The following is a 57,671-nucleotide window of genomic DNA, read 5'->3' on the forward strand; positions in this document are numbered from 1 at the left end:
ACTCAAACCCTCTCACTCACAAACTCTCAAACCCAAAAACTCGAATCCCGAAACCCGAAACTCTAAAACTCTCAAACTCTCCCACGCTCAAACCCTCTCACTCACAAACTCTCAAACCCAAAAACTCGAATCCCGCAACCCGAAACTCTCAAACTCTAAAACTCTCCCACACTCAAACCCTCTCACTCACAAACTCTCAAACCCAAAAACTCGAATCCCGAAACCCGAAACTCTAAAACTCTCAAACCCTCTTACCCTCTTACCCTCAAACTCAACAACTCTCCCACCCTCAAACTCTCACACGCACAAACTCAGCTCATCAAATTCAAAAATCTAAAACCGAATTCGTATATTTGGAAGATTAAGAAAATTTATGCTAAAAACATCAGTACAGTTCGAGAAAATTATCAGTCAGTGCCGTGATCTTTTCGGTAAAAAATTACAGGATTATGGTGCAGCATGGAGGGTTTTAAGACCGAGTTCCATTACCGATCAGATTTATATCAAAGTCAACAGGATCCGTACGCTGCAGATGACTGATAAAAAAATGGTGGATGAAAGTGAGGAAGATGAATTTATCGCCATTGTGAACTATTCTATCATTGGACTTATTCAGCTAGAGAAAGGTCTTTCCAATGATTTCAACGAAAATAAGGAAGAAATTTTAGGTCTTTATGACAAGTATGCCACTGAAGCAAAGGCTTTGATGGAGAGAAAAAACCATGATTATGGTGAGGCATGGAGAGATATGAGAATCTCTTCAATTACAGATCTTATTTATCAGAAAGTATTAAGAACTAAACAGATTGAGGATAATCAGGGAAAAACCATTGTTTCGGAAGGGCTTGATGCCAATTATTTCGATATGCTGAATTATGCAGTCTTCTGCCTTATCAAATTCTCAGAAAAAGAAAATCAATTCGAACCCAAAAATATTTAATATGCTCAAAGGTTTATTACGCTTTATTATTGCTGTTATTTTTATCCTTTCAGGCTTTGTAAAAGCCGTGGATCTGGTAGGTTTTTCTTTCAAAATGGAAGAATATTTCGCACCGCCGGTTTTCAACATGCCTTTTTTAGAAAAGTTTGCTCTGCTATTTTCCATTATCGTAGTGGTACTGGAGCTTTTCTTAGGATTTATGCTGTTGCTTAAATTAAAGCTTAAGTTTACCTTGTCCATATTAATTGCACTTTGTGTTTTCTTCGGATTCCTTACATTTTACTCAGCGTATTTCAATGTGGTAACCGACTGTGGATGTTTTGGAGATGCTATCAAATTCACTCCTTGGCAGAGCTTCTTAAAAGATGTTGTACTGCTGGTAGGATTGATTATCTTATTTATCCTTTACAGAAAAGATTTCCGTAAAAAAGATGAGTACGGAATTACTCAGAAAGAGTCTTCCAATACCTTTAAATATATCCTTTTAACAGTCTTTTCTTTAGGGATGATTTATGTTATGGCTCAAGGAATTATGCATGAACCTATTATTGATTTCCGTGATTATAAAATCGGGACTGATATAAAAGCTGAAAAAGCAAAAATTGATAAAAACCCTTCTGAATATAAAACTTTCTACACGCTGAAAAATCAGAAAACAGGAGCCGTTGTAAAAGTAAATCAGGATGATTATATCAAAAAAACAGAATACTGGGCAGAAGGCTCTCCATGGAAAATTGAAGATGGAAAGAATGAATCTGTCCTTATTAAAGAAGGCTATAAATCTGAAATTGTAAAATTCAAGATTGAAGATCCTACAGGAATGGAAGTTACCCAGGAAATCATCAACGCGCCTAAAGCTGTTCTGATTTTCTCATATCATCCAAAAGAGATTCCTGCAGATCTGCTTCAAAAAGTAGAAGCGAAGGTAAAAGCACAGAAAGGTGCTCTTATCTACGGAGTTTCCACAGAACCTAATACTTTTAAAACCATTAAAAATGTACTGATGGATGGAACTGCTATCAAAACAATAGCGAGAAGCAACCCATTTGTACTGATTCTTGAAAACGGAAAAATTATAGATAAACAGCCTGCAAAGGACTACGTTAATTAATTATAAATGATGAATGATGACTTATAAATGATCTTTCTTTGACGAGAAATAATCATGTATTAATTATCAATTATCAAATTTAAACACTAAACTTAAACATACAACAACTCATGCAAAAATCAAATAAATCAATCGCCGGTTATCATTTACTTATGATCCTTTCTTCTGTAGACGGAGAATTTGCTCCTGAGGAAGGAATGCTGGTACAGCAATACATGGCGGATGAATTTCCTTTCAGAATGAATCTTGACAACGAGCTTGAAACATTGGCTCTTTTGCAGCCTGAAGAATGGAAAGATCATTTTGAATTCCATGCAAGATGTTTCCACGAAGATTCTACAGAGGACGAGCGTGTGAAATTTGTTCAGTTTGCAAAATCACTGATCAAAGCTGATAATAAAGTAACGGAAGAGGAACATACGTTCTACGTACTGTTGAAAAACCTTTGGGGATTATAAACGCTCAACACATTGCACAAACTTAAAAAAATAAATAAATCTATATTTAAATCTTATGAGAAGAAAAATAGTTGCAGGAAACTGGAAAATGAACAAAAATGTAATTGATGCACAACAATTAATGATTCAGTTACTAAGCTATAAAAACAACAATGCTACGAATTGTGAGGTTTGGATTGCTCCACCTGCATTGTATTTGATGATGGCAAAAGATGTTTTTGAAAAGGATGAAATAGGAGTATTTTCTCAGGATATGAGCGAGCATGAAAGCGGCGCCTATACTGGTGAAATTTCTGCAGATATGCTGGAATCTATTGATGCAACCGGTTCACTAATCGGGCACTCTGAAAGAAGACAATATCACGGAGAAACAGATTCTCACTGTAACAGAAAAATCAAATTAGCTCTTGATAAAGGTCTTATTCCTGTTTATTGTAACGGAGAAACTCTTGAGCAGAGAAAAGCAGGACAGCACCTTGAGGTAGTAAAAAATCAGACTGAAGTAGCTCTTTTCACGCTTTCTGCTGAAGAGATCAAAAAAGTAGTGATTGCTTACGAACCGGTTTGGGCTATCGGAACAGGAGAAACAGCAAGTCCGGAGCAGGCTCAGGAAATCCACGCTCACATCAGAAATATTATCGCTTCAAAATACGGACAGGAAGTTGCTGACGAGGTTTCTATCCTTTACGGAGGTTCTGTAAAACCAGACAATGCTAAAGAAATTTTCTCTCAGCCGGATATCGACGGTGGTCTTATCGGAGGAGCAGCTTTGAAATTAGAGGATTTCTCTAAGATTATTGAAGCTTTTAATTAATATAAAGGATTGATATACCATCCAATAAAAAGCGGCGGAATCTTCGATTCCGCCGCTTTTCCGTTAAAAAAATCTAATTATTGAATATCGACTACATACATTGTTCCTTTGTCTACTTTACCCGTTTTAGGTAAAATTTTAGCTTTTGGATTTCCGTTTCCATCATCCACTACTCCAAAATCATCATCATTGAAAACAGCCAGTTTATTATTTCCTAAATAAACAATTCCTTCGAATTTATCATGTTCATAGCCCAGTTTTGCAACCAGATCTACGGCTAATGTTTTGGTAACAGCTTTTATTCCTGCATTGGTAATTTCATCCCATGAACACTGCTCTAAAGCTTTTCCGTTAATTTTCATTCCGTCCACCGCATTAATATCGGCTCCGTTCACATCGGAAGCATTGCTCAGATTGATTCTGTATACTTTTTTAATTCCTCCCTGAGAACCGAAATTTCCGTCTCTTTCAATCACCAGGAATTCATTATTGCTGATGGCTGTAATATCACACACCGAATCAGAAGCGCCACCATCCTGTTTGTATAAAAACTGCTTGGTTTGCCCTGTAATAATATCAAAAGTGACAATTCTCGTTAAAGTAGTATTGGTGGCCAACGCTTTACTAGGAACAAACATCATGGATTGTATTGTACCTACCAATGTTCTTCCATCCGGAGTCATGCAAAGTCCTTCCATTCCTCTGTTGGCTCTTCTTTTTGCTAAAACAGCAGGCAATTTTCTTGGTCCTGTATTTACGCCAACAGGGCTTATTCTTTCCATCTCCATTCCATCAGCACTGTAATGTACGATATGTGGACCATATTCATCAGAAACCCAGAATGTACCATCAGCGGCAGCAACAATACTTTCGCTGTCAAGACCATATTGATCAGTACCCAAAACATTTCCGGAAGCATCATAAGCTACTTCTCCGGTACTTCCCATTCCTACAGGATTTGGAAGTCCTGTAATAGGTTGTCCGGATGGATTTTTAAGTTTAATATATTTGATGACCTCTACATTTCCGTCAGCATTGATTTTAAAATGCATAATGGTTGGAGTAAAATTAGGAGCAAGAAACTTTTTCCCATTCTGGAAGTCGGTATTAGGACCTCTATCTGTAATGACATAGAATTCACCTTTTCTGGTAGGATGAGCGGCTGCTCCGGAACCAAAGCCACCGTTAATAACATCCACACCGTTTATTGTAGCCAGTTTTGTAAATGGAAATTCCTGAGGTAGTTTGGAATAATTAATATCCTGATTAATCATTGTGGTATCGTCATCACTTTTACATGAAGCCAATACTGCCAGCACTACAGTAGACCATAGCAATTTTTTCATATTCACTTTTATGGCTGCGAAAGTATAAATTGATTGTAAACTGATCTTGAATAGAATGATAATTGTTTTTTAACAATGAAAATAATAAAATAAATAGGAGATAAACAGAAAAACAACGGATTTAAAAACGAAAATCCAATAATCTGGCTAAATAATGAATCAATATGAAAATCAACTTTTTAAGAATATTTGAAAAATAATAATTCACAAAACGGACTCAATTATTTATATGATATATTTGCAGCGTTTTAAGGCTGAACAATGTTCATTAATAGGGAATCAAGTGAGAATAATATTCAAATCTTGGGCTGTACCCGCAACTGTAAACTGTTTAAACTTACTGCACGAAAAACCACTGGACCTGAAAATCCGGGAAGGAAGCTGTAAGATGTGAGCCAGGAGACCTGCCGTAAAGCACCAGATTCAGAGAAAGAATTATTTCTCCTCTGAAGATAAGTTTCGGGAATAAAACTTTAAATTAATTATATCATGAGGAAAATCTATCTTTTTTTCTTACTGCTTTGCATGCAGGTATTGTCGGCCCAATTCACAGAAAACGACATTAAATTTTGGGTAGGAACAGGTTCTAAAAAAGCATATTTCATTGCAGATTTTAATGATGACAGCTCTCCCAATTCTTATGCATGGGGATATCGTTTTGACGGCGATGGCCTGTTGATGGAAGATCTTATCAATGCAATTGTGGCAGCAGAACCCAAAATGCAGGTTGACATTCCTACAGGATATCTTTCTATTCTGAATTATAACCATCACACATCCACTACTGATGACAGCTGGATAACATGGTCTGGATCCAGTGCATCAAACATGACATGGAACAATGGTGTAGGATATACTCCTTTGGTGGACGGAAAATGGTATGGAGTTACATATGGCCTTGATCATTACGATATTCCTCCCTCTCCTCCCGTTCCAGCTTACAGTTCTGCATGGTTTACTCCGTCTCAGGTTACGAACTGGGTGGGAAGCGGAACTAATAAAAGCCTTGTCGTCATTGATTTCGGAACAGACAATGCCAACGGAAATGCCAATTCTTTTGTTTTTGGAATTAAATATAACGGAAGCATAACTGCTGAACAGGCTTTACAACTGATTCAGTCTCAGATTTCATATTTTAATTTTACATCAGCAAACAACCAGATTTCTACCTTATCATTGAACTCCTTTACAGGGAATGCTTCCGGATCTGACAGCTGGAAAGTATATAAAGGAAAAGATTTATCAAGCTGGCAAACAAAAGCCAATCTTTCTCAGATTCAACTGGGTAATAATGACTGGTTTGGATTAAGTTTTGGGCAAAGAAGACCGTTTACACCCACAGAAGCACAGTTGACTTTAGGAATTTCTTCTGTTACAAAGAAAAAATTCAGTGTTTATCCAAATCCTGCAAGTGATTTTATTCAGATTGAAACGGCTGAGAAACTGAAAGAAGTGAATATTTACTCTGTAACTGGACAGAAGATAATGACTTCTCAGGTTACTAAGATTGATATTCATTCTTTAAACTCAGGAGTTTATTTTGTGGAGATTAAAACATCTGAAAATACGATTGTACATAAGATTGTTAAGAAATAGAGAAAGCGACTTGAGTCGCTTTTTTTGTGAAGATGTGAGTAAAATATACTGTTGAAAACCACCCCGTCAAAAATTCTTTGAATTTTCGCCACCCCTCCAGAGGATGGGAATTATTACGTCTTCAGTTGGAATTTTGATCTGGTTTGTAATTTTTCTCTCACATCTGTTGTTGAATCCTTATGCTGTATTCTTACGGAATGACAAACTGTATGGATAAACCATTATTCCAATTGTGTCTTTCCACAGGAGTCTAAGCATTTGGTAAATAACTTAAATGAGTGATTAAAATACAAATCCAACAAAAAAACCGCACCAATCTGGTGCGGTTTTCTTATGATTTTAAAATCAATTATTTTTTCTCTGTAGATCTTTGTAAAACCTCATCTACCATTCCGTAGCCTTTCGCTTCTTCAGAAGTCATCCAGTAATCTCTGTCAGAAGATTTTTCTACCCACTCGTATGTTTGTCCTGAGTGATGACCGATGATTTCATAAAGTTCCTGCTTCAGTTTCAACATCTCTCTCAAGTTGATTTCCATATCAGAAGCAACTCCCTGAGCACCTCCTGAAGGCTGGTGAATCATTACTCTTGAGTGCTTAAGCGCAGAACGTTTTCCTTTTTCTCCTGCAACCAATAATACAGCTCCCATTGAAGCAGCCATACCTGTACAGATTGTTGCTACATCCGGCTTAATGATCTGCATCGTATCATAAATACCTAAACCTGCATATACACTTCCACCAGGAGAGTTGATATAGATCTGAATATCTTTTGAAGGATCAGCACTTTCTAAGAATAAAAGCTGAGCCGTAACAATGTTTGCAACCTGATCATCAATACCTGTTCCAAGGAAGATAATTCTATCCATCATCAGACGGGAGAAAACGTCCATCTGAGCAACGTTTAATCTTCTTTCTTCCATGATGTACGGAGTAAGATTCGTTGGGCCATACATTCCCATATACTGATCGGTAACCAAACCGTTGTTTCCTAAATGTTTTACAGAGAAATCTCTGAATTCTTTTTTAATGTCCATATTTCTATTATGTATTATTTTTTAAATATTCTCGAAGTTTAAATTACAATATTTATTCCTAAAATTTTATAGGACTTTTTGTCACAGAATACTCAAAAACCTGACGTCAAATTATCTTTTTCTATCTACATATATTCCTTTGATAGGTGAATATTCGATCATATTATTCAATCGGATAGACGCCTGTTTCAACAGGGTAATCTTTTTGATCAGCTCATAATATTTTACTTCATCCGTACTGCTGTACTGATCGAGTTCTTTAGCCGTTTCCTTGATCAGATAGTCAATATATCTGTATTTATGCAGCAAAACATCTCCCTTGATCTGATCTGCCACTTTATCACCATAATTGGGAGGATAAATATTTCTGGAAGCCCAGTTTTCAAGCTCATCCAACGGAATTAAAGCATCTACAACCTTGGTAGTAATTTCTTCGTCCATAAAAGATACAAAAAAGTTTCCACTTCTCAACTCATCTTTTTGAATCCCTTCCCTTACCTGATTGATAATGATCTCATTTTCTTTGACTAAAAATATATACTGTTCTTCTTCGAAATGATGAAGAATTTCTTCAATAACGGTAATATCATATTCCTCGTTCTGATCATTTCTTCTTTTCAGAATAATATCTCCGAACATCAGCATATGATCTACCAGCTTGTTCTCCATGAACAGTACATCATACAGAAAAGGATCTTCTTTTTCCTGGTCCAAAGGCACAACTTCCATCTTTGGAGCAGCTGTTTTTTCCTTCTGCTGTTGCTGAACATGATGAGTCTGATTCTGCGTGATCTGTTTCTGAACATCCAGTTCATTGAAAAGACTCTGTTCGGAAAGTCCGAATTTATTGGAAACTTCTTTAAGATAAACCTCTCTTTTCAGGGCATTCTGTACAAAAGAAACCGATTTTACAATATCCCTTATGGCTTCAGCCTTTTTGATAGGATCATTTCCGATATCTCTCAACAGAATTTCCGCCTTAAAGTCGATGAAATCCATCGCTTCATTTTCGATGTACTTTTCAACGTAATCCTGCGGATGTTTTCGGGCAAAGGAATCCGGGTCATCTCCATCTGGGAAAAGTAAAACACGGATATTCATTCCTTCTGTCAGGAGCATATCAATACTTCGGAAACTGGCCTTGATACCGGCATTATCACCGTCAAAAAGAATCGTTACATTTTCTGTAAGCCTCTTAATCAGTTTAATCTGCTCTGTAGTCAAAGACGTTCCGGAACTTGCTACCACATTTTCAATTCCGGACATATGAAGTGAAATCACGTCCATATATCCTTCCACCAAAAGACAGGCATTCTTCCTTGAAATAGCCTGTTTACTCTGGTTTAATCCGTAAAGAACATTGGATTTATGATAGATCTCCGTTTCCGGTGAGTTGAGATATTTCGCAGTCTTGACATTATTCTTCAGAATCCTTGCTCCAAAACCTAAAACCCTTCCGGAAAAACTGTGAATAGGGAAAATAACTCTTTCTCTAAAACGATCTACGCCTGCAGGAGTGTTTTCAGGGAAAATAGAAAGTCCGGATTTTTCAAGAATTTCTTTGGTATACCCTTTCTCCAGGGCATAAGCCGTGAAAGCATTTTTCTTCTCCGGAGAATATCCCAGCTGGAATTTTTTAATGATATCATCCTTCAGCTCTCTTTCTTTGAAATAAGAAAGACCTATACTTCTACCCTCCTGATCATCCCAAAGAATCTCCTGAAAATAAGTATTGGCAACCTCATGAATCTTATATAAAAGATCTTTTTCTGTCTGGGCATTTTTTGCTTCCTCAGAAATTTCACGCTGATCTTCTTCAATTTCAATTCCGTACTTCTTGGCAGCGTGGCGAAGTGCCTCAGGATAAGTAAAGTTCTCAATTTCCATAAGGAAAGAAATCGCCGTCCCTCCCTTTCCTGTAGAGAAATCCTTCCAGATCTGCTTACTGGCAGAAACTACAAAACTGGGAGTTTTTTCATCATGGAAAGGACTGAGTCCCTTGTAGTTAGACCCTGCCCTTTTCAACTGCACGTATTCACCCACAATCTCTTCAACACGGATTGTGGAGAATATCTTATCAATGGTCTGTTTGGAAATCATGCTGTAAAATTAAGTAATTTTATGGAGAAGTTGGAAGAGTTTCGGAGTTGGAGAGTCGGAGGGTTTGAGAGTTAGAGGGTTTTAGGGTTAGAGAGTGGAAACACTTTGGGCTCGGGATGACGAGATTCGAGATTTGGAGTAGTAGAGTTTGAAAGTGTAGGAGTTAAACTCATAACTTATAATTCATCATTCATAATTAATAACTTCCAGCTTCTAGCTTTCAACTGCTAATTTCTAACTTCTAACTTCTAGTTTCTCATTTAAAACTCATAAATCATTATTTTTGCAAAACAAATTAGTATATGCAGTTCACTATCAATACAATCGAAGACTGGCAGGAAGTTGTTGACAGCATCATTCCTCAATTAAAACATAATATTCTTTTACTAAAAGGAAATCTGGGAGCAGGTAAAACCACATTTACTCAATTTCTGCTTAAAAATATGGGTAGCAAGGATGAAGTAAACTCTCCTACGTATTCTATTGTGAATGAATACAATACAGAAAAAGGAAAAGTTTATCATTTTGATCTTTACCGTCTTAAAAACATTGAAGAAGTCTATGATATCGGAATCGAAGAATATCTGGACAATTCTTTTTTATGCATTATCGAATGGCCGGAAGTGTATGAAGAGGAGCTTTATGGCCTTAACTACCATACAATGAGCATAGTGAACACGGGTGAAAACAGAGAAATTTCATTCGATTAAATATTATGTATCTTTGCTCATTAATTGAGTGTAAAAAACAATCTGTAAGACATAATTTAATTTAAGGATGAGTACAAATATTTTTACTCCTTTCACAGAAGAAGAATTAATGCCGAAAGAGGAAAAATTGGATGTTATAAAAAAAGGAAAACAATTCAGTATTGGAATTCCTAAAGAAACCTGTCTCAACGAAAGGAGAACCTGCATTACTCCTGACGCCGTACAGGTGTTGGTAGAGCACGGCCATGAGATCATTATTGAATCAGGAGCCGGACAAGGTTCATTTTTTACAGATTTACAGTATTCCGAATCTGGAGCGAAAATCACCAATGATCCGAAGGAAGCTTTCGGGCAGGATCTTATTCTGAAGGTGAATCCTCCTACAGAAGATGAAATTGAGTACATGAAACCTAATACGTATCTGGTTTCGGCACTTCAGATCAATCTTAGAGACAAGGAGTATTTCTTAAAGCTTGCAGAGAAAAAAATAAATGCCATCGCTTTTGAGTTTATCGTTGATGAATACAAGCAACTGGCTTTGGTAAGATTAGTCGGTGAAATTGCAGGAACCGTTTCTATTTTATACGCCTCTGAATTATTAGCCTTATCAAACGGTTTAATGCTTGGTGGAATTACAGGAGTAAGACCTGCAGAAGTTGTGATTCTTGGCGCTGGAATTGTGGGTGAATTTGCTACAAAAGCAGCCATTGGTTTAGGAGCGAGTGTAAAGGTTTTCGATAACTCTTTATCAAAGCTGAGAAGGCTTCATACGATTGTTGACAGCCGTGTACCGACTTCTATTATTGATCCTAAAGAACTCAGCAAAAGTTTAAGACGTGCTGATGTAGTGATCGGAGCTCTTCCAAGATTAAACATGACACCTATCGTTACGGAAGATATGGTCATGAAAATGAAAAAAGGCAGTGTCATCATTGATATCACGATAGATAATGGTAAAGTGATTGAAACTTCCGAATTAACAACCATGGAAGATCCTTACATCATCAAACACGGTGTTATCCATTGCGGACTTCCGAACCTTACCTCAAGAATGCCGAGAACCACCACCAAGGCTATCTCGAATTTCTTCCTTTCCTATATTTTAAATTATGACGAAGAGGGCGGCTTTGAAAACATGCTGATCCGCAAAAACGAAATGAAGCAGAGCTTATATATGTACAAAGGAAGGCATACCAAAAAGATCATCTGCGACCGTTTCGGACTTACGTACCACGATATCAATCTTTTAATTTTCTAATGAAGAAACTGAAATTTTATGCAATAGGCTTCGTTCCGGGGCTTTTGATCGTATTTTTTATTTTAAACAAAAAAGGGGCAAGCTGCAGCGGATATTTACCGAACAGCCGTGTGATTGCTGAAAGTCTTTCCAAAGAATTCAAATATTCTGAAGAGGCTAAAAATGCAATGACGACTTACAAGATTGATGAGAAATTTATAAAAGACAGCATCATTACCAACGGAAAAGTAGATTTTGACCGTAGTCATGCACAGAAAAAACCATGTCCGGATTACCTTATCACCTACCCTGAAAAAAATCCTTCTTACGAAATCACTTTTGAAAAGTGTGAAGAAACCGTGACGGTAAACGGTCTTAAGAAACTTAAATAGTTTTCAGTAACCACAAGCTATGGACGGCAATTACTACATGATTCATGATTATCTGATATTCATCGGAGTTTTTGCCATTTTCCTGTTTCTGACTGTCAGTATTTATCTCTTCAGCCAGAATCAGAAGCTGAAACAGAGAAATACCAAACTGACAGAAACCAATAAACTTATCGAGCAGCGTCTGAATGAAGTCCGTCTGGAACATATCGGGACAAAGCTGAATCCACATTTGTTTAAAAATATTCTGAATTCGGTACAGTCTCATGCTTATCAGACCTATATGTCACTGGATAAACTGGCTAATGTACTGGATTATATTTTATACGAAAGCAACAATAAGTATGTAAGCCCGAAAGAAGAGCTTAGCTTTGCTTTAAGCCTTATTGAGATTAATAAAATCAAGATCAATCCACTTTTTGACTTCAGAATCAAATCAAAGATTAATAAATCTGATGCTTTGTATGAGGAAAAGGTATTTGCTCCGCTGATCTCTGTGGATCTTATTGAAAATGCCTTCAAACATACAGATTTTCTGGCTCAGGACTCTTTTATTTCTATTTATATGGAGCTTGAAGGTGGAGTTTTCACCATGAAAGTCAGCAATAAAGCATCTCTGAAAAATGTTCTGGAAAAGGAAAAAAGCGGCTTCGGAAGCCAGTCTTTTGATCAGAGGCTTAAAATGATCTACAGTACTTATTATCAGCTGGAAAGAAGTTCAAAAAACGGAATCTTTACTGCAGAATTAAAAATCAATTTAGGAGAATTCTATGATAAAATGCGTTATTCTGGATGATGAATTACTGGCGATCAGTTATTTAAAGCTTCTATGCGAACAGATTGAGAATGTAGAAGTGGTAAAAGCATTCAATGATCCTAAAATCTTTCTGAACGAAATAGACAGCCTCGACTGTAATCTGTGCATTCTGGATATTGAAATGCCCGGAATGACAGGGCTTCAGGTAGCTGAGATTATCTCAGGTTCTAAAAAAATCATTTTTACAACAGCTTATAAAGAATATGCAGCCGAAGCTTTCGATTTGAATGTAGTGGATTATGTGAGAAAACCCATCAAAAAAGAAAGACTGATCCAAGCCTTCGAAAAAGCTAAAGAACTGGTAGAAAATACGCCTAAAAAGACCTTTATCGAGTGGAATACCAATATTGGAAAAACGGTTATATTCACAGAGCAGATTTCCTACATCAAAACCTCTGAAATTGATAGCAGAGATAAAGATATTATCCTAAGCGACGGAACAACCATCGTATTAAAAAACCTGAATTTTAAAAACCTTCTTGAAATGCTTCCTGCGAAAGATTTTGCTCAGGTCAACAAAAAAGAGATTATTGCATTGTCTTCCATTAAGGTATTTTCAACCAACGAAATCATCACTACAATTCCTACGGAAGATCACTCTTTTCTGAAACTTCAGATTGGAGATGCTTATAAAAATTCCCTGATGGAGCTCTTCGGAAAATAGATCTTTTTCAAATCTTTCCGGTTTCGTTACAGAATATAAGCCCTTCATTACAACTCCCCTTTTTCAGTATTGAATCCCTTTAATTTTGCATGGAATTAATTGATTTTATAATGAAAAACTTTTTCTATGCTGCAGGACTTCTCATATCCGGCTTATGTTTTTCCCAGGAAGCTTCTTCAAAATTGAAGGCCTCTTTTTTTGACGGAATAGCAGTAGCCGGATATGTAGATCATGGTGCTTACCTCAACTTTACAGGCCCAAATGTAAATTTTACCCATAAAAATCTAAAATTCATTCTGGGAATGCTTCCTTCCCTGAGAATTAAAGAAGACCATTCTTCAGGAACCAAAAACAGTCCTATCATGCCTACACTGGGAGCAGGTCTTACAATAGTATATAAAAAGATAGCCTTCCAGATTCCTGCCTACTATAACACTAAGACAGCGGATCAGAATGGGAACTGGAAAATAGGCTTCGGACTCGGCTATTCATTCAAATAGATTTTATTACATTTTTTAGAACATTCATTACATTTAAAAAAAAAGAGTATTTAACATAACTATATTCTTTTCAACTTTGCATAAAATATTGGAATCATGAATTTGGGGAAATACAAAAATTTAATTTTCTACATTACGACCATCGCAGTCTTTTCCGCTCTGATGTATTATTTTATCATCGAAGGGCAAACGCTGGAAGTAAAAGAAAATATCGTTGCCAATACCAGCAGCGGCTCTACCTGGGAAAATTTCCTGGAATCCTTTAAAACCAATCTTCACCATCCGCTTGCCTTATTATTGGCCCAGATTGTCACCATCATTATGACGGCAAGACTTTTCGGGTGGATTTGTATGAAAATAAAACAACCTACGGTAATCGGAGAAATGATTGCAGGTATTGTGCTGGGACCATCATTAGTAGGAATGTACTTCCCTGAGTTTTCCGCTTTTCTTTTCCCAAAAGAATCATTAGGCAACCTTCAGTTTCTGAGCCAGATAGGTCTTATCCTTTTCATGTATATCGTGGGGATGGAGCTGGATCTGAGTGTATTAAGAAAAAAAGCTCATGATGCCGTGGTGATCAGCCATGCAAGTATTATTATTCCTTTTGCTTTAGGAATTGGGCTTTCCTATTTTGTATATCAGGAATTTGCACCGGATGGTATTCAGTTTACTTCTTTTGCTTTATTCATAGCCATTTCTATGAGTATTACGGCATTTCCGGTACTGGCGAGAATTGTACAGGAGAGAAATCTTCAGAAAACCAAACTGGGAACCATTGTGATTACCTGTGCTGCAGCCGATGATATTACGGCATGGTGTATTCTTGCGGCCGTAATTGCTATTGTAAAAGCAGGTTCTTTCACAAGTTCCATCTATGTGATCATCATGGCAATCGCCTACGTATTTTTAATGATTAAAATTGTCAGACCATTCCTGAAAAGAATCGGAGATCTTCAGGCAGGAAAAAATACGATCAGTAAACCTATGGTCGCTATTTTCTTTCTGACACTTATTTTGTCTGCATATGCTACTGAAGTAATCGGTATTCATGCTTTATTCGGAGCTTTTATGGCGGGTGCCATTATGCCTGAGAATACAAAATTCCGTACGCTTTTCATTGATAAAGTAGAAGATGTGGCTTTGGTACTTTTACTTCCGTTATTCTTTGTATTTACAGGACTTCGTACCCAAATCGGACTACTAAATGACAGCCATCTTTGGATGACCGCCGGATTTATTATTCTAACCGCTGTTCTCGGAAAATTTGCAGGAAGTGCATTGACAGCACGATTTGTAGGCATTAACTGGAAAGAAAGCTTAACCATCGGGGCTCTGATGAACACCAGAGGTCTTATGGAACTTATTGTTCTGAACATCGGATATGATCTTGGAGTTTTAAGTCCTGAAATTTTTGCAATGCTTGTGATTATGGCACTTTTCACCACTTTCATGACAGGCCCTGCGTTAGACTTCATTAATTTTATTTTTAAATCCAAAAAAAATCAGGAAGAACCGACTCATGAAAACGATTCCAAGTACCGTGTTCTCCTTTCTTTTGATAAACCGGAATCCGGAAGCACCTTGTTGAAACTTGCACACAACTTTACCCATAAAATGAACGGCAATAAAAGCATCACTGCCATGAATATTGCTCCGGTAGATGAGATGCACGCCTATGATATCAACGAGTATGAAGACTCACAATTTCAGAATGTAATTGAAACTTCTCATGACCTTAATCTGGAAGTGACTACCCTCTTCAAAGCCTCTACCGATATTGAAAGTGATCTTACCAGTATTACCAATAAAGGACATTATGACATCCTGCTCATCATGCTTGGAAAATCAATGTATGAAGGAAGTCTGTTAGGCCGTTTATTGGGTTTTACAACCAAAATCATTAATCCTGAAAAACTTCTGAATACCGTAAAAGGGAAAGGAAACATATTCAACAATTCTCCTTTTGACGACTTTACCCTTCAGATTCTGGACAAAACCAATATTCCTGTGGGAGTTTTGGTGGAAAAAGGCTTTAAAGCTGCAGACAAAGTGTTTGTTCCGATCTTTAATCTGAGTGATTTTTACCTTCTTGAATATGCTAAAAGGCTGATCAATAACAATAATTCTCAGATTATTATTCTGGATGCTGCAGGACAGATCAGAAACAATATTGAAGTGAAAGAACTGATCAGAAGCATTGAGCAGGTAGCTCCTAATCATATCACCTTGTACAATGAGAAAAAGATTGAGAAAGATTTTCTGAATTCTCAGGATCTGATGCTGATCAGCAGCAAAAGCTGGAAAAATCTGATTGATACAAAGAGTCTTTGGCTGTCTGATATTCCATCAACATTAATAATATCAAATCCATAGCATAAAATAACACACCGATATTTCTATTTCTATTGAAGCTGTAAATATTATTCGTTGTCTGTAAAGAAAAAACGGGTATATTTATAGCTTCAATTTTTTGGGACATGCTGATTAACAGTGAAAAGGGAGTTATAGAGCTGAAAGCCTTTACGACTGAGCTTTATAAAGGAATGAGTCTTGATCAGCTGAAACAGTCTGATTTTTATAAAGAAAAATATCATACGCTCTGGGATGTAAAAACCGGATATTATTGGTATTATTTTAAGAGTATAGAAATAGCAGGCTACCAGGTATCTTTCAGTATATGCTTTTTCGGAGATCAGCTGGATAGTATCCATATGAATACCTGGGAAAAGACGGATGCAAAAGACTGGAATGATTGGACAGAAGAAAAAGAAATGAACGTTTTCTACCGGAATAACTCTTTTCTGACCAAGGTTCTTGGAATTCCACCCACCCAAAAAAAGAAAACACCTTACCCAAGCTGTACCTTCAAATTTCCCTGGGGAAATATATGGTCGGTCTACGATCCGAGAAGTGCCAGCAGCTTTATGGGAATCAGCTTTAATGAAGAGGAAAAAACAAATAAAAAATAACTTATAACCAAAGAATAAGATAATACTATGTGCCGATACTCCATGATGGTTTACAAAGGTCATTATGCCTGTTTCAACTGCCAGAAAACTTTCAAACGCCGCCATCTGAAAGATGTGGATCGGGATGCTCAGGTCTCTGTGGAAGCCAAGTGCCCGGAATGTGGAAGTCTGATGGCCAATATGGGACTTGACTTTAAATCGCCGGCAAAAAATGACGATAAACAATGGGCTCATATCCGTGATTTGTATACAGTTGGAATCACTTTCCATTCATGTGGATGTTCCGGTCCCGGATATATTCCTCAGGATCGAAAAGCTATTATTCATTATCTTGAAAAAATCCGCTCAGAATATATGCACGCGTTAGTATTCTGGAGATACCGCATAGAACCTGAAAATAAAAAAGAACGCGAATTGGATTATCAAAAAAACAGAGGTCATTTATGGACAGTCAACCGAAATGCTTTTAAGGAAACAGTGAGCAATCAGGAAGGAATCAATTATTGGCTTAAAAGGATTAATGAAGTAGAAGAAAGGCTTAATATTATCAAAGCTGATCAACAGAAATAACAGATATTATTCTGCCAGTTTCAGGAGCTTTTTGAAACTCTCTGTTAAGCTTTTTTCCTGTTCAGACGGATAATCAGCACCGATATTAAATCCACGCCCTGTAGTATTACTGATCATAATGATATTTCCATTTTCAAAATAATTCCTGGTTGTAATAACCTCGGATTTATTGAAATCAAAGGCTTCCGTATCATTATTCTCTTTCATTGCTTTAGTATCGTAGAAAAGCGGACGATTATACCTGTACTCTTTCTCGAAAACAAAAGATAGCTGCCCGTTCATAAGATAATATTCGATCAGCATTTGTCCCATTTCTCCATAATGTCTGGCAATAACTTTTTCCAGCCCTTTATCGGTATAATAAAATGTGGCCTCCCCGCCTTCTGCTGATTCTCCTTCAATATCCTTCTTTTTAACAGAGGTCCATTTTGTTATGGAATTGATACTTTTAAAATTAGCCTGAATAGGTTTTATCCTATTTTTTAAACCCTTGCTGCCCGTAGTATCTTTCTCGTTAAATGTTTCCCCAGTCTTTACAGTATCCTGTGCTTTAGTGGTGAAAAAAACAGACGCTGGATCGCCGGACTTCTGAGCATATACAGAACCCCAACTGATCAATATTATGAAAACTCCGTATAAGAATCTATTCTTCATATTGGCTTTTTTATAGCTTTAAAATTAATAATAACTTTTGGTTGTATTGTATATCATGAAACCACAAAAGTCACAAAAGTTTCTTTGTTGGCTTGTTTTAAGTTACTACTAACTGTTTTTAAAAGGTATATAAGTTTTAAAATATAGTAGCTTAGATTCCTATGGAATGACATAATTGGAATGATTGTCTTACCCATACTGTTTGTCATTCCGTAGAAATCCAGCCACCTTAAACCAACAAGAAAGCATCAACAGAAATTAAATCCTGCTCCTATCTCACAACTGCAGACGGAACATTCCCATCCTCTGGAGGGGTGGCGAAAATTCAAAGAATTTTTGACGGGGTGGTTTTCAATACACCATCAATCTCATGTCGTAATTCTACTACAATTTTTAAAATTTAATCCAAAAAAATAATTTCCAATAGAGTTTTTTAATAGCTTTATCAGATAATTCACTTTGGATGGAAATTGATTTCTTACAATATCAAGTACGGAATGGAGACACGTTGACCTCTATCGCTTCCCGGCTGGGCATGACCAGCGAGGAGCTGAAGTTGTTTCATAATTCCCATTGCCAAAAGATGGATAAGGTTTGGTTTGAAAGCCTTAATGATGTTAAAAAGATCTTTGTTCCTACAAATTTTAAAACCAAAGCAGAAAAAGAGCAAGAAAGAAAAAATACTTTTCCTTCTCAGTGGTCTGATTCTTTTTGGGCTAAAAGATATACAGTAAACGAAACTTTTGAAACGCCGTATGAACCTTCAGTTAACATCAGTTACACCATTGAGCTTAATCTCCGCAAAGACAAAAATACAGGTCGGCATATCCTGAATTATCTTCAAAGTGATTTTAAATCCAACGGAAATACTCCTGATGATAAGGTAAGTAGTCTTTCCATTGCATGTATGCAAAGCATTATGCCTCTTGAATTTGTGATCAATGAACAAGGCAAAATTACCGGATTTGCAGACCATAAGGAAATGATAGAGACTTTTTCCGAACAACGTAAAGAACTTGAGGAGTTTTATGTAGGTGAAATTTTTCAAAATTATCTGAATACGTTTGAAAGAAGTATCAATGATGAAATGTTTTTATTACAGCAGTTTCAGAGTACGCTCCTATTTCAGACCCTATTTCCAAAGATAGATTGGTTTCAGAAGAAGACAAGGTGGAAAGAATCTTTCTACTTAATACAAAACTCTTTTTCTGTACAATGTGAACTCAATATCGAACAGAAAAATGAAGATGACAACTCTGTTTTGACCATTTTAACCGGTAAAATCACTCAATTATGTACTTCGCAGGAAATCATGCGAGGTATTAAACTTCAGGAATCAACGTCTGAACCAGCATCCGGAAACATTTTATTAGAATACACCACACAAATCAAAAATAAGAATCTACTTCAGGTGAAAGCTTCGGTTTTACTCAGTCATGAAGAAGAATTTATTCACCAGCATCACATCAATATAACACAATGATAATATGAAAAATTATGTCACACAGAAAGGCGATACGTTTGGTTCGCTGGCTCGGCAGTTTAAGCTGAAAAATGAGGGTATTTTAAAAACGTACCATAATCTTCACTGCTCACAGGAAGATGTTATGCAGGAAGCTGTTCCAGGAAAAACAATTTTAATTCCGGAAGATCCTCAGCTTATGGCTGAAGAGACAGAACCTCAAAATACCTCCACTTCTTCACAGCAGGAATCGGCAGAGAATGTATCCGAAAGTGAAGAAAACGCTCCAGAAGAGCAACCCGAAGGTGGAGAACAATCATCTGAAAAAAACGGACAACAAAGGGACAAAGAGGAAAAAAAAGATAAAGAAGACAGTGGTTCCAGTCCTCACGAAGGAAAATATTTCATCGTGCAGAAAGGGACAGTGCAATGCAATCAGGGATTTAAATTTCCAAAATTTAAAGTAACCAGCCACCAGAAACACTATTGGAATGATGAGGAAGGACAGGCAGACTATCTCGCTGTAACGGAAGATGATCTTCAGTTTGATCCTGCTGCACAACCATTCGGGCAGTGTAAACTGAAGCCTACCTCCGGAGGATATCTTCCGTGTGCTTACGCTCCTGCCGGAAAATGGCAGAAAACGTATGAAAAAGTAAAAGTCCTGGGAAAAAGCTGTCTTACAGAAATCTCAGAACTGATGTGCAGCACAGGAGGAAAAATCACCATTCTAAAGCACGGACAGCAAAGTGAGGCAGGCAAAAGCCATGTTGCAAAAGCAAATACACAGGAACAGCAGGCTTATAATCCCGTTGTGGATTTTGATGAATTCAAGGAAGATACAAAAGGGACAGACGAACTTTATTACAGCTAAGCCATGACAGGAAATATTATCGGGAATCAGAATCCTCTGGTAGGAACCACCTGCTCCTACGAAGTAAAACCTTCCATCCTCTCCTTCGGATTGAAAGGTGATTATGAATGGTATCTTTATAAGAAACAAAAGAACGGAAGCTGGAAAGACATTACCAGCCAGCCTAAAAAGGGCGAAAAAGTAACCTTCAAATTTGGAGAAATAGCGCTGGGAATAGAGTTTCAAATGAAAGTCTATGAAACTAAAAAAGGAATTTTACCGGGACTTCCTGCTACCAAAGAACTGGCTGGCAGCCTTACCATTATCCCTACCAGTAACAAAGTCCCGAAAATAGACAAAGTAGTGCTCTTCAACAGAGGAGGAACAAACGTTAATAAAGCCAGTTATCGTGATACTCTTATTGCTCAGGCTCATTGCATCGCCATGTTTAATAAAGAGATTGAATTCCATCTTTGGGAAGATGATGCTCCGGGAAAAGGCCATGATCCTGTTATCAATAAAAACAACCGTCATACCCGCAGCTATAAAGCTCGCGTCAATGAAAAAGGGATTGCAGAAGTACAAATACCTTTGATGTCTGATGAAAAAATCCTTCGTCAGATGGCCAATCAGTTTCTGATGCGAGGTGATAAAAGTGAAGGTGCCAATCATGAGTATTATGTTACGGCTACTTACTCAGGCCAAATTCAGGGAGCCAGCCAGGTAAATGTAGATGTAGCCAATCCGGACTATAAGGGACAACCTCAAAACCAGCCTAAGCCACAGCCTAAACCTAAGCCGCAACCTGAGAAACACACTCCAAAATTCCCGGCCGGACAAGGAGGTGGTCCCAAACAGCCGGATCCCAAAGGCAATATTATAGAAGCTGTTTTCATAGATGATAAAGGAAATGAACTTTCCAAAGTAGCGGTAGGAGATAAAGTAAGGGTCAGAATTCATTCCAAAAACATGGTAGGAAAACACATCCAATATGTAGTCTGGGAATATGATACCACTTCCAATGATGAAGTATACAGAAGCGGAAACATTAAAATTCCTGCCGATGTTTGTGATACTTCAGGATTTATTATTACTAAAGATATTTTTGGAAAAGGAATAGACTCCCGTATCGGTGATCCGGATTCCGATAAACAAAATTATTTCATTGAAATTATCTCCAAAAATCTTTCTGCGGAATCTCAGAAATTTGGGGTAAATTCGGAAGGGCTGATGGAAGTGGAAAAGGTGAAGAGTGCGGCGGGGGTGCAGAAGACACAAGATCCGAAACCGGAAACCGGAAAATGTCCGAATTGTGATAAAGATATTACTTTAGATCAAATGAAAAAAATATTCCCTGACTGTAAGGATGAAACTAAACTTAAATCAGTCATGGAAGCATATAATAAATATATGTCAAAATTTCAAATGAATACATGTTGGAATAAAGCTCATTTTTTTGCGCAAACCAGAATAGAAGCAGGAACATCTTTACATATTAAAGATGAAGGGCTAAATTATTCTGTTAAGAGATTAATTGAAGGCGACAAATATAAAGGTAAAAATTGGGTTAAAGGAGATCCAATAGAAAAAATAGGTGGTTATTATCTTGATGGAGAATTTAAAAGTCGGCCTTTCTCATATTTTGACACTCATAAAGAAGATGCGAATAAATATGGTCGAAAAGATTTAAATAAAGCGAATGATAACGGCATACAAAAAGCTAATCAGGAGATGATAGCAAATTTAGTATATGATGATAAGAACCGCCCAGTTAAAGCAAAATTAGGAAATACAAAAGATGGAGATGGTTGGAGATATCGAGGAAGGGGATTCATTCAACTAACAGGTAGAAATAATTATACAGCAGCTAGTAAATACACTGAAAAATATGCTAATATTGAAATTATATCTGATGAAGGCGCTAATAAAGTAGGCACAAATGCAGAAGTTGCAATGCTAGCTTGTATGGGATACTGGGTTGCAGATGAAAGAACTATTCAAAAAAAAGCTAATGGAGAAAAAAATGTAAATTTAATTTCAAAATTAATTGGAACAGATGTAGATTGGAAGGGAAAGAAAAAATCATTCGATGAAATAACATCTATTTTATTTAGAGTAAACGAATGTATATATGGAAAGAAAGATAATGACACAGAAAAAGGAGATAAAAATCAATATGAAATTAATGTAGATACTTTTGAAGTTAAAAAAATAACCACAAAACCCGATAGCATGGATTATGAATATAACATTTATCAATCAGGGCAAAAAATCAAAACTTATAATATCAAAAAAAATAGTCACAATCTTTTACCTTTTCCTGAAACAGGACCTAATTGGGGAAGGTTTGGAACAAGAGATAAAGGTGGAGATAACTGGGTAAATGAAAAAGTCTGTGCTGCATTATTAGGCTTCTTTTACTCTTTACCATTAAATAAGTATTCAAAAGCATTATATTTTAATGATATTTCGGCTAACGATGGAAGAAATATTGGGCATGCGGGACACAATATAGCAGGAAATGATGTTGATATAAGATATCCGGGAAGTACAAATGGTGCACAAACACTTTGGAAGGATGCTATGAAAACATATAAAAATGAAGAAGCATTCATTAAAGATTTAGAAAATATATTAGATGTAGCTGTCAAATGGAAATTTATAAAGAACTACGCATATAAAAAGGGAATAAAGAACACAACTGGCAAAGCTACTGGTGTTCATCAAGATCATTTTCATATAGGATATAGATAATTTAGTAATAATAAAACATGAAAAAATTTGTAATCATTTTCTTTTCAGCAACAAGTCTTATTTGCTGTCAAAATAAAGAGAAAAATACAACAGTCGAAAATATAAATAATGATATAGATTTAATAAAAAAACATATGAAGCTTCAAGAAAAAATTGAGCTTTCTGAAAATGACACAAATACATTAAATCAGTATAAGCTAACAGATAAAGATTTAGAATTAGGCGGAGAGTTAACCTTACAAGGATTGAAAGAAAATGGTTATCAAGTACCTGAAAACAGCTCTTTTTCAAAGCAAATTAAAGATATTTTTGAAACACAGGAAGATTGTTCATGTACCTCAGTAAAGGAACATCAAAATTTTACTACTTATTTTGTCAATTCATCACAGGAACAAAATGTTAAACAAACAGAATTTGATTACACTTATGATCATATATATGTTTATCCCAATTTTAAAATTTTAACAGATCTGCCTCTTTTAAATGATATTGTGGAGTTAAAAAATAATAATTTGAAAGTAAATTTAAATCAAAACATTATTGCTAGAAACAAATATTTATTTAACAACAGTAAAGGAGACTTAGCTTGGTTATTAGCTAATGACAAGGATTTTTTAAAAATATTACTTGTAAATTTTGGCTTTGATAAAGAAGAAAAAATAAATGAAGTAATTCTAAATGACCTATTTCAAGAATATTCCAAAGAAACGCCAGAAGCCTCTCAAAAAATAGGAAATATTTTATTTGTAAAAAATTGTGAGGGAAAACTAAGTATTAGAAAAAATGTACTTAAGTATATAGAAAAAAACACAACTAAAAATAATGATAAATATATCTCTGCTTTATCAAATTATGTGATTGATATACTTTATAACGACAGTATAAAATCTCGATTCTCACCAGACGAGAAAGCTGAGATTGTGGCAAATATATCCAATATAGAAATCCCCGCATTCAATCAATATAAAGGTTTAAGCACAGATTCTTGGAACTCGCAAGCTACGACACTATTCTACCTTCAAAATAAAAACACAATGAATCACCCCGAAATACTGGAAATTTTAAAAAAACACAATTATTTTGGTTATCCATATTTAAAAAAATATATTGAAGGGGGAGATCTACAAAACGAGAGTACAACTTCTCCCCAGGATGATGATTATCAATAAATCGCCAATGAATATAAGCTAGTTCATAAAAATATACATCTTGATAAAAAACATTTTTATTTTGCTATCACTCATATTTCTATCATACTCATGTGAACAGAAAGAAAGAGAACTTCTGCAATCTACTGCTGAACTCTAAAACAAACACAAATAATGAAAAACATTTCTTTAGTTCTTATGTATTCATCTCTATTTTCTTGCACCGGACAAGAAAGTAAACTTCACTTGCAGAATATCAAAGAAATAAACTCTTTAAAAACAGCACCTTATAACATTACAGATGAAGGAGACGGCACAAAATCAAACTATGATGACCTGTCTCCTGAATTCATCAATAAAGCGAAAAAAGTATTAGAGCAAAGAAAATTTCAATTTCTTGATGAAAATACCTTTAATCAAAAAATTTTGGATGTATTTTCTTTCAATTTGAAAGATTATAAAAATTCCATAATTGCTTTACGTCCGGCAATGTTTCCAGAGGTAGCTATTAAAGAAAATAAATTTATTTTCGTTCAGGATGCCGGTGCTGACGAACCAGAATTTATAAATCCTGACTTATTATACCGCTTTAATTCTTACGTATTTTATAATACTCCTATATCTTATGTTTGGTTGCAAGCAAATAATTCAAATCTATTATACGATTTAGTTGTTTACTACGGATATAATAAGGATAAAAAACTTGTAGAATCAGTGTTTAAAAAATTTGATTTTAATAGCCTTTCCGATATGGAGCAGTTAATTTTTATAGATTCCGGCGGCTATAAAAAATTGAAAAAACAAATATTTGACGACATAGAAACCATTATTTACAAAGGTAAAGTTGAAGACTTTTCTTATGCTAAAGAGGGTAATGGTTATTTAAGAATAGGTGATATTATAAGTAAAATATCATCATCTCCAAAAGAATATTTTGAACCTGAAAAAATAATATCTTATTTATTTGAGAGAGAATTAAGAGTTGGAATACAAGGTGATATTGAAAGCTATTTAAATAAAAATCCAACATATAAATCAAATCTGGAAAAAAACAAATTTTATGATTTACCTACTTTAAAAGACTATGTGAAATATATTTACCAAAAAGAAAGTAATACCAATTTTATCATTCAAGATTCTGACGGTTATACTAATTTAAGGAAGGAGAAAAACTCTTCTTCTCAAATCCTACAAAAGATCAACACAGGTGAAAAAGTTGAAGTTTTAGATCAAAACGGAGATTGGTGGTTGGTAGTATCTAAAGAAGGTAAAAAAGGATATGTTCATAAAAGCAGGATAAAATCTCAATAAATAACTTAATCAAATGATGAAAAACTTTTCAACTTTATTATTTATTATATTTTTCCTTTGCTTCTACAAAGGTCAAAAAAAGAAAGATGATTACATAAATTTTCTGGATGTAAAATACCAAGCAACTGGTTTCTTCATTCCAGACATCTCCAATCCATACCCAACATATACCTATTCAGATAAAAAAATGGGTGTTTTTAGTGTGGATTTTATAGGAAAAAAGTATGAAACTCAATATTTTTGGAGCCCTAATAATTCAAAAGGTTATTTTTCAAAATCTTCCAATCCCGAAAATGAGGCCCAAAACTCAAATGCTATAAAGAATCTTATTAAAGAAAATGATTACTATGTAGTTGCCTCATATCTACCAAATAAATTCATTACTTATACAGGAGGACAAGATGGAGAATTTGAACCAAAACAAAATGCAAAAACAACTTTCTATTTATATGAAGACAGAAAATGGAAACAAATAGGAGAAATAGAAACTTCAAAGATTCCAGAAGATATTTTAGCTTTTGAAACCAGTCTTATTAAGAAATTTCAAACTTCTAAAAATAAATAGTTAGTTCTTTAACAAAACCAATTCACCCCATCTATATATAATTTAGAAAAGAAATTTCGTTTCATTTGAAAAATATTTTTACCTTTGCTACGTGAATTTTAACAACGGAACATATTATTATAGAATTTTTACCTCAGCTCTGGGATAGGGATTCTTATGAATATAATTTAAAACCTCGTCCTAGGGACGAGGTTTTTTTATTTTAAAAAAGTTAGAAAGATGAAAATAAGTATTATTGGAGTAGGATTAATCGGTGGTTCGATGGCCTTGAAATTAAGGGAGAAAAACATCGCCAGCTTCATCTACGGAATCGATAACAATACACAGCATATCAGTGATGCATTAGATCTTAAGATCATTGATGCCGGAGTAGATCTTGAGCATGGAATTAAAAATTCGGATCTGATTATCCTTGCTATTCCCGTAGATGCTGCCAGAAAGCTATTGCCTACTGTTCTTGACTTAGTAACTGACCAGCAGACTGTAATGGATGCCGGTTCTACAAAAGCAGGCATCGTAAATGCTGTAAAAGACCATCCGAAACGTTCAAGATTTGTAGCGTTCCACCCGATGTGGGGAACAGAAAATAACGGTCCGAAATCCGCTATTGCAGAAAGTTTCTCCGGAAAAGCTGGTGTCATTTGCAACAAAGAAGAATCTGCAGAAGATGCGTTGAACATTGTTGAACAAGTGGTTAATGCCCTTGATATGCACATGATTTACATGGATGCACAAGATCACGACGTTCATACTGCTTATATTTCCCATATTTCACACATTACGTCTTATGCCCTTGCCAATACGGTACTGGAAAAAGAACGTGAGGAAGAGACTATTTTTCAGCTTGCGAGCTCCGGTTTTTCAAGTACGGTACGTCTTGCCAAGTCGCATCCTGAAATGTGGGTTCCTATTTTTAAACAAAACAAAGAAAATGTGCTGGATGTGCTGAACGAACATATTTCCCAGCTCAGAAAATTCAAATCTGCCCTTGAAAAAGAGAATTATGAATACCTTGAAGAACTGATCACCAATGCCAACAGAATAAGAGGAATTTTAAGGTAAGTAATTCCACACGATACTAAAAGCCCAATGGTTTTTACTTTTATTTTATTAAGAAACCCTTAGACATTACGGCTAAGGGTTTTATTTTTAAAACAATGTTGTTTCTATTAACACTCCGGAACGTTAACGGCAATTGCAAGTCCGCCTTCGGAAGTTTCTTTAAAACGGTCACTCATAGACTGAGCGGTTTCCCACATGGTAAGAATCACTTCATCCAATGTTACTTTTGCTTTGGTAGGATCACTTTCCAACGCAATATTGGCTGCAGTAATCGCCTTCATAGCGCCCATTGTATTTCTTTCGATACATGGGATCTGTACCAATCCTTTAATTGGATCGCATGTTAATCCCAGGTGATGTTCCATGGCAATTTCTGCCGCCATCAGTACCTGCCCTACACTTCCACCCAGAATCTCTGTAAGTCCGGCCGCTGCCATTGCAGAGGATACTCCGATTTCCGCCTGACATCCTCCCATCGCTGCAGAAATAGTGGCATTTTTCTTAAATAAGGTCCCGATTTCTCCCGCTACAAGCAAGAATCTTATAATATCATCTTCATTGGTAAATGGTGTAAATGCCTGAGCATACATCAATACTGCCGGAATAACTCCACTCGCTCCATTGGTAGGTGCGGTAATAATTCTTCCGAAACTTGCATTCTCTTCATTCACTGCCAGTGCGAAGCACGCAATCCATTTGTTGATATTGGTAAAGTTCTCTTCAGCGTCTACCACCTGCTGGAACCATTCATCTTTATTTTTATAAATTTTGTCTCCTAACAGCTTTCTGTTGATTCCTGCTGCTCTTCGGGTAACATTCAGCCCGCCCGGAAGAATTCCTTCTTTGTTTACTCCTTTATAAATACATTCTTTGATCTGTTGCCAGATATAAAGCGCTTCCTGTCTGGTTTCTTCCTGAGTTCTCCAGCTTTCTTCATTCATGAAAATCAGATCCGACATTTTATTCAGTCCCAGTTTTTCACAATATTTTGCAATATCCGAAGCTTTATGACAAGGGTACAAGGTACGTACACACTGCTTTTGAATAGAGTTTTTCTCCTGGCTGGCGATGAAACCTCCTCCTACAGAATAAAAATCCTGCACAAGTTCTGTTCCGTCTTCGAAAACAGCTCTGAAGATCATTCCGTTAGGATGAAAATCAAGGCTCTTTTTCATATTTAAAATCAAATGATGTCCGTAAACAAATGGAATAATTTTCTCTCCTCCCAGGTTAATGGTTTGAGTACTTTTGATGTATTCTATTTTCTCATCAATTTTTGAAGTATTGATCGTCTTAAAATCTTCTCCATTCAACCCAAGCATTCCGGCAATATCAGTTCCATGCCCAATCCCCGTTTTGGCGAGTGAGCCAAAGAATTCAAGAAAAACCTCTTTAACTTCTTCTATTGATCTTTCTCTTTTTATAATCCTGATAAATGCAGCTGCTGCATTCCAAGGTCCCATCGTATGCGAACTGGACGGGCCTATTCCTACTTTAATAATCTCAAAAACCGATATTGATTCCATAAATGATTCGTCATTTTCCTCAAAAACAAAGATACATGATAAATCCTAATATATGCATAGCAAAATCTTAGATTTATTTGGTTTTGGCAGTCTATAAAACAAGTTTTTTTGTAGATTAGCTGGTTGTACGAATTTCCAATTATATTGTTCTTTTTAATCATTTTTTTAAATGGAAACATTAATTAAAAGCATTTTACAGCATGTCCAACTAAGTCCGGAAGAAATAACTGCCTGTAAAAGTTTCTGGACAGAAAAAACATTGGAAAAAGGTGATTTCCTATTGAGAAACGGGGAAATCTGCCGCCATGACAGTTATATCATTTCAGGTGTTTTAAAAGCTTTCTGCATCAATGAAGACAACGGAAATGAGGAAATTCTCTTTTTAGCTATTGATCACTGGTGGGCTACAGATATTGCCAGTTTTTCAAAACAAAAACCCTCCATTTATAATATTCAGGCCGTAGAAAAAACAAAGCTCCTACAGATCAGCCATCAGTCCTTTCAAAAAATGCTGAAGGAAATTCCATCCTTAGAAAGATACTTCAGAATCATTCTGGAAAGTTATCTCGGAACGCTGGAAAAAAGAGTCGTGTTCAATCATATGCACAAAGCAGAACAGAAGTATTATGATTTTCTGGAAACCTACCCCGATATTTCCTCCAGAGTACCTCAGTATCTGATTGCTTCTTACCTCGGTGTAACTCCGGAATTCATCAGCAGAATTAAGAAAAAAAATAAATCCTCTTGAACTAGATCAATTTTTCAGAACTCAATAATCAGGAATTTTGCTGGTATAATTCTTAACAAATGAAAATACTGATTATTAATGCCAGTGTAAGAAATGAAAGATCTTACAGCAGAAAACTGACCCAGCTTTTCGTTGAAAACTGGACAACGAAATATCCTCTTGACATGTTCACCTACAGAGAAGCGGGAACTGATACGATTCCTAATATTGATGAATCATGGATTGCAGGAGCTTTCAAAAGATCTTCAGACAAAACTGAAGAAAACCAAAAGCCTTTACAGCTAAGTAATGAACTCGTCAAAGAGCTCAAAGAACATGATGTATATGTCATCGGAACTCCTATGTACAACTGGTCTATTCCGTCCGGATTAAAAGCTTATATTGATCAGGTCATGCGAATCAATGAAACCTGGAAATTCAGATCCGGAGTTCCGGATGGTGATTACGTTGGTCTCCTTGAAAACAAAAAGCTATTTATCCTCTCAACCCGTGGCGATACCGGATACGGAGAAAATGAAAAGAACGGACACATCAATTTTCAAACGACTTATCTGAAGCATATTTTCGGAATTATGGGTGTAAAAGATGTCACCATTCATTCCTTGGATAATGAAGAATTCGGAGGTGAAGTCTTTGAAAATTCTAAAAATAAAATCTTTGAAGCAATTGAATCCATTCAATAAATTATTTTTGATTTAATATAACACTCAGCAGGCTATCTCAAAAGCCCAATTATTGGGCACTTGTCATTGACTACGTCGAATCTTTGATTTCTGACGAAGGAAGAATCTTATTAATAACCAGACGGATGAGATTCTTCACTACATTTCATTTCTTTCAGAATGGCATTTTTGGGAAAGCCCCTACTTTTATCAGCTGAAAGTTTCCTCGTGCTGAGAAAGGTCAAGCCCTTTATTTTCTGATTCTTCAGAAACTCTGAGGGTAATAACAGCATTGGTAATCTTATATAAAAGTAGTGAACCGAAGAATGTAAAAGCAGAAACCAACACCAATGCTGCCATATGATGAAGAAAAACTTCAATTCCTCCATGTAATAAGCTCGCTTTTTCACCATGAGCAAAGATGGCGGTAAGAATCATCCCCATAATTCCCCCTACTCCATGGCAGGCAAAAACATCCAGCGTATCATCTATTTTCTTTAAACCTTTCCAGTTGACCATTATATTAGAAACGATTGCGGTAATAAATCCTATAAAAAGACTCTCCTGAATACTTACAAAACCACATCCCGGAGTAATGGCCACCAATCCCACCACTGCACCGATGCAAGCCCCCAATGCAGAAACACTTCTCCCATTGATTCTGTCAAAAAAGATCCAGGTCATCATCGCTGAAGCAGAAGCAAGAGTGGTTGTTCCGAAAGCCGTAGCTGCAGACGCAGAAGCACTCAGCGCAGATCCCGCATTGAACCCAAACCATCCAAACCACAGCATTCCTGTTCCCAGAAGCACATATGGAATATTGGAAGGTTCATGATGGGGATTCTTTCTGTTTCCTACCACCATAGCGCCGGCAAGGGCTGCAAAACCTGCGCTCATATGCACCACGGTTCCGCCTGCAAAGTCTTTTACCCCAAAGTATTTGTTCAAAAGACCTTCAGAATGCCATACCATATGACAAAGAGGCGTATAAATAAAGATGCTGAAAAGGACAATGAATAGTAAATAAGAAATAAAACGAACCCTTTCCGCAAAAGATCCGGTAATAATAGCCGGAGTAATAACGGCAAATTTCATCTGAAACAGGGCAAACAGGATAAATGGTATTGTAGGTGCCATCAGTTTATGTGGCAGATTTCCTACTCCATTAAAAAAGGGATAACTTAAGGGATTTCCAATAATTCCGTAATGTTTTCCGGCAATGGTAACGCCAAGAGATTCCCCGAAAGACAAAGAAAAACCAACAACTACCCAGACCATAGAGATGACTCCTAAAGCAATAAAGCTTTGCAACATGGTAGAAATGACATTTTTCTTCCCGACCATGCCTCCATAAAAAAAGGAAAGTCCTGGTGTCATGAGCAGTACAAGTCCTGCCGCAGCCAAAATCCAGGCTACATCAGCGCCCACAATTTTATCTTCACTTAAAAATTCTCCCGTATCAGGAATATCTGCAGCCGGATTCCAGAATAAACCTCCCACGGCTACGAGTGTGATCACCGAGAATGAAACAATCCATTTTAAGCCTACTTTCATAAAATTTATATTTTACCCTATCAAATTTAAACATAAATTTCATAAAAATAACATTTTTAAAGACTCAACCCCTATGAAAATACTATTTAAACAATAATATTTTTATTTTTCATGAGAAAACCTCTTTCAATATTTTGGAAACTTCTTTAGATTTTGTAGCAGGAAAAAGGTGTGTTCCTCCCTTTACTACGTAATCCGGATTGGAATAACGGATGGGGAAAACAATATCTTTATCACCTAATACCTGAATAACATTCGGATTTTCATCAAACTTCCATTCAGAAACTTTTTCTACAGACCATTTCAGATAATAAGGATCTCTTACTTTAAAATATTGAAGAAGTTTAGGATTTTTAGGATCAAAAAGCTTTCGGATAACAGCATATACATTGGCTGCCTTATCATTGAACAATCCTACAGGAAGGATTCTTGGAATTTTGGTAACCTCACCGGTTTTTATAAATTTAGATTTTTCCTTATCCGATTTTATACTTCCAAGGATCACTACTTTTTCTGCAGGTTTCAATTGATTAATCTCCTGCACAATAATTCCTCCAAAAGAATAACCTAGCAGGCAAAATGGTTCTGAATCATCTACTTTCTCTGCCATTCTTTTGACATAAGCATCGAAAGGCTCGTTTTTTTCAGGAATAAGCCAGTCTATAAAAATCAATTCACAGTGTTTGGGAAACTCTATTCTTTCAAGGACCTTGAAGTCTGCTCCCAGACCGCTTACGATATAAATTTTCATACCACTAATTTATGAAAAATACAGAAACAAGGGAATAACAGTGCCCAATCTTTATTTAATGACGCATAAAAAAAGAGCAGTTCTTACGAACTGCTCTTTTATATCTATAAAATAGGTTTTATTTTTTCTTCTTTGGAACTCTGTTCTCGTTATCCAGCATTTCTGTAGTAACTTTGAACTGGATGTCCATTTCATTCTTAATGAAATAATCTTTCAATGAAGACTGATAGAATACTTTAAAGTCTCTTCTGTTAAGGGAGAACTTTGCAGATTCAATAGATGTTGTAAACTGAGTAACATATACATTCGCAGGGAAAGAGATTGTTTTTCTCACTCCTTTAAGGGTAAGGTCACCGTATACTGTAGAATTGTATTCACTGTTTGCTAAAGGAATAATTTTAGTCAAATGGAATTTTGCAATAGGGAATTTTTTCACTTCAAAGAAGTTCGAGCTCTTCAGATCGTTGGTAAGCTTGATCTGATCTTCATCAGAAACATCTCCCGCCATCATACTTCTCATATCTATTACAAACTCTCCATCAACAAGCACCGTATGGTCAAAGTTGAATTTTCCGCTTTTTAGCTTTACTGTTCCTGAGTGGGAAGTTTCTTCAGTTTTCACCACCTTATACCCCCACCATCTGATCTCTGATGAAGTCACTTTTGCAACCTTATCAAATTTCTTTTGGGCAGAAACAAATGATATACTTGCGCACACCATAGCAAACAATAGTAATCTTTTCATTCTTTTTTATTTACAATTCAACAAAAATAAAAAAAAGTGTAGAACTTCTACACTTTTAATAATCTTTTTTTGATTAATTTATTGAGCAGTTACCTTTACAAGCATATCAATATCATCTTTCACAAAAACATCCTGCATCGTAGACTTGTAAGCTACGTCAAATTTTTGTCTGTCGAAAGAGAATTTGTTTGATACTAAGCTTACTACTCCTTTGCTGTAAGAAATCTTAGCAGGGAAAGAGATTGGGCTTGTTTTTCCTTTTACAGTAAGGTTTCCTGTTACAAGAGAGTTATAAACTTTATCGTTGTTTTTCTTTACTCCTGTAATTTTGAAGCTAGCAGTTGGGAATTTTTCAACTTCAAAGAAGTCACCATTCTTAAGGTGTCCGTTTAATTTCTGCTGATATTCTCCTGTAAGGTCAGTAGAGCTGATTGAAGTCATATCCAATACGAAGCTTCCACCTACCAATTGGTTTCCTTTCATTACCATATCTCCAGACTTCACTTTTACAGTACCCTCGTGAGAGCTAGCCTCAGATTTTGCTACTTTATATCCCCACCAGTGTACATCAGACGCTACTACTTTTTTTGATTGTCCGAAAGCTAAACCACCAGCTAAAACTGCTAATAAAAATATTTTTTTCATTGAATAGAGTTATTTACTTATTTAATGATGCAAATGTAAGTATCTTATTCAATAGATTTCATTGATGTATATCAATAAAATTTATTATTTTCATGAATAATATCATTCCATAAAAAAACTCCGGAGAAACCCGGAGTTTTATTTTATAGCTGATAGTAAGCGGTGTAAAGCGCTATACCATTTAATGCTGTGTGATTTTGCTTGACCAGATAGATGGGAGTATTTTTAAGCATCTCCTCCATTTTATCACTGATCTTGAATTTCTCATAGAATTTCGCCTTGTCGATATATTCTGCGATCATCTGTGGAATATCTCCGGCAATAAGTAATCCTCCGGTAGCTTTTAATTTTAATGTTAAGTTGTTCGCTTCTCTTGCCAGAAATTCAAGGAAAGTATCTAAAGCAATTCTGCAGATCAAAACATTTTCCTCTACAGCAGCTTTATAAAGCTCTTCCACAAAATTTCCCTGCGCAAGACGTTCTCCTAACCATTCAGGTTCAGGATGTCTTTTCACATCTCTTAAGAATCTGTAGATATTGAATAAACCAGATTTTGAAAGTACATTTTCCCAGCTTACAATACCATAGATATTATTTAAGAACTGGTAAAATTCAACTTCTACGTTGGTTCTTGGCGAAAACTCTGAGTGTCCTCCTTCTGTGGCGAAAGGTCTCAGGTATTTCCCGTCAAAGAAATATCCGGCTTCTCCTAATCCGTTTCCGGGAGCAAGAACCGCTACGTTTCCTTTTTCAAGATGTCCGCTTGTATAAATGGCTTCAAGATGATTATCTTCAAGAAGAGCCATTCCGTAGGCAGAAGCTTCCAGGTCATTCAGCATTTCTACTTTTTCAAACCCGAAATCACGTGCATATTCAGCAATATCCAAATGCCATCCCAATCTTGCAGGGCTGCTTTTCCCGTCCAATACAGGACCTGGCACTGCCATTCCCAGACGTTTTACATTTTCAAGCTGATTATCCTGAATAAACTTCTTTAAAATATCTGAAAAGGAAGCATATTCTTTGGTTGCGAATGTATTTTGTACTTTGATCTCAAGACCTCCGTTCCCGGAAACGAAATAGCCTAAGATTGTTATATCTTCACGGAGACTTGCTCCAATGATAGAAACATTATCATTATTACTGTTCTCTACTCCTGGTAAATAAAGTGGAAATTTTGGATTCAGAATCATAACCTCAAATTTTACCAAATATAATAATTGTTTTTGTAAATCCTGCACGGAACAAAAAAACCTTTCCACTTTCGTGAAAAGGTTTTGGTTAATAATTGTTTATATATTAAATCTAACTACTTTCCTAATGGAATATTGTAACCGAATCCTACTCCGATATTCCCCACATTATAGTCCTGACCTGGCAAATCTCCCTTCGTTCCTACAAAAACCTTTTGGTATTGTACGAAGAAATTCCAGTCTCTGTTGTGGTATCCGATCTCCGGTTTAAGGTAGAAACCTCCGCTTGCTCTCTCAACATTGGTATTTGAAGCCACTGTTTTATCTCCAACCAGGAATCCGTATCCTAAGTCAGTTCCGAAATAGAAACCGGTTTGTTTTGGATAAATTCTGATTAAAGCTGCTACAGGAACTACTCCTACATCATTGTTTTTATATCCGTTATTCTCTTTTCCAAAATAGTGAGTATATCCTGATGCAATACCTAATCCAAATCCTGGTGTAATTAGATTTTGGTATGCTACATCCACTCCTACTGCAGCGGAAAGATTATCTGCGGGAACTGCTAAACCAACATTTGCACCTACCTTGATCATATTGTTCATTTGAGCACTTTGGGCGCTTGCGATACCTGCTGTTAAAATACCAGCCAGTACTATTGCTTGTTTAAACATTTTCATAACTCTAATTTTTTAATTTTACTAAACAAGAGGATGTAAAAATCATGCCAAGCAAGGGTTTTTCTTGTATTTTAACACTCAAAAAATTCATAAAACAATGAATATCAATATATTAATTTTAACAAAATTTAAATATTTGTTTAACAAAAATTATCAAAAAACCACCCTCAAAAAGTGAATTAAAGAAAAAAAGAAAGAAAGCAAGAAGATGTAGGCTGGAAGTAATATCCTGTTTATATAAAAACTCACATCTGTTATTATTAAAGTTAAGGAAAATTTCTCCTTCCTGCAGCCATATGTCCCAGCTTCATTCTTCCAGCTTCCAGCCTAATACAACAATATTAACAATCCTTAACCCGTTATCATTTTAACCTTTTTCTTCAAAATACATCAAAAAATAAATTCTCCACGATGGCTGATTCATTATTAAAAAACAAGCATCTTCTTTGGCGAGCAGGTTTTGGTGTTGGTATTAATCAAATTGATGATTTGAAAAATAAAAACATTAAAACGTTAATGAATGAATTATTTAAAGAAGAAAGCTTCATCGAAATCACTTATGACACTCCTGATCCGGTTTCAGCAGCAGATTATATGAACAGTACAGCTCCTGCAGAAAAGAAAAAAGAAATGCAGCGGATCAACAGGGAACAAAATAACGAACTGAACATTAATTTTCTGAATTCCATCGTTAACAGCAAAGAGCAGATGAAGGAGAAGATGGCGTTTTTCTGGCATGGGCATTTCGCATCCAGAGTACAAAATCCAAGGTTCAACAAACAGCTTTTGAATACAATCAGAAAAAATGCACTGGGTAGTTTCAAAGATTTGCTTTTTGAAGTAAGCCAATCCCCAGCCATGCTTAACTTTCTGAATAATCAACAGAATAAAAAAGATCATCCTAATGAAAATTTCGCCCGTGAGGTAATGGAACTCTTTACCATGGGGAGAGGAAATTACACCGAAAAGGACGTAAGAGAAGGAGCAAGAGCATTTACAGGATGGAGCTATGATAAGGAAGGTAATTTTAAAGAAAGAAAAAATCTTCATGACGAAGACAGCAAAACGTTTTTAGGAAAAACCGGCAACTTTGACGGAAATGATGTTCTCAATATTATTCTGGAACAAAAAACTACGGCACAATTTATTACAACAAAGATTTACAAATTCTTCGTCAATGAAAAACCTGATCAGGAAATTGTCAGTAAACTCAGCATAAATTTCTATAATTCAGGGTATGATATTAAGAAACTGATGACTGAGATATTTTCAAGTACGTGGTTTTATGATCAGAAGAATATCGGAAACCGTATAAAATCTCCGGTAGAACTGATGGCAGGAATGATGAGAATCCTTCCTATGCATATTCAGAACCCTGAAAACCTCATCGTATACCAGAAATTATTGGGACAAATGCTGCTTTATCCACCCAATGTATCAGGATGGCCGAATGGAAAATCATGGATTGACAGCTCTACTTTAATGCTGAGACTTCAGGTTCCACAGATCTGGTCCGGACTTCGCCCTTTGGAATACAGTCCCCGACAGGATGATGACATAGATATAGGAATGAAATCCCGTGAAACGGCTTTTAACAAAAGCTTTAAAAATCCTAATATCACCATCGACTGGAACCGTATTGAAAAGCTTTTCGCTAATAAAAACTGCGAAGATTATCTTCTGCAGAATACTCAAAGTCTCGATATGAATTCTGTAAAGAATTTTTCAGACAAGAGTATAAAAATGAATGTTATCAATCTGATGTCTACTCCGGAATACCAGTTAATGTAGGGAGAAGATTTTAGGTTGCAGGTAGCAGGTAATAGCTGTCACAGTATAGCTTAACTGCCATCTATTATTATCAAATAAATTTTAATAAATACGACCTAGCACTATAACCTGCAATCTATCACCTGCTACCTTTATCCTAAAAAACAAAATTATGTTAATCAAAAGAAGAGAATTCCTCAAAATAAGTTCATTGGCCACCGCTTCTATGCTGATGCCCAATTTCCTTAAAGCCATGACTCTGGATGAAGCACTGAATCCTAATCAGAATATTCTGGTAGTTCTTCAGTTTACGGGTGGAAATGATGGTTTGAATACCATTATTCCGGCCAAAAATGATATTTATTTCAGAGAAAGGAAAACATTGGCTATTCAGGATTCTATACCGCTTACAGATGAGGCAGGAATCAATCCGTCACTCTCCTATTTTAAAGAACTTTTTGATAACGGAGAACTGTCTGTGATGAATAACGTTGGCTATCCCAATCCGGACAAATCTCATTTCCGAAGTATGGATATCTGGCAATCGGCAAGCAGAAGCGACCAGTTTTTGGAAACAGGCTGGCTGGGACGTTTTCTGGATGAAGAATGCTATCGTTGTGAGCATCCTACCCAAGCGCTGGAAGTGGATGATATGCTAAGTCTTGCCTTAAAAGGTGAAAATAATAAAGCTTTTGCCTTTAAAGATCCTAAAAGACTCTACCAAACCAGCCAGGAGAAATATTTTAAATCTCTCTACGACCATCATCATGATGATGAAACAGTGTCTTATCTTTACCAGACTTTAGGCTCTACCATCAATAATGCCGATTATATTTTTGAAAAAAGCAAAGCGAAAAAAACAGAACAGATCTATCCCAATTCTCAATTAGGAAAGGATTTTAAAACTGTAGCTTCTTTGATAAAGTCAGATATCAATACTCAGGTGTATTATCTTTCTGTAGGAAGTTTTGATACGCATGTTAACCAGAATGACAGACAGAAAAAGTTATTCGATGATATCAATGAAGCGGTAAAGTCATTTGTAGCAGATATGAAAAGCAATGGACTTTTCAAAAATATACTATTAATGACATTTTCAGAATTTGGTCGTCGTGTAGCTCAGAATGCCAGTAACGGAACGGATCACGGGACAGCTAACCAGATGTTTTTTATCAGCGGAAATCTTAAGAAAAAAGGGCTATTGAACGCTCTTCCGGATCTTCAGAATCTGAATGAAGGCGATCTTATCTACAAAGAAGATTTCAGAAAAGTATATGCTACGATTTTAAAAAACTGGCTCAAAGCGGACTCTTCCAAAGTATTGGGATGGAAAGATGGTATTTATGATTTTGTGTAGGGAAACCTTAACCTAAACGATAAATAATAAAGATGCTTAGATTCCTGCGTAATGACACAATTGGAATGCTGGCATATCCACACAGTTTGTCATTCCGTAGGAATCCAGCCACAATAATTCAGGAATGGATATGAAGAGAAAAATTACATTACTTACCAAAATTCTAACAGAAGACTTGAAAATTCCCCTCCCTCGAAGGGGTGGCGAAAATTCAAAGAATTTTTGACGGGGTGGTTTTCAACGTTCATCAAAAAAATCCATCAACAAAAAAAAGAGACTGTACATCCTCATGACAGTCTCTTTTCAATAATTTTAAATTTTAACTACTTATACGTTTATGCAGTAATCTGCTTTTTTTCGTTCTCTTTCTCTTCTTGTTTTTTATCTATCTTCTCAGATATTTTTTTAACGATATACTCTATCGCCAGCGGTGCTATAATTGCAATTAATGCTTTAAATATTCTTGATTTCATAATTAATTTGGTATTGTTAAGTTAATAGTACAATTTCCAAGCCAAGATAAAACATGAAAATAAATTATCTTCAATAAAACCTTGTAAATCGGACATTTAAACTAAGTTAGTTTTCCTCGGGAACAATCAGGCTCTGATAATTTTTACTGCCAGCATTAAACTTCTCTTCCATTTTTAACCTTAGTTTTTTGGGCTTATGCACAATCAGAGAGTCTCCAAACCCAAGCAAGAGCCTTTCCAGCTCAAAATTGATCTGCACACATATTTTAAACAGCGTTCCGTCACGGTCTTCCTTTAAGATTTCCTGACTTTTATGCAGCGGCTTTGTTTTCACATAAGGAGCATTTCCCGAATCCACCCAAAAGATCACATTCCTGGGGTCCATTGACTCTGCAACAGTTACTCCCACAATATCTTTAAAATATTCATCTCCATCCAGATCCTTGTCAATATAGGGAAGATTGTCATCTGTTTCAATACTTTCCATTCTGTCCAGTGCCAGATTGTACATTTTCTGTTTGTAAAGACAGATCAGAAACCAACGGTTGTTGAATTCCTTCAAGAGCTGCGGATGTACCGTAAAAATATTGGATTCTCTTGCTGTAAAGCTTTTATAAAGAATCTTCAATACTTTTTTATTAGCAATACTTTCATACAGAATATCAATATGTTCCAACCCTTTTAGCTGTTCATTTTTATCCAGATGGATAATGGATGGCTGGTTGCATGAATAGAGTCTTCCAGTTTCTGAATAACCCCATTCATTTCCTTGAACATGGAAAAGTCTTTGAACTGTTTTAAAATCTGAACTGCATTATTCATGGCCTTCAGATCACTTTCATTCACAGAAATATTATGAATACTGTAATCCGGATCACTGTAACGATAGTATTTCCTTTCATAGACTTCAATAGGAGCTTCATAGCCGAACTTTTCACTCCGCATATTCTGAAGATCAAGCTGAACAGTTCTCTTACTCACATAAGATTCTTTTCCCTCAAATTCAAATAATGCTTCCGAACATTCATCTATGAGATCTTCCAGCGTATATTTCCTGTATTTGTTTTTAAGACATTTATCTAAAGTTTTATACCGGATCAGAGCATTTTTATTGGATGACATACCTTAGTGTTTAATGATTGGGTGTTTTTTAATAAGCAAAACTGCTTTTTATTTCTGCTCTTTTCTTGAAAACTATTTCTCTCTCAAAGCATTTTCATCAAAAGTAATCCCTTCCCAGCCGAATTTCATAAAGTTTCGGATATTTTGGTGGTCAGTTCCTTCAGGGTTTTTCAAAACATCTTCTCTGTAGAACTCACCAAAAAGCCAAAGTGTTTGTTCTTTCGTCAAATCCTGAATGCTTGCAAAACTGAAAACCTTGCACGAACCATTATTCTGGCCGGCCTGATTGGTAGTATCTCCGTTTTGAAAGGCGGTAGGAGTAAATTCATAATGTTCATCAATATGAGCGATCACATCACTAAACTGGATCGTTTCCGGGAAATGTTTTAATTGTTCTAATAATACCATGAGCCTTGTTTTTTTAATTTTATATTATTTTTACGAGTCTGCTAATGTGCATTTTCGTCTTTTTAATTAATTTTTGTAAAAATAATTAAAATTTCTTTATCTACGCAAAACTATTGCGCAATAATGATATTACTTTGCATCATCAAAATGAAACAAAATGGAATTTAATGGAAATCATTTAATCGAATTAGGATATAGACCGGCAAAATGGTTTAAAGATGCTATTAGCCATATCAACGAGAATAATCTGGGTGAACATCAGATCGCAGAGTATCTGGTACAGTTCAAACAACCAGATCTTATTCCGCTTCATGAAACAGCTAAAGATTTTATGATCAACATACGTGCGGAACACGAAAGTGAGAATGATAATGTGGAAAAAGTAATCAAAACAATGAAAGTTCTGATGAAAACCCCTACACTGATTAGCGGAGCTTTAATGCCTGATGCCTGTCCTACAGGTCCTGAAGGTCAGATTCCCGTAGGAGGTGTGGTAGTAGCAAAAAATGCTATTCACCCGGGATTCCATAGTGCTGATATCTGTTGTTCTGTAATGTTGACGGATTTTGGAAAAACCAATCCTAAAGATGTTTTGGATGCAGCACATTCTATCACTCATTTCGGATACGGAGGAAGACCAAGAGGGGAACAGATGCCGATGTCTCAGGAACTGATGGATGCTTTCAGAGAAAATGAATTCTTACAAGATGAAAAACTGATCAGCATTGCCCGTTCTCATATGGGAACTCAGGGAGACGGAAATCACTTCCTTTTTGTAGGAATTTCCAAAAATACAGGAAATACTATGATGGTAACCCATCACGGATCAAGAGCTCCGGGTGCTGCTTTATATGATAAAGGAATGAAGGTTGCTAACCGTTTCAGACAAGAAATCTCTCCTGAAACATTAAGAGAAAATGCCTGGATTCCTTATGATACGGATGAAGGTAAATCTTATTGGGAAGCCCTGCAACTGATAAGACAATGGACAAAAGAAAACCATACTTCCCTTCATGATGCCGTGCTGAATAAGCTGGAAATGGAGAAAGAAAACAGATATTGGAACGAACATAACTTCGTTTTCAAAGATGGAGATCTGTTCTATCATGCAAAAGGAGCTACTCCACTGGATGATAAGTTCATGCCTGATATTACAGGACCAAGACTGATTCCGTTAAATATGGCAGAACCGGTATTGATTGTTCAGGGAAAAACAAATGAAAGAAACCTAGGTTTTGCACCTCATGGAGCAGGAAGAAATTTCAGCAGAAGTCAGCATAAAAGATCTTTAGCTCATAAAACAACTGAGGAAATTTTCAATGAAGAAACAGCAGGATTAGATATCCGTTTCTACTCTAACGAGGTTGATATTTCTGAGCTTCCTAGCGCTTATAAAAGTGCTAAAAATGTAAGAGCACAGATAGAAGAATACGGACTTTGTGAAGTTCTGGATGAAGTGATGCCTTATGGATGTATTATGGCTGGAGACGTTCAAAAGAATGCTCCGTGGAAGAAAAAGAAGAAATTCAGAAAAGCATGATTTTAATAGTATGTTCCAACCTAATGTTCAAACCTAACGGGTTTTAGAAACCCGTAAGGTTTGAATAAAAACAATAACCAAAATTTCACAGCACTAAAAAGTTATTTTTAAAAAAAATTAAAGGCACAGAAAGTTCCTATATTTCCAGATTTACTTTCCGCCTTTTTACAAATTATAAGGCAAAGGGAGTTCCTATATTTTTTGGATAAATCACTCCCCGCTTTTTATAAACTATAGGTAAAAGGAGTTCCTATACCCTTCACTTTTAATGAATCTACTCCTCACTTATTTTTTAAAATTAAAACAATGAAAACACTACAATTATTCAATGCTGTACTGGCCAGAAAATCTGATGAAAAGCCATTTATTTCTAATGATGGATTCATCATTGAACCAGATGCTTTATGGGCAAAAAATGAAATCATTTCTTTTTATGCAAAAGAAAAACTGAATGGTAATGATTTGAATAAAACCTTTCATAAATCCTGGGAGAAAATAAAGAATACTTCCAGAATTGACTTATTTTTTGAACAGATCACTCATTATATTTCAACCTATGGAAGCGATTTTCAAAATGAAATCTATATTCCCAATGAAATCTTGAATGTTCCTGATATGAAGCTGGTTTTTAAAGTTATCAAAGCCTACTCTGTGGAAGAAATGCAGGAAAAATGTCTTGCTCTTTTAAGATCAGGTATTGCTTTAAAAGAAGAAACCATTGATGATTTGCTTTCTATTTTACATACGGAGCTGGAATATGATTTTACCGGAAAAGAAAACATCAGAAATAAAGAAGCGGTTATAAAAATTGCTGACCTTTATAATATCTATCCTGAAAATCCGGTTGAGTTTTTCCGTTATGTTATTTATAAAACAACCAATACAACGCTTTTAATCAAAAACGATGATTTGATTGATTTAATCAAGCAGAGTAATTTCAATCCGACATCCTTATTTGAAAGCTTTGGAATGGAAAAAATGGCGGAAATTTTCAACAGATTTAAACCATTATTTCTGGCTTATAAAAACAGAGCACCAAAACCGATTAACAAAATATCAAAATTATCTAAGACTCATCATAAGCCACTGATTTCAAACCCTTTGAATGACGCTACAAATACTCTATTGGAAAACAGCGATTGGCACTGGCTGGAAAACGCGACACCGTTTGCGTTATTCAAAGCATTGTCAGCATGTTACTCCAGGATGTATGGCCAGGATACCTTTGTCTACAGAGTCCGAAACGGAAAATCATGGACTAAAAAAGGTAAGGAAACTTACGTGAATCAGTTCAATTATGATTTCATTCTTGACTTTTTGAAACTGAAGTATGAAAACCTATCCGGAAAGAAGTTCTATTTCCCTGAGAATATAGAATTTGCGTTACCAACTTCTGAAAAGATGTTTGTTGGAAACATTCCTACCGGAACCCGTTTTTATGCTGAAAGACTGGCTGTAGGTATTTATTGGGAAGACCAATGGGGTGCTAATGACCTTGACCTTTCAGGATTGAATATCGCTGGAAAAATTGGTTGGAATGCCGCTTATAATCATGGTAACGGACAATTGATGTACTCCGGAGATATGACGTCTGCTCCCAACGGTGCGGTGGAATATCTTTATGCCAATAAAGGTCTTTGTGAACCAACACTTGTCATGAACAACGTTTTCAGTGGAGATGCCAACTGTGGATATAAAATTGTGATCGGAAAAGGAGATGATATTTCCTACGATTATATGATGAATCCTAATCATCTCTTTGCTGAGGCCAGATGTAATTCTGTTCAGAAGCAAATGATTCTGGGAATGCTGGTGACAAAGAACGAAAAGCAATGTTTCGTACTGTTGAATTTCGGAGCAGGACATTCACATGTTTCAGGAAATAGCCAGGTTTCCATGATGGCTACAACGGCATTGTATCAGCAATGGTATGAAGCGATGCCTTTCAATGAGCTTATCAAAGAACTTGGAGGTGAGATTACCACAGAAAAAGCGGAAGCTGATTTTGATTTCTCACTGGAAAGCCTGGAAAAAGACAGTTTTATCAGAATTTTTAAATAAATTCCATGACGTCATCTGATGGTATCAGGTGGCGTTTTTTTGTGGAATGTTATAGGAAAAATGTTGGATAACCACCCCGTCAAAAATTCTTTGAATTTTCGCCACCCCTCCGAGAGAGGGGAATTTTTACATCTTCAGTTGGGAGGTTGGTCAGGATTGTACTGTTTCTGTATGTTTTTTTACGGGATTGGGGCTGGATTCCTACGGAATGCCAAACTGTGTGGATAGACCGTCATTGTAATTGTTTTATTCCGTAGGAATCAAGCCTACAAAGTGTAATCTTTAACAAACGGACTAAAGTCCGTTCCTATTGAATAAAACTTTTACCGTAATTATACATTCACCTTCTTCACTGAAAAAACTCCTTCATTCACTTGAATAATCACTTTCCTTCCATAATCAATCTGAATACTGAACATATTCTCCAATGGAAACTGAAGCACCGTCTGAAGGATCAGACGAATGACTCCGGCATGAGTGATAAGAAGTACTTTATTTATGTCTTTTTTCTGAATCAATTCTTGCCAAAAGCTGAGAACGCGGGTTTGCATTTCTAGAAGACTTTCACCGCCTGAGGTTTTTACACTCACAAAATCCTGATACCAAGGATTGATTTCGTCTTCAGGAATATCTGTCCATTTTTTCATTTCCCAGTTCCCGAAATTCATTTCGCGAAGTCTTTCGTCTGTCTGATAATCAAACTTAAAAAAATCAGCTAAAAGACGGCAGCGTTGGGAAGGACTTGAAATAATTATATCATAACCCCTGTCTATCTCCAACGTTTTAAAATCTTCAGTGAAATCTTTACGTAAAGGCATTTCAGCAAAACCATAACACCGATTTTCCGGATTGTCTACAGCGGTATGACGGATTACATGAATTTCCATACGATAATTGTTCCTAAATAAAATAAAACTTCACAAACCTGCTGTACCGATCCCAAACAGTCACCTGTATAACCCCCAATATGTTTTTTAAAATACCAACCCATATACATCTTTCCCACATACGCGAGAGCAAAAGCAAAAATCAAATACCAGTCCTGAACCAGAGCAAATACAATTAAAACACTGACAAATCCTACCAGCAAAGCCATCTTATCCAAGGGTTTATTCGCTAAAGGTTTTGATTTACTGACATCAATATCAGTCACATACTCATGAGTATAGATCATTGTTCCCGCAATAAAACGGCTTACCGTATGTCCTAAAATGACAATGAGTAAAACTCCCACCGGATTACTCATTCCAAGGGCCTGAATACTATAAAATTTTAAAGCAAACAGCAAAATGATCCCTATTGTACCATATGCTCCTACCCGACTGTCTTTCATAATCGTCAGTATTTTTTCTTTTCCATATCCGCCTCCGAAACTGTCACACATATCTGTAAAGCCATCTTCATGAAAAGCTCCTGTCAGTAAAACATTGGAAATCATCATTAAAACAATCCCGATTTCAAGATTAAAAAGCAGTGTAGAAAGATAAAGAACCAAAGCGTTGATGAACCCAACGATCAAGCCTACCCAGGCAAAATATTTCTGAGATTTATTCATAATCTCACTGGAGTACGGAATGGTAAACGGAACCGGAATTCTTGTGAAAAACATGAGTGCCGTAGCAAAGTAAATCAGTTCATTTTTGAGGACTTTCATCTGTTATTTTTTAATATAAAAACTGGATTAATCAATTCCCGTAAAATTAGGAAAGCTTTTAACAATGATAAAGAGATCAATTAAAAAAATAAGAAACATGAATCTTATCACCTGAAATTTGTCCTTTTTATCTCTGAAGTATTTTTAGTTTTGCACCATAATAACCATGAAAAAAGAACAAATGAAAAAAGCGTATTTCGTTGGATTATGTCTTATATCCATCGTAAGCTGTTCGGCTCCCGGTGATGAGCTGGACAACGTAAATGAAGCCCAAGCCTTAAATGCATCCGGCAATAACATGATGGCGAAAGGAGGCTTCAGAGACACTCCTGATACACCAACTCCTCCTCCTGCAGGAATCTGGTCCAAATCTTTTTACTTAACCAATCCTATTTACGGATTTTACAGTGATCTGACCAAAAAATATCTGTATAATACTTCTCCTTTACCCTCCGAACTTCCTAAATCCTATCCTGGATTAAGCTATTATTTTCAGGAGAGATTATTAGGTTCTGCAGATGGGCCGGGGCCGGTCATTACAAGATGGTTTCATACAGGAAGTAATGATCTGGTATTAACGACTAATCCTAATGAGCTAGTAGGACAAAGCTACTGGGAAAAAAGAGATCTCGGCACCAGCTACAACGGTGATGAGCCGGGAAGTTTTCCGATTTACAGGTATTTTAATTCTGATAAAAAAACTCACTTCTACACCAGAGATAAAAATGAATTGGGAGATGGAAAAAATGGATTTGTTTACGAAGGTGTTGCTTTCTACTTAAAAGATTCTGAACCTAAAGCATACCGTGTTCGTGACGGGCAGTTTTTCCAGGATAATGCTACAGGAAATTTGTATATTGTATTTGAAAGTACGCTGAGACGTATCGAATCCTTTGCAGTGATCAATAATCTGTTTGCTGTACAGGGTAAAGCCTATTTGTTATTTAAAGTAAATATAGAAGATTATACAGGAGAAAGAGGACCTGATATCACTGCAGGAACCCAACTGGTACGAAACACCAATACCGGAAAACTATATTTGGTAGATGATGGTTTATACAGATATTTTCCTACCATGTTTGTATTTAATGCATATAAATTCAATGAAGGTGCTATTCAAAATAAACCTGTAAGAATGATGTTTACAGGTAAAGATGTTGCACATACTTACTAATTGTCATTAATTTAAGATAAAAGGGGCTTCATTGCCCCTTTATTATTTTATAAAACTAAGATGATTTATTGGAAATATGAGCATCTTCAAAGCTTGACATTTCATTCAGGAAATTAACCGCACTCTGAATGATCGGATAAGCCAATGCACAGCCTGTTCCTTCTCCGAGACGTAAATTCAGATTGAGAATGGCTTGCTCCCGCATCAGTCCCAACAGCTGAGGATGGGCATTTTCATTGCTTACATGACAGAAAATACAATTGTTCAACACTTCAGGATTCTTTTTCCAGACCGTGGCTACAGCAACCGTTGCAATAAATCCGTCTACCATGATCAGCATATTGTGATGATAAGCTTCTTCTATCGCTCCAATCATTTGGGCAATTTCTAATCCACCAAATGTTTGGGCAATTTCATCTTCGGTCATTTCAGCCGGATATTTTTCAATAGCTTCTTTTAAAATACTGACCTTATTGTCCAACTGATGATCATTAAGTCCCGTTCCACGTCCGATACAATTGACAATCGGAATGTCAAAGAGCTTGCTCATCATCAAAGAAGAAGCAGAAGTATTCCCGATTCCCATTTCACCGAAACCAATGATGTTACAGCTTTTTTTCGCAATATCATTCACCACAGCTTTTCCATTTTTAAGCGCCTGCTGATATTCTTCAGGAGTCATGGCAGGTTCTTCCAGAATATTACGGCTGGATTTTCTGACTTTTTTATCCACCAGATCCAATCCTTCCGGAAAATCGAAACTGACACCGGCATCCACAATTTTGATTTTAATATCATTCTGCCTGCAAAAAACATTAATGGCTGCGCCTCCACCAAGGAAATTCATCACCATCTGATAGGTTACTTCCTGTGGATAGGCACTTACTCCCGCTGCAGCAATCCCGTGATCGGCCGCAAAAACCACCATATGAGGATTTGTTAACTGTGGTGAAGTGGTTTTCTGAACCATTCCGATTTTGTGGGCAATATGCTCAAGATGTCCTAATGCACCTAATGGTTTTGTTTTAAAATCAATTTTATGTTGTAATTCTGATGATAACATGGATGTTTATAGTTATGTTAAATGGAAAAATGCAATATTAGTAAAATTCAATGAGTCTTTTTCTTTTGTCTTGATACAAAAGAAATAAAAGGTCAAGACTTTGAAAATTGAGCTAAAAATAAAATGTGTTCTCTAAAAATTCTAAACTCGTGCGAATTCATTATTACTTTTTTGTATCAATATATTCGTCGCACTCAGACAGGAGAATTTTCTTAACGTTCACAAAATTTATTTTTTTTACGCTCAATTTTCAAAAGTCAAAAAAATTTTAGCCCGCAATATTCACTTACTCACAAACCTGAACCCTGAAACTCTCAAACTCTCCCACACTCAAACCCTAGACCCCATCCCCACGAAACCCGGATCTCGAAACAAAAACAACGTAAGAACATTGCGCACTTCATCTTTTACTTTGCACTATCAATACAAAACAATGACACCAAAAATACTTGAAAAAATAAAAGAAGTTGAGGCTGCAAAAGGTGTAGAAATCCTTCTTGCCGTAGAATCAGGGAGCAGAGCCTGGGGTTTTGCGTCTCCTGACAGTGATTATGATATACGTTTTATATACCGCCATGACAAAGACTGGTATCTTTCTCCCTGGGATAAGGATGAAACGATAGAATTTATGACAGAAGATGATCTGGACGGTTCCGGCTGGGATTTGAGAAAGACCTTTCACCTTTTATTGAAGTCGAATGCAGCTTTGCTGAGCTGGTTCTATTCTCCTATCGTGTATAAAGCGGATGAAAGGTTTGTAAAACTCTTTAAACCTTTGGCTGATGCCTGCTTTTCTCCGGTTGCGGTTTCTTATCATTATCTGAGCATGAGTAAGAAATATCTGGAAGCCTGCAGAAGTGATGAAGTAAAATTAAAAAGTTATTTTTATTGCTTACGAACCACTCTCACCGGAAAGTGGATCATAGAGAAAGAAACAGTTCCACCTGTTTTGTTCAGTGATCTGCTTGTTTTAACAGATGATGAGACCAGACGAAAAATAGAAAACCTCGTTGCCTTGAAAGCCACCAAAGGAGAATCTTACTACCATCCGAACGATTGGGAATTGTTTGATTTTCTGGAAAAAACGATAGCAGATAATGAAAAGAAATCGAAAGGTTTATCAGGAGGAAAGGCGGATAAAGGTGAGATGGAGAGGGTTTTTAGGAAAATCTTAAAATAGAAAATAATATAAAAGCTTATTTTGCATAAAATTAAAAAATACAGATGAAAAATATAATCGCTCTGTCTCCCATGTATACAGAAGACAGCAACAATCTAAAGAAAGCATCGCTCAGTTCTCCTTACGAGCTAAACCGCTTCAATGCAAAATGGAATGTTCCGGAAGAAGTTCGTGCAGATGTAGTAGCGGTATATGGTGAAGATATTTATGCAGAAATTGTTGCAGAACAGTGTAATCTAACATTAACAAAACCTAATAACAACTGGTTATCAAGCATTTCAGACGAATTTACAAAGCGGAAAATTGCTTATGGAAAGCTGAAAGATTTTGTACATAAAGAAAATATTTTCATTAAATGTTCGGATTTTAAAAGCTTTAAAGCAGGAGTTTTCGATAAAGTTACAAATATCAAAGGCTTTGAAACACTTGATCCGGAAAGCATGGTTTTCACTTCAGAAGTTGTGGAATGGGAACTGGAAGTGAGATGTTTTGTTTTTAATAATGAAATTAAAACATATTCTTCCTATTGGCGAAATGATACTTTTGATACCACCGAGCTTTCTGAGAAAGAAAAAAAAGAGATGTTTACTTTCTTTGAATCTTTTATACAAAAGTATTCCTCTACTCTTCCTGTTGCCATTGTACTGGATTTTGGGATCATCAAGGAGAAAGGCTGGGCTTTAATTGAAGCAAATCCTGCATGGTGTTCTGGATTGTACGCTTGTGATGCGGAAAAAGCTTTGGAAGTGATTGTAAACAGTTGTATTAAAAATTAGATCTCAAAAATACATATATATTGATTTTATAAATGACCATCCAAGACCTAAAAAATAAAAACCTCCTCCTCTTCGAAGCCATTTCCGGAAGTAGAGCTTTTGGGCTGGAAACGGCAAATTCTGATACGGATATCCGCGGGGTGTATTATCTGCCGAAGGAAGATTTCTTTGGACTGAACTATATTCCGCAGATTTCCAATGAAACGAATGATATCACCTATTATGAAATCGGGAGATTTGTAGAACTGCTTCAGAAAAACAATCCTAATATTCTGGAAATTCTGGCAAGTCCGGAAGATTGTATTCAGTACAAGCATCCGTTGATGGATTTATTGAAAACAGAAGATTTCCTATCAAAATTGTGCAAAGATACTTTTGCAGGGTATGCTGTTTCACAGATCAAAAAGGCAAAAGGTCTCAATAAAAAGATTGTAAATCCGATTGATAAAGAAAAAAAATCGATCCTGGATTTCTGTTTTATCCTTGATGGACAAGGTTCTGTACTGTTAAAAAAATGGCTGCATGAATTCTCTGCATCCGCAGGACGGCATAGTCTCTCACAGGAAAATTGCGGATTGATAAACATTGAACATACCAAAGGAATGTATGCACTATTTTATGACGAATCGGGGACATTGGGATATAAAGGAATTATTCAGAATGAAGAAGCCAATCAGGTTTCTGTATCCTCCGTTCCTAAAGATGAAAAACCGGTGGCTTACCTGTTTTGCAATCTTGATGCTTACTCTGTGTATTGCAAAGACTACAGGGAATATTGGAAATGGGTTGCTGAGCGCAATGAAGACCGTTACAATGTCAATCAAACCCACGGGCAGAATTACGACAGTAAGAATATGATGCACACCATCCGACTGCTTCAGTCCTGCAAACAGATTTTTAAAAACAATTCATTGAAAATCCGTGTAGAAAACCGTGATGAACTCTTAGATATCAAAGCAGGAAACCAGTCTTATGAAAGTGTGATGGAAAAGGCAGAAAACTTGATACAATCAATAGAAAATCATTATTCCACTTCCACTCTACCCGACGCTCCGGATCTGAACAAAACCACAAAAATCTTAGTTCAAATCAGAGAAAAACTGTACAATAATGATGAATTATAAATGATGAGCTATGAATGGTGGGACTGTTGAAATCCAGCGCTCCCACTCTCAAACTCACCCACCCTAAAACACTCTCCAAAACCCGAATCCCGAAACTCGCACCCACACACTCACTTACCCTCAAACGCTCCCACTCTCAAACTCTCCAACCTCGTCCCCAAAAATCCCGCAACTCTCATCCACACACTCAAACCCCGAAACTCGCACCTCGTACCCCGCAACTCTCCACCACACTCACTTACCCTCAAACTCTCCCACTCTCAAACCCTCAAACCCAAAACTCACTTCTTCGCCGCCTTCGCCATCGGATTATAATCAAGACATATTTTAATCCAATACTCAAAATCATCAGGTTTTTGAAAACCGATCGGTTCTACATAGCAATAGCCATTTAACTGTTTTCCTTTCATAATCATTGGAAGAAAGCCTTTCTTCTCGGAAACCTCATCTTCCAGTTCGGGATTGTAGCGGCACATCAGATTATCATGACTGATGTTGATGCACATCTTTCCGTTCACAAGAAAAGACAGCCCGCTGAACATTTTCTTTTCCTCGATCTCTATATTATTTTCCATAGAAAGCCGTTCACGTACGCGGTCGGCAAGTTCTGTACTGTAAGCCATGATTTCATTTTTTTTTGATCTATCTCTTTTAGTAATAATAGCTTCGACAGGCTCAGCCTGACAATGCTTAAAAATTGCGGTTGGTATTCCAGTTGTCACCCTGAGCCTGTCGAAGGGCATCAATAAGAAAACCTCTGTTAATCATTAAGCTCGAGAATTAATTAAAGGGATAAGTTGATCAACTTTTTTGTTATTAAAATTAATAAAAAACCGTGATTAATGCGTTATTTTATGAGTTTGACTGAAGAATTCAAAATCCAATAAATAAAATTTTATTTAAATAAATTATTGTTTTACGATAATTAATTATACATTTGCAATATCAATTAAAGTTCGTACCATGAACCAGACCAAAATTATTGCAAGAATTTTATTTTATCTCTGTGCCTTACTTTCGGCCGGATATTTAATCACTTTTGGATATTCCTTATTCTGTCTGATCACAGGATTTTCGGTTACGCCTTATAAAGAAGGACAGTTCCTTCATGTCAATTATCCTTTTACAGAACAGCCGTTTCTGAATATCGAAAACAATTACCCTTATATGATCTTTTCCTTTATGTTGGTGCTTATCACTTATGGAATCTTTTTCTGGTTATCTGCCAGGGTTTTCAAAGTGTTTTTCCAGCAAAAACTGTTTACTCAGGAAAATATCATTCAACTTAAGAGATTTTACCTGTATAATATTTTCATTCCCCTTCCACTGGTTATTGTCGCGAGTTTCTTTGTGGAAGTAGAAAGTATGATATGGGGACTGGTGTTTATTCACTTTATGCTTGGAATTTTCTGTCTGTTTCTTGCGAATATCTTTAAGCAAGGACTACATTTGCAAAACGAACAAGACTTATTTATTTAGAATGCCAATTATAGTCAACTTAGATGTGATGCTTGCCAAACGAAAAATGCAGAGTAAAGAATTGGCAGAAAAACTGGGTATCACGCCCGTGAACCTCTCTATCCTTAAAACCGGCAAAGCCAAAGGTGTCCGCTTCGATACCCTTGAAGCCATCTGTAAAATCCTGGAATGCCAGCCGGGAGATATTCTTGAATTTAAAGAGTAATCGGGATCCGGTTTGAGAGTGAGAGTGTTTGAGTGTTTTAGAGTTTGAGCGTCGGAGGGTTGGAGAGTGAGAGCGTTTGAGCATGGTATGTGAAACTTCCACTTCTAACTTCTAACCTCTAGCTTCTAGCTTCTAGCCTCCTGCCTCTAGCTTCTAGCTTCCAGCTTCCAGCCACCAATTTCTAACTTCTAAATCAGCTGCCGAAAGGCCGCCTGTCCTTCTATTCCCCAAACACAACGTTATGAACACATTAACCATCAGCAATCTTAGCCTTACCTACAAGAATGGTTTCCAGGCTATTAAAAACATTTCACTGGACATCAACAACGGAATGTTTGGACTTCTTGGTCCGAACGGAGCCGGAAAATCTTCTTTGATGAAAACCATTGTAGGGCTTCAGAAACCCACCTCCGGAACACTATTTTTCAATGAAATAGACATTGTTAAAAATCCTGATTATATCCAACAGAATCTGGGATTTCTCCCACAGGATTTCGGAGTATACCCAAAAGTTTCAGCGTATGATCTATTGGAACATATTGCCGTATTGAAAGGGATTATCGACAAAAACGAACGTAAAAAACAAATTCTGAGTTTGCTGGAAAAAGTCAATCTTTCTGATTTTGCTAAAAAAGAAGTCCATACTTTTTCAGGAGGAATGAAGCAGCGGTTCGGTGTTGCCCAGGCCTTATTGGGAGATCCGAAGATCATCATTGTAGATGAACCTACTGCAGGATTAGATCCTGAGGAACGTAACCGTTTCAATACGCTGCTCAACGATATCAGCCAGGATGTGATCGTCATTCTGTCCACGCATCTCGTTGAAGATGTCAGAAATCTCTGCTCGGAAATGGCGGTGATGAACCATGGCCAAATTCTCAGAAAAGGAAATCCGGGAAAACTGATCGCAGAACTTGACAACAGAATCTGGTCAAAACCTATTCACAAAAGTGAACTGGAAAGTTATCATTCCAATTATGAAATCATCAGCAGACAGCTTTTGGAAAGAGAACTTCATATCACTGTATTTTCTGATGAATCTCCGAAAGACTTCAGCCCTGTAACCCCTTTGCTGGAGCACGTTTACTTCCACACACTCACCCAAAAACCTTAATCATGAATACGATATTTTTATTCGAAGCCAGACGCTCTTCCAAGCATTGGCTCACCTATCTTGTGGCCTTACTTTTAATTGGTCTCGGTATTTTTTGCGGCAGTCAGTTCAACCTTTCTGTAGGGGAAGGAATTTATTTAAACTCGCCTTACACCATCGGTTTTATGACCGGAATGCTGAGCCTAGCCGTGATTTTTTTCGCTACGGTTTATGCATTGCAACTGCTTTTTAAAGATCAGGATTCAAAATTTGACAGCATTCTTTTTTCATTTCCTTTTTCAAAATTCACTTACCTGAAAGGGAAATTCTGCACCTATTTTTTACAGACTTTTTTAAGCTTTTCATTTTTAATGACAGGATTTATCATAGGTCAGATGATGCGGACCGGAAGTGAAATGCAGGAAGGTTTTAACATTCTTCATTATATGTATCCTTTATTCATCTTCGGGTTTATCAATAGTCTGGTTGTCTGTAGTTTTCTGTTTCTCATAGCAGTTACGGTAAAGAGAAAATTACTGGTTGCAGTAGGTGGATTGCTTCTGTATGTTTTCTATATGATTATCCTGCTGTTTTCCAATTCACCATTTATGGCGGGAAGTCTGCCGCAGTCACTGGAAACGCAACAGTTTTCAGCTTTAATTGATCCTTTTGGATTATCTTCTTATTTTATGGAAGCTCGTGATCTTACGGCTCATCAGAAAAATATACAGATGGTTCCTTTTTCAGGATACCTTTTGTTTAACAGAATTTTATTCTTTTTTATATCTGTTGGAATTCTTCTGCTTTCACTCAAGCTATTTTCTTTCTCCAATACCTCTGGACAGAAAGTAAAAACATCAGGAAATACTCTTATATTTTCGGAAACAAATGAAGCAGAATACTCCACTGTTACACCCAACTTTAATGGATGGAGTTCTTTCCGGTCTGTACTTTCATTTGCCAAAACGGATCTTACCTATTTGTTTAAAAGTGTTGCTGTTCCGGCTGTTTCCATTCTGCTATTATTTTGCGTTGGGATGGAAATGTATGCCGAAATTGAAAAAGGAATCCGTCTTCCCCAAAAGTATGCAAGTTCAGGTCTTATGGCTACAACCATTTCAGAGAATTTTCACCTGCTCGGACTTCTTATTTCCGCTTATTTTTTAAACGATGTCTACTGGAGAAGTTCTTCATCAGGATTTTCTCTGATTGAAAACAGTACTTATTTATCAAAAAACCGGTTAACCGGACATTTTATTTCCATCAGTTTTCTGCTGTGCTTCTTTACAGGAATTTTAATTATTCAGGGGATTATTTTTCAAATGGCGTATCAATATTTTCATATAGACTGGAAGGCTTATCTCGGGATTTTTCTTTTCAATACTTTCCCATTGATGCTGTTTTCCGGATTAATTCTTTTAATTAATGACAGAATTCCCAACAAATTCATTGCTCTTGGAGTTTCCATCCTTGCCGTCTTTATATTATCTGGTCCGGTTTCAGGGAAACTGATCTCCTATCCTCTTTTCAGGATTTTTTCTGATTTTAAAGGTACATACAGCGATTTTAACGGCTATGGAATCTATGAAAAGGCTTTTGCTCAAAGACTATTATTCGGAACAGGGATTATCAGTATTTTATGGATACTCAACAGTATTATAAAAACTAAAAAAGCCTCTGTACTTGCATATGGTTTCAGTATCATTCTGCTCATCTCAGGAATCTTTGCCGGAGTATTGTTTATGAAAGGATATATTCCAAAAAATGAAGATCAGACTATTCTAAGTTCCGCAGCATATGAAAAAAACTATCGAAAGTATGAAAAACTTCCACAGCCTGACATCACTGATATTGCTACAGAAATTAAATTGTATCCTTCTAAAAACGCTTATCAGCTTGTTGGAAAATATACCCTTAAAAATCAAACCAATCATCCCATCAATAAGATTCTGATCAATTTTAATGAGGATTTAAAACTGGAATCTGCTGTATTAAAATGTGGTACTGAAATCTCAAAAATTAATAAACATGTTACAGAAGTTTCATTACAACAACCTCTTTTACCAGGTAAAATAGCTTCTCTTGATTTTAAAATCTCCTATCAATGGTTTGCAGTAAACGGTCACAAGTCTTTCAATGCCATTATTGAAGACGGATCTTTTATGAGGATCAGCAGATATTATCCTACCATCGGTTATCAAAAAGATGATGAAATTCAGGATGAAAAAGAGCGCAACCAATTCAAGCTTGGAAAACTCACTGAACCAAAGAAACCGGAAGCTCCCGAAGTTTCAAAAAGGGATTTTATCAATTTGAATATGATTATTTCCACTGAAAAAAGCCAGACTGCCATAGGAACAGGGGATCTTATCAAAAAATGGTCAGAATCAGGACGCAATTATTTCGAGTATAAAGCAGATCAGATTCCTTTCCGGTTTGCCGTTTCTTCAGCAGAATACGAGGTAAAAAATATGAATTATAAAGGAATTGACATCAATATTTTCTATCATCAGAAACACTTTGAAAATGTGAATCACCTCCTTGAAAACGCAAAGCTTACTTTAGATTACTGTCAGCAGAATTTTGGACAATATCCTTTTAAAAGCATCAATTTTGCAGAGATTTCTTCTTTTACCAAAGGTTTTGCAGCGACAGCCTATCCTTCTGCCGTCTTTATGCCGGAAGACATGATTTTTCACGCTAACATAGGTGCAGATAAGAAACAGGATGTCATCAATGAGCTTGCCGGTCATGAGCTTTCCCATCTGTGGTGGGGGAATAGTCAGATCAATCCCGATGACAGGGAAGGTTCTGTGATGCTTACCGAAACCCTCGCGATGTATACTGAAATGATGCTCTACAAAAAAATGCACGGCCAGGAAAAAATGATGGAAAGAATAAAAGTACATCAACAGATTTACGACAATGAAAAAGGTCTGTCTGAAAATGTCCCGATCTACAAAGCTACAGGAGATGTTCCCCATATTTCGTATTCCAAAGGAGCTGCGGCAATGGTACAATTGAGCAATGTATTAGGTGAAGAAAAAGTAAATATGGCATTGAAAAACTTTCTCAATAACAATCATTATCCAAAGAAACCCACTTCTCTGGATCTGATCAATGAGTTTTATAACGTTGCTCCGGATATTTCCACCAGAAAACAAATCGACAGATTATTTAAAACCATAGAAAATATAAGTTTTACTTCAGGTTCTAAAACTGCTTCTGCAAAGGCAAAACCCAAAGAACCTATCAACAGTTTTTAATTTTTTTGAAAATATTTTTTCAGGAATTGTAACAAAGTAAAATGATGAATTACTAATTAATTGATATATCAATAATTGATACATCATTTTAAATCTGAAAATATGGAAAAGTTAAATTCAATCATATTCTACAACATAGACAAAGCGATCAGAGCCTACAGAAACTATGCTCAGCGACAGCTGAAAGCTCATGGTTACACGATCACTATTGATCAGTGGCTTATCATCAAAGCGATTCTGGAAAACCCGGGAATTACCCAGAATGAAATTGGTGATCTTGTTTTTAAGGATAATGCTTCTGTCACAAGAATTATTGATTTAATGGTAAAATCCGAATACATTATCAGAAAAGT

Annotated in this window: 53 protein-coding genes, 1 pseudogene and 1 riboswitch (1 of these 55 running past the window's edge); of the genes and pseudogenes, 36 read left to right on the forward strand and 18 right to left on the reverse strand. The window is 36.3% G+C overall.

The features are described 5' to 3' along the window. Positions 1–373: 373 nt before the first annotated feature. From NK356_RS06600 to tpiA, 4 genes are all read left to right on the forward strand, one after another. Complete coding sequence (locus NK356_RS06600; RefSeq protein ID WP_253316541.1) at positions 374–940, forward strand: DUF1599 domain-containing protein; 567 nt, start codon at positions 374–376, stop codon at positions 938–940. A gap of 1 nt (position 941) precedes the next feature. Continuing rightward, positions 942–2,051: a BT_3928 family protein gene (locus NK356_RS06605; RefSeq protein ID WP_034692302.1), complete on the forward strand. Its 1,110-nt coding sequence runs from the start codon at positions 942–944 to the stop codon at positions 2,049–2,051. A gap of 110 nt (positions 2,052–2,161) precedes the next feature. Further along, positions 2,162–2,509 carry a TerB family tellurite resistance protein gene (locus NK356_RS06610; protein ID WP_034692300.1) on the forward strand — a complete coding sequence of 116 codons (348 nt, stop codon included), beginning with the start codon at positions 2,162–2,164 and terminating at the stop codon, positions 2,507–2,509. A gap of 55 nt (positions 2,510–2,564) precedes the next feature. Continuing rightward, positions 2,565–3,323, forward strand: coding sequence for a triose-phosphate isomerase (gene tpiA, locus NK356_RS06615; RefSeq protein WP_062671267.1), 759 nt, complete (start codon positions 2,565–2,567; stop codon positions 3,321–3,323). Between the two features lie 77 nt (positions 3,324–3,400). Here tpiA and NK356_RS06620 read toward each other — a convergent pair whose 3' ends face one another. Continuing rightward, positions 3,401–4,669, reverse strand: coding sequence for an esterase-like activity of phytase family protein (locus tag NK356_RS06620; RefSeq protein WP_253316542.1), 1,269 nt, complete (start codon positions 4,667–4,669; stop codon positions 3,401–3,403). A gap of 234 nt (positions 4,670–4,903) precedes the next feature. Continuing rightward, positions 4,904–5,096: riboswitch (cobalamin riboswitch) on the forward strand. A gap of 62 nt (positions 5,097–5,158) precedes the next feature. Here NK356_RS06620 and NK356_RS06625 point away from each other — a divergent pair. Beyond that, a complete protein-coding gene (locus tag NK356_RS06625) occupies positions 5,159–6,265 on the forward strand; it encodes a T9SS type A sorting domain-containing protein (protein WP_253316543.1) in 1,107 nt (368 codons plus the stop codon). Positions 6,266–6,614: 349 nt separating this feature from the next. On the opposite strand, the gene clpP is transcribed toward NK356_RS06625, so the two are convergent. Further along, entirely contained in the window at positions 6,615–7,301 is a 687-nt protein-coding gene (gene clpP, locus NK356_RS06630) for an ATP-dependent Clp endopeptidase proteolytic subunit ClpP (RefSeq protein ID WP_027373257.1), read from the reverse strand. A gap of 111 nt (positions 7,302–7,412) precedes the next feature. Beyond that, complete coding sequence (gene dnaG / locus NK356_RS06635) at positions 7,413–9,401, reverse strand: DNA primase (protein WP_253316544.1); 1,989 nt, start codon at positions 9,399–9,401, stop codon at positions 7,413–7,415. Between the two features lie 302 nt (positions 9,402–9,703). Here dnaG and tsaE point away from each other — a divergent pair, with 302 nt between their 5' ends. The 9 genes from tsaE (at position 9,704) to NK356_RS06680 (ending at position 17,260) form a co-directional block, all read left to right on the forward strand. Then, positions 9,704–10,111, forward strand: coding sequence for a tRNA (adenosine(37)-N6)-threonylcarbamoyltransferase complex ATPase subunit type 1 TsaE (gene tsaE / locus NK356_RS06640; protein ID WP_034692294.1), 408 nt, complete (start codon positions 9,704–9,706; stop codon positions 10,109–10,111). 67 nt (positions 10,112–10,178) lie between these two features. Then, positions 10,179–11,369 (forward strand): alanine dehydrogenase, encoded by a 1,191-nt coding sequence (locus NK356_RS06645; protein WP_034692293.1) that lies wholly within the window; start codon positions 10,179–10,181, stop codon positions 11,367–11,369. Then, complete coding sequence (locus NK356_RS06650) at positions 11,369–11,740, forward strand: DUF4258 domain-containing protein (protein WP_034692291.1); 372 nt, start codon at positions 11,369–11,371, stop codon at positions 11,738–11,740. The genes NK356_RS06645 and NK356_RS06650 overlap by 1 nt, the downstream gene beginning before the upstream one ends. A gap of 19 nt (positions 11,741–11,759) precedes the next feature. Continuing rightward, complete coding sequence (locus NK356_RS06655) at positions 11,760–12,533, forward strand: histidine kinase (RefSeq protein WP_253316545.1); 774 nt, start codon at positions 11,760–11,762, stop codon at positions 12,531–12,533. Further along, the gene (locus NK356_RS06660; RefSeq protein ID WP_034692290.1) at positions 12,508–13,218 is read left to right on the forward strand and encodes a LytTR family DNA-binding domain-containing protein; all 711 of its coding nucleotides are present in this window, start codon (positions 12,508–12,510) and stop codon (positions 13,216–13,218) included. The genes NK356_RS06655 and NK356_RS06660 overlap by 26 nt, the downstream gene beginning before the upstream one ends. Before the next feature lie 110 nt (positions 13,219–13,328). Further along, complete coding sequence (locus tag NK356_RS06665) at positions 13,329–13,718, forward strand: hypothetical protein (protein WP_034692288.1); 390 nt, start codon at positions 13,329–13,331, stop codon at positions 13,716–13,718. A gap of 96 nt (positions 13,719–13,814) precedes the next feature. Next, on the forward strand, positions 13,815–16,094 hold the full coding sequence (locus NK356_RS06670) for a cation:proton antiporter (protein ID WP_034692287.1): 2,280 nt from the start codon (positions 13,815–13,817) through the stop codon (positions 16,092–16,094). 104 nt (positions 16,095–16,198) lie between these two features. Beyond that, positions 16,199–16,690: a hypothetical protein gene (locus tag NK356_RS06675; protein WP_034692285.1), complete on the forward strand. Its 492-nt coding sequence runs from the start codon at positions 16,199–16,201 to the stop codon at positions 16,688–16,690. 42 nt (positions 16,691–16,732) lie between these two features. Beyond that, complete coding sequence (locus NK356_RS06680) at positions 16,733–17,260, forward strand: hypothetical protein (RefSeq protein WP_367399297.1); 528 nt, start codon at positions 16,733–16,735, stop codon at positions 17,258–17,260. A gap of 6 nt (positions 17,261–17,266) precedes the next feature. Here the strand turns inward: NK356_RS06680 and NK356_RS06685 are convergent, their stop codons facing one another. Further along, positions 17,267–17,914, reverse strand: a complete 648-nt coding sequence (locus NK356_RS06685; RefSeq protein WP_034692283.1) for a hypothetical protein — start codon at positions 17,912–17,914, stop codon at positions 17,267–17,269. Between the two features lie 463 nt (positions 17,915–18,377). On the opposite strand from NK356_RS06685, the gene NK356_RS06690 reads away from it, so the two are divergent. From NK356_RS06690 to NK356_RS06720, 7 genes are all read left to right on the forward strand, one after another. Then, positions 18,378–19,397 (forward strand): LysM peptidoglycan-binding domain-containing protein, encoded by a 1,020-nt coding sequence (locus NK356_RS06690; protein WP_253316546.1) that lies wholly within the window; start codon positions 18,378–18,380, stop codon positions 19,395–19,397. A 4-nt stretch (positions 19,398–19,401) separates the two neighbouring features. Then, on the forward strand, positions 19,402–20,250 hold the full coding sequence (locus tag NK356_RS06695; RefSeq protein WP_253316547.1) for a DUF4280 domain-containing protein: 849 nt from the start codon (positions 19,402–19,404) through the stop codon (positions 20,248–20,250). 3 nt (positions 20,251–20,253) lie between these two features. After that, on the forward strand, positions 20,254–22,983 hold the full coding sequence (locus tag NK356_RS06700; RefSeq protein WP_253316548.1) for a hypothetical protein: 2,730 nt from the start codon (positions 20,254–20,256) through the stop codon (positions 22,981–22,983). Between the two features lie 17 nt (positions 22,984–23,000). Then, positions 23,001–24,152: a hypothetical protein gene (locus tag NK356_RS06705; RefSeq protein WP_253316549.1), complete on the forward strand. Its 1,152-nt coding sequence runs from the start codon at positions 23,001–23,003 to the stop codon at positions 24,150–24,152. A gap of 153 nt (positions 24,153–24,305) precedes the next feature. Continuing rightward, positions 24,306–25,442: an SH3 domain-containing protein gene (locus tag NK356_RS06710; protein WP_253316550.1), complete on the forward strand. Its 1,137-nt coding sequence runs from the start codon at positions 24,306–24,308 to the stop codon at positions 25,440–25,442. Between the two features lie 13 nt (positions 25,443–25,455). Continuing rightward, entirely contained in the window at positions 25,456–26,007 is a 552-nt protein-coding gene (locus NK356_RS06715) for a hypothetical protein (protein WP_253316551.1), read from the forward strand. Positions 26,008–26,226: 219 nt separating this feature from the next. Beyond that, entirely contained in the window at positions 26,227–27,069 is an 843-nt protein-coding gene (locus tag NK356_RS06720) for a prephenate dehydrogenase (protein WP_253316552.1), read from the forward strand. Between the two features lie 107 nt (positions 27,070–27,176). Here NK356_RS06720 and NK356_RS06725 read toward each other — a convergent pair whose 3' ends face one another. Further along, a complete protein-coding gene (locus NK356_RS06725; RefSeq protein WP_034692275.1) occupies positions 27,177–28,595 on the reverse strand; it encodes an L-serine ammonia-lyase in 1,419 nt (472 codons plus the stop codon). 169 nt (positions 28,596–28,764) lie between these two features. Here NK356_RS06725 and NK356_RS06730 point away from each other — a divergent pair, with 169 nt between their 5' ends. Beyond that, on the forward strand, positions 28,765–29,343 hold the full coding sequence (locus NK356_RS06730) for a Crp/Fnr family transcriptional regulator (RefSeq protein WP_253316553.1): 579 nt from the start codon (positions 28,765–28,767) through the stop codon (positions 29,341–29,343). A gap of 59 nt (positions 29,344–29,402) precedes the next feature. Beyond that, on the forward strand, positions 29,403–30,026 hold the full coding sequence (locus NK356_RS06735; protein ID WP_253316554.1) for an FMN-dependent NADH-azoreductase: 624 nt from the start codon (positions 29,403–29,405) through the stop codon (positions 30,024–30,026). A 189-nt stretch (positions 30,027–30,215) separates the two neighbouring features. Here the strand turns inward: NK356_RS06735 and NK356_RS06740 are convergent, their stop codons facing one another. From NK356_RS06740 to NK356_RS06765, 6 genes are all read right to left on the reverse strand, one after another. Next, entirely contained in the window at positions 30,216–31,559 is a 1,344-nt protein-coding gene (locus NK356_RS06740; protein ID WP_253316555.1) for an ammonium transporter, read from the reverse strand. Between the two features lie 109 nt (positions 31,560–31,668). After that, entirely contained in the window at positions 31,669–32,310 is a 642-nt protein-coding gene (locus tag NK356_RS06745; RefSeq protein WP_034692271.1) for an alpha/beta hydrolase, read from the reverse strand. Between the two features lie 118 nt (positions 32,311–32,428). After that, on the reverse strand, positions 32,429–33,055 hold the full coding sequence (locus tag NK356_RS06750) for a YceI family protein (protein WP_034692270.1): 627 nt from the start codon (positions 33,053–33,055) through the stop codon (positions 32,429–32,431). A gap of 78 nt (positions 33,056–33,133) precedes the next feature. Further along, positions 33,134–33,700 (reverse strand): YceI family protein, encoded by a 567-nt coding sequence (locus NK356_RS06755; protein WP_034692269.1) that lies wholly within the window; start codon positions 33,698–33,700, stop codon positions 33,134–33,136. Between the two features lie 143 nt (positions 33,701–33,843). Beyond that, entirely contained in the window at positions 33,844–34,893 is a 1,050-nt protein-coding gene (locus NK356_RS06760; RefSeq protein ID WP_034692376.1) for a glucokinase, read from the reverse strand. Positions 34,894–35,009: 116 nt separating this feature from the next. Beyond that, positions 35,010–35,573 carry a hypothetical protein gene (locus tag NK356_RS06765; protein WP_034692268.1) on the reverse strand — a complete coding sequence of 188 codons (564 nt, stop codon included), beginning with the start codon at positions 35,571–35,573 and terminating at the stop codon, positions 35,010–35,012. A gap of 411 nt (positions 35,574–35,984) precedes the next feature. On the opposite strand from NK356_RS06765, the gene NK356_RS06770 reads away from it, so the two are divergent. Both NK356_RS06770 and NK356_RS06775 read left to right on the forward strand, forming a co-directional pair. Then, on the forward strand, positions 35,985–37,364 hold the full coding sequence (locus NK356_RS06770; protein WP_253316556.1) for a DUF1800 family protein: 1,380 nt from the start codon (positions 35,985–35,987) through the stop codon (positions 37,362–37,364). A gap of 151 nt (positions 37,365–37,515) precedes the next feature. Then, positions 37,516–38,700, forward strand: a complete 1,185-nt coding sequence (locus NK356_RS06775; RefSeq protein ID WP_051934204.1) for a DUF1501 domain-containing protein — start codon at positions 37,516–37,518, stop codon at positions 38,698–38,700. Between the two features lie 335 nt (positions 38,701–39,035). Here NK356_RS06775 and NK356_RS06780 read toward each other — a convergent pair whose 3' ends face one another. From NK356_RS06780 to NK356_RS06790, 3 genes and pseudogenes are all read right to left on the reverse strand, one after another. Continuing rightward, positions 39,036–39,173, reverse strand: a complete 138-nt coding sequence (locus NK356_RS06780) for a hypothetical protein (protein WP_167348772.1) — start codon at positions 39,171–39,173, stop codon at positions 39,036–39,038. 106 nt (positions 39,174–39,279) lie between these two features. Further along, positions 39,280–40,295, reverse strand: a pseudogene (locus tag NK356_RS06785) (helix-turn-helix transcriptional regulator). A gap of 72 nt (positions 40,296–40,367) precedes the next feature. Further along, positions 40,368–40,703, reverse strand: a complete 336-nt coding sequence (locus NK356_RS06790) for a HopJ type III effector protein (RefSeq protein ID WP_034692264.1) — start codon at positions 40,701–40,703, stop codon at positions 40,368–40,370. 157 nt (positions 40,704–40,860) lie between these two features. On the opposite strand from NK356_RS06790, the gene NK356_RS06795 reads away from it, so the two are divergent. Together NK356_RS06795 and NK356_RS06800 are read left to right on the forward strand one after the other, a co-directional pair. Beyond that, entirely contained in the window at positions 40,861–42,243 is a 1,383-nt protein-coding gene (locus tag NK356_RS06795) for an RtcB family protein (RefSeq protein ID WP_034692263.1), read from the forward strand. A 306-nt stretch (positions 42,244–42,549) separates the two neighbouring features. Continuing rightward, positions 42,550–44,304: a hypothetical protein gene (locus tag NK356_RS06800; protein WP_034692262.1), complete on the forward strand. Its 1,755-nt coding sequence runs from the start codon at positions 42,550–42,552 to the stop codon at positions 44,302–44,304. Positions 44,305–44,636: 332 nt separating this feature from the next. On the opposite strand, the gene cobC is transcribed toward NK356_RS06800, so the two are convergent. After that, a complete protein-coding gene (cobC, locus tag NK356_RS06805; RefSeq protein WP_051934203.1) occupies positions 44,637–45,191 on the reverse strand; it encodes an alpha-ribazole phosphatase family protein in 555 nt (184 codons plus the stop codon). Further along, positions 45,176–45,958, reverse strand: coding sequence for an adenosylcobinamide-GDP ribazoletransferase (locus NK356_RS06810; protein ID WP_253316557.1), 783 nt, complete (start codon positions 45,956–45,958; stop codon positions 45,176–45,178). Before NK356_RS06810 ends, cobC begins: the two co-directional genes overlap by 16 nt. Positions 45,959–46,124: 166 nt before the next feature. Here NK356_RS06810 and NK356_RS06815 point away from each other — a divergent pair, with 166 nt between their 5' ends. Next, entirely contained in the window at positions 46,125–47,132 is a 1,008-nt protein-coding gene (locus tag NK356_RS06815) for a hypothetical protein (protein WP_034692259.1), read from the forward strand. A 55-nt stretch (positions 47,133–47,187) separates the two neighbouring features. Here the strand turns inward: NK356_RS06815 and cobT are convergent, their stop codons facing one another. After that, a complete protein-coding gene (gene cobT, locus NK356_RS06820; RefSeq protein WP_253316558.1) occupies positions 47,188–48,195 on the reverse strand; it encodes a nicotinate-nucleotide--dimethylbenzimidazole phosphoribosyltransferase in 1,008 nt (335 codons plus the stop codon). A 433-nt stretch (positions 48,196–48,628) separates the two neighbouring features. Here cobT and NK356_RS06825 point away from each other — a divergent pair, with 433 nt between their 5' ends. Genes NK356_RS06825 through NK356_RS06835 form a run of 3 tightly spaced genes read left to right on the forward strand, consistent with a single transcriptional unit; the run spans position 48,629 to position 51,275 of the window. Continuing rightward, complete coding sequence (locus NK356_RS06825; protein WP_253316559.1) at positions 48,629–49,375, forward strand: nucleotidyltransferase domain-containing protein; 747 nt, start codon at positions 48,629–48,631, stop codon at positions 49,373–49,375. Between the two features lie 44 nt (positions 49,376–49,419). Beyond that, entirely contained in the window at positions 49,420–50,151 is a 732-nt protein-coding gene (locus NK356_RS06830) for an ATP-grasp domain-containing protein (RefSeq protein ID WP_253316560.1), read from the forward strand. A gap of 32 nt (positions 50,152–50,183) precedes the next feature. Beyond that, positions 50,184–51,275 (forward strand): nucleotidyltransferase domain-containing protein, encoded by a 1,092-nt coding sequence (locus NK356_RS06835; RefSeq protein ID WP_253316561.1) that lies wholly within the window; start codon positions 50,184–50,186, stop codon positions 51,273–51,275. A gap of 281 nt (positions 51,276–51,556) precedes the next feature. On the opposite strand, the gene NK356_RS06840 is transcribed toward NK356_RS06835, so the two are convergent. Further along, positions 51,557–51,898, reverse strand: a complete 342-nt coding sequence (locus NK356_RS06840; RefSeq protein WP_253316562.1) for a TfoX/Sxy family protein — start codon at positions 51,896–51,898, stop codon at positions 51,557–51,559. 340 nt (positions 51,899–52,238) lie between these two features. Between NK356_RS06840 and NK356_RS06845 the strand changes: the two genes are divergently transcribed. The 5 genes from NK356_RS06845 to NK356_RS06865 form a co-directional block, all read left to right on the forward strand. After that, a complete protein-coding gene (locus tag NK356_RS06845) occupies positions 52,239–52,754 on the forward strand; it encodes a DUF2975 domain-containing protein (protein ID WP_034692254.1) in 516 nt (171 codons plus the stop codon). Between the two features lies 1 nt (position 52,755). Beyond that, positions 52,756–52,959: a helix-turn-helix transcriptional regulator gene (locus NK356_RS06850; RefSeq protein WP_002980904.1), complete on the forward strand. Its 204-nt coding sequence runs from the start codon at positions 52,756–52,758 to the stop codon at positions 52,957–52,959. Between the two features lie 241 nt (positions 52,960–53,200). Beyond that, positions 53,201–54,073: an ABC transporter ATP-binding protein gene (locus tag NK356_RS06855; protein WP_253316563.1), complete on the forward strand. Its 873-nt coding sequence runs from the start codon at positions 53,201–53,203 to the stop codon at positions 54,071–54,073. Positions 54,074–54,075: 2 nt separating this feature from the next. Continuing rightward, entirely contained in the window at positions 54,076–57,318 is a 3,243-nt protein-coding gene (locus NK356_RS06860) for a M1 family aminopeptidase (protein ID WP_034692252.1), read from the forward strand. 102 nt (positions 57,319–57,420) lie between these two features. Next, positions 57,421–57,671, forward strand: partial view of a MarR family winged helix-turn-helix transcriptional regulator gene (locus NK356_RS06865; protein ID WP_034692251.1) — the 5' portion only. The gene runs 190 nt beyond the window's last position; the window shows 251 of its 441 coding nt (coding positions 1–251); its start codon is at positions 57,421–57,423; its stop codon lies off the right edge, out of view.

It is taken from the genome of Chryseobacterium sp. S0630 (genome assembly GCF_024158915.1).
Taxonomy (GTDB): Bacteria; Bacteroidota; Bacteroidia; order Flavobacteriales; family Weeksellaceae; genus Chryseobacterium.

What these genes read in the sequence shown, in the direction of transcription:
- NK356_RS06600 (WP_253316541.1), top strand. Translation starts at nt 374, where the DNA reads ATGCTAAAAACATCAGTACAGTTCGAGAAAATTATCAGTCAGTGCCGT.
- NK356_RS06605 (WP_034692302.1), top strand. Translation starts at nt 942, where the DNA reads ATGCTCAAAGGTTTATTACGCTTTATTATTGCTGTTATTTTTATCCTT.
- NK356_RS06610 (WP_034692300.1), top strand. Translation starts at nt 2,162, where the DNA reads ATGCAAAAATCAAATAAATCAATCGCCGGTTATCATTTACTTATGATC.
- tpiA (WP_062671267.1), top strand. Translation starts at nt 2,565, where the DNA reads ATGAGAAGAAAAATAGTTGCAGGAAACTGGAAAATGAACAAAAATGTA.
- NK356_RS06620 (WP_253316542.1), bottom strand. Translation starts at nt 4,669, where the DNA reads ATGAAAAAATTGCTATGGTCTACTGTAGTGCTGGCAGTATTGGCTTCA.
- NK356_RS06625 (WP_253316543.1), top strand. Translation starts at nt 5,159, where the DNA reads ATGAGGAAAATCTATCTTTTTTTCTTACTGCTTTGCATGCAGGTATTG.
- clpP (WP_027373257.1), bottom strand. Translation starts at nt 7,301, where the DNA reads ATGGACATTAAAAAAGAATTCAGAGATTTCTCTGTAAAACATTTAGGA.
- dnaG (WP_253316544.1), bottom strand. Translation starts at nt 9,401, where the DNA reads ATGATTTCCAAACAGACCATTGATAAGATATTCTCCACAATCCGTGTT.
- tsaE (WP_034692294.1), top strand. Translation starts at nt 9,704, where the DNA reads ATGCAGTTCACTATCAATACAATCGAAGACTGGCAGGAAGTTGTTGAC.
- NK356_RS06645 (WP_034692293.1), top strand. Translation starts at nt 10,179, where the DNA reads ATGAGTACAAATATTTTTACTCCTTTCACAGAAGAAGAATTAATGCCG.
- NK356_RS06650 (WP_034692291.1), top strand. Translation starts at nt 11,369, where the DNA reads ATGAAGAAACTGAAATTTTATGCAATAGGCTTCGTTCCGGGGCTTTTG.
- NK356_RS06655 (WP_253316545.1), top strand. Translation starts at nt 11,760, where the DNA reads ATGGACGGCAATTACTACATGATTCATGATTATCTGATATTCATCGGA.
- NK356_RS06660 (WP_034692290.1), top strand. Translation starts at nt 12,508, where the DNA reads ATGATAAAATGCGTTATTCTGGATGATGAATTACTGGCGATCAGTTAT.
- NK356_RS06665 (WP_034692288.1), top strand. Translation starts at nt 13,329, where the DNA reads ATGAAAAACTTTTTCTATGCTGCAGGACTTCTCATATCCGGCTTATGT.
- NK356_RS06670 (WP_034692287.1), top strand. Translation starts at nt 13,815, where the DNA reads ATGAATTTGGGGAAATACAAAAATTTAATTTTCTACATTACGACCATC.
- NK356_RS06675 (WP_034692285.1), top strand. Translation starts at nt 16,199, where the DNA reads ATGCTGATTAACAGTGAAAAGGGAGTTATAGAGCTGAAAGCCTTTACG.
- NK356_RS06680 (WP_367399297.1), top strand. Translation starts at nt 16,733, where the DNA reads ATGATGGTTTACAAAGGTCATTATGCCTGTTTCAACTGCCAGAAAACT.
- NK356_RS06685 (WP_034692283.1), bottom strand. Translation starts at nt 17,914, where the DNA reads ATGAAGAATAGATTCTTATACGGAGTTTTCATAATATTGATCAGTTGG.
- NK356_RS06690 (WP_253316546.1), top strand. Translation starts at nt 18,378, where the DNA reads ATGGAAATTGATTTCTTACAATATCAAGTACGGAATGGAGACACGTTG.
- NK356_RS06695 (WP_253316547.1), top strand. Translation starts at nt 19,402, where the DNA reads ATGAAAAATTATGTCACACAGAAAGGCGATACGTTTGGTTCGCTGGCT.
- NK356_RS06700 (WP_253316548.1), top strand. Translation starts at nt 20,254, where the DNA reads ATGACAGGAAATATTATCGGGAATCAGAATCCTCTGGTAGGAACCACC.
- NK356_RS06705 (WP_253316549.1), top strand. Translation starts at nt 23,001, where the DNA reads ATGAAAAAATTTGTAATCATTTTCTTTTCAGCAACAAGTCTTATTTGC.
- NK356_RS06710 (WP_253316550.1), top strand. Translation starts at nt 24,306, where the DNA reads ATGAAAAACATTTCTTTAGTTCTTATGTATTCATCTCTATTTTCTTGC.
- NK356_RS06715 (WP_253316551.1), top strand. Translation starts at nt 25,456, where the DNA reads ATGATGAAAAACTTTTCAACTTTATTATTTATTATATTTTTCCTTTGC.
- NK356_RS06720 (WP_253316552.1), top strand. Translation starts at nt 26,227, where the DNA reads ATGAAAATAAGTATTATTGGAGTAGGATTAATCGGTGGTTCGATGGCC.
- NK356_RS06725 (WP_034692275.1), bottom strand. Translation starts at nt 28,595, where the DNA reads ATGGAATCAATATCGGTTTTTGAGATTATTAAAGTAGGAATAGGCCCG.
- NK356_RS06730 (WP_253316553.1), top strand. Translation starts at nt 28,765, where the DNA reads ATGGAAACATTAATTAAAAGCATTTTACAGCATGTCCAACTAAGTCCG.
- NK356_RS06735 (WP_253316554.1), top strand. Translation starts at nt 29,403, where the DNA reads ATGAAAATACTGATTATTAATGCCAGTGTAAGAAATGAAAGATCTTAC.
- NK356_RS06740 (WP_253316555.1), bottom strand. Translation starts at nt 31,559, where the DNA reads ATGAAAGTAGGCTTAAAATGGATTGTTTCATTCTCGGTGATCACACTC.
- NK356_RS06745 (WP_034692271.1), bottom strand. Translation starts at nt 32,310, where the DNA reads ATGAAAATTTATATCGTAAGCGGTCTGGGAGCAGACTTCAAGGTCCTT.
- NK356_RS06750 (WP_034692270.1), bottom strand. Translation starts at nt 33,055, where the DNA reads ATGAAAAGATTACTATTGTTTGCTATGGTGTGCGCAAGTATATCATTT.
- NK356_RS06755 (WP_034692269.1), bottom strand. Translation starts at nt 33,700, where the DNA reads ATGAAAAAAATATTTTTATTAGCAGTTTTAGCTGGTGGTTTAGCTTTC.
- NK356_RS06760 (WP_034692376.1), bottom strand. Translation starts at nt 34,893, where the DNA reads ATGATTCTGAATCCAAAATTTCCACTTTATTTACCAGGAGTAGAGAAC.
- NK356_RS06765 (WP_034692268.1), bottom strand. Translation starts at nt 35,573, where the DNA reads ATGAAAATGTTTAAACAAGCAATAGTACTGGCTGGTATTTTAACAGCA.
- NK356_RS06770 (WP_253316556.1), top strand. Translation starts at nt 35,985, where the DNA reads ATGGCTGATTCATTATTAAAAAACAAGCATCTTCTTTGGCGAGCAGGT.
- NK356_RS06775 (WP_051934204.1), top strand. Translation starts at nt 37,516, where the DNA reads ATGTTAATCAAAAGAAGAGAATTCCTCAAAATAAGTTCATTGGCCACC.
- NK356_RS06780 (WP_167348772.1), bottom strand. Translation starts at nt 39,173, where the DNA reads ATGAAATCAAGAATATTTAAAGCATTAATTGCAATTATAGCACCGCTG.
- NK356_RS06790 (WP_034692264.1), bottom strand. Translation starts at nt 40,703, where the DNA reads ATGGTATTATTAGAACAATTAAAACATTTCCCGGAAACGATCCAGTTT.
- NK356_RS06795 (WP_034692263.1), top strand. Translation starts at nt 40,861, where the DNA reads ATGGAATTTAATGGAAATCATTTAATCGAATTAGGATATAGACCGGCA.
- NK356_RS06800 (WP_034692262.1), top strand. Translation starts at nt 42,550, where the DNA reads ATGAAAACACTACAATTATTCAATGCTGTACTGGCCAGAAAATCTGAT.
- cobC (WP_051934203.1), bottom strand. Translation starts at nt 45,191, where the DNA reads ATGGAAATTCATGTAATCCGTCATACCGCTGTAGACAATCCGGAAAAT.
- NK356_RS06810 (WP_253316557.1), bottom strand. Translation starts at nt 45,958, where the DNA reads ATGAAAGTCCTCAAAAATGAACTGATTTACTTTGCTACGGCACTCATG.
- NK356_RS06815 (WP_034692259.1), top strand. Translation starts at nt 46,125, where the DNA reads ATGAAAAAAGAACAAATGAAAAAAGCGTATTTCGTTGGATTATGTCTT.
- cobT (WP_253316558.1), bottom strand. Translation starts at nt 48,195, where the DNA reads ATGTTATCATCAGAATTACAACATAAAATTGATTTTAAAACAAAACCA.
- NK356_RS06825 (WP_253316559.1), top strand. Translation starts at nt 48,629, where the DNA reads ATGACACCAAAAATACTTGAAAAAATAAAAGAAGTTGAGGCTGCAAAA.
- NK356_RS06830 (WP_253316560.1), top strand. Translation starts at nt 49,420, where the DNA reads ATGAAAAATATAATCGCTCTGTCTCCCATGTATACAGAAGACAGCAAC.
- NK356_RS06835 (WP_253316561.1), top strand. Translation starts at nt 50,184, where the DNA reads ATGACCATCCAAGACCTAAAAAATAAAAACCTCCTCCTCTTCGAAGCC.
- NK356_RS06840 (WP_253316562.1), bottom strand. Translation starts at nt 51,898, where the DNA reads ATGGCTTACAGTACAGAACTTGCCGACCGCGTACGTGAACGGCTTTCT.
- NK356_RS06845 (WP_034692254.1), top strand. Translation starts at nt 52,239, where the DNA reads ATGAACCAGACCAAAATTATTGCAAGAATTTTATTTTATCTCTGTGCC.
- NK356_RS06850 (WP_002980904.1), top strand. Translation starts at nt 52,756, where the DNA reads ATGCCAATTATAGTCAACTTAGATGTGATGCTTGCCAAACGAAAAATG.
- NK356_RS06855 (WP_253316563.1), top strand. Translation starts at nt 53,201, where the DNA reads ATGAACACATTAACCATCAGCAATCTTAGCCTTACCTACAAGAATGGT.
- NK356_RS06860 (WP_034692252.1), top strand. Translation starts at nt 54,076, where the DNA reads ATGAATACGATATTTTTATTCGAAGCCAGACGCTCTTCCAAGCATTGG.